This window comes from Tenggerimyces flavus (genome assembly GCF_016907715.1).
GTDB classification, from domain to species: domain Bacteria; phylum Actinomycetota; class Actinomycetes; order Propionibacteriales; family Actinopolymorphaceae; genus Tenggerimyces; species Tenggerimyces flavus.
Genome location: NZ_JAFBCM010000001.1, coordinates 7,229,254 through 7,286,924, shown reverse-complemented (window position 1 = coordinate 7,286,924; position 57,671 = coordinate 7,229,254). Strand labels below are relative to the sequence as shown.

The window sequence follows — 57,671 nt, the reverse complement described above, 5'->3', positions numbered from 1 at the left end:
CCGTCTGTCTGAATCATCTGATCTGGCCCCCGTTGATGTTGGTGGGTGTGGCCGATTGAGGTGATGACGATAGCTAACTGGCGACGCACACGCCATCAATCGGCGGCAACAGTGGCGCCATGCGGCTGCGAAGTGCCAAGGCGCAAGGTCTACGAGCGTGTCATCTCGATGATCCACTGCGCGAACCGTTTCCAGTCCGGTCGATCGCGGCATGGCCCGGCCGGACAGGTGGTCAGTCCGGTGGAGTGGGTTCGCCTGTGAGGGCGCGTGCGAGGACGGTGAGGTGGACGGTGTCGCCGAGGATTGCCGCGATGTGGGTTGCTTTGGCGAACCTCGTTCCGGAAGGGGTGGCGATTTCGAGGTAGCCGAGGTCGAGGAGGGCGTCCTCCAGCCGAGAGGTGGCGGTCGGCTGAGTCCAGCCGATGGCGCTACGGACAAGGTCTGCGAGGAATCCCGGCCGCCGATGGAGGGGGGTTCCGGTGGGGGCGCCGAGGTGGACGTCGACGATGAAGCCGACTGGGTAGCCGTTGCTGGCGCGGACGGCCATGCCGGGCCTGATGCGTCGCATGGAATGAGCCCGGCCTTGGTGTGTTCGTCGTACCTCGTGGTTGGTCATCGCAGGCGCCTCCCTACCGCTGCTCAAGCGACCCGGAACGATTCGGCTTCAGCGGCACGCCAGGCGAGGCCAAGCCCGGGCCTGTCGTTGGGTGTGACGATCCCCCCGGACGGGTCGGCGGTGCCGGCGAAGAGTCGGCGTTCGATGAGGACGTGGTCGTGGAACCACTCCTGGTGCCGAAGGTTCGGCACGGCGGCGAGCGCCTCGAGGTGGAGATGTGGCGCGCAGTGTCCGGAAATCTGCAGGCCGTGCGCCGCCGCGACGGCGGCAACGCGCAGCAGCTCGGTGAGACCGCCGCATCGGGTGATGTCGACCTGGAGGCAGTCGATGGCGTCGGCACGGCACATGCGTTCGAAGTAGGGCAGGTCGTATCCGTACTCGCCGGCTGTGACGTCGGCGCCGAGCTGGTCACGGACCTGACGAAGCCCGGCGAGGTCGTCGCTGGAGACGGGCTCTTCGAACCAGGAGACGCCTAGCTCGTCCAGGTGCCGACCGACGCGGACCGCCTGGCCGATGGTGTATCCGCCGTTGGCGTCGACGAAGAGCTCGGTCGAGGATCCGACGACGCGGCGGGTGTGTTCGACCCGCGCCAGGTCTCGATCTACTCGCTGGCCACGGGACTCGCCGATCTTGATCTTCACGCGTGGAATGTCGTCGTTCTCCACCCAGCCACGAAGCTGCGCGGCCAGCGCGTCGTCGGTGTACGTGGTGAAGCCGCCCGACCCATAGATTGGCACCGCGGAGTGCGCGCGCCCAAGCAGACGGTGGAGCGGCACCCCGAGGAGCCGCGCCTTCAAGTCCCACAGCGCGCAGTCCACGGCCGACAACGCCATTCCCGCCACACCTGGCCGCCCGAGGTTGCGCAACGCGTCGACCATCGCCGACCATGCGCCGACGACATCGAACGCGTCGCGCCCACAGATCACCGACGCCAGATCGCGCTCGACCACAGTCGCGCATGCCACTGATCCGTACGTCCATCCGAGACCTGTTTGGCCGCCCGCGCTGACCTGGACGAGGACCAGGGTGGTGTTGGTCCACCCGAACGTGCCGTCGGCCTCCGGACTCTCGGTCGGAACGGTATACACCGAAGCCGAGACGCCAGTGACTGAGACGTCGGAGACGGTAGCGCTGGCGCCAACAGTGCCGCTGGTGCTGGCATGGTGAGGACTGGTCATGGGCTCGGGTCCTTGGTGCCCGGGAGGAACTCCTGGATCTTGCTCTTCAGGCCCTCCTTGACCACGTCGACGCGGTCGGAGTCGCCGCGAACGATGGATTCCAGAGCGTTCCCGATCTGGTCCCAGGTGGCGTGCGGGGGAATGGGTGGGACGGCGGGATCGGTCAGGAATTCCACTACGCAGGGACGATCGGCCGCCAGGGCTTCTTGCCAGGCCGGTACCACCTCGTCGGGCTTGCTGGCCAGCACCCCGTGCAGGCCAATGCTGCGGGCGAAGTCGGCGTAGGGAAAGTCGGGCAGCTGTTGCGACGGAAGGAACTGCGGTGAGCCACCCATCGCGCGCAGTTCCCAGGTGACTTGGTTGAGGTCGTTGTTGTGCAGGACGGCGATCACCATCCGGGGATCGGCCCAGTCCCGCCAGTACTTGCTGATCGTGATCAGTTCGTTGAGTCCGTTCATCTGCATGGCGCCGTCGCCGACCAGCGCGATGCAGGGCCGGTTCGGGTGGCCGAACTTCGCGCCGATCACATAGGGCACGCCGGGACCCATGGTCGCCAGGGTGCCGGACAGGGAGCCGCGCATCCCGGCATGGAACCGCAGGTGCCGGGCATACCAGTTGGCCGCTGACCCGGAGTCGGCCGCCACGATCACTTCCATGGGAAGACGCGGGGACAGCTCGTGGAATACGAGCTCGGGATTGATCGGATCGGCCGAGGTGTAGGCGCGGCGCTGCATGACCTCCCACCAGCGGGTGACGTTCTTCTCGATCGACTCGCGCCACGACCGGTCGGTCTTGCGTTGGAGCAGCGGGATCAGCCGACGAAGTGTCTGCGTGGAGTCGCCAACCAGGTTCACCTCGAACGGGTATCGCAAACCCAGCATCGTCGGGTCGTGATCGATTTGGATCGCCCGAGCCTGGTCGTAGGCCGGCAGGAACTGGCTGTACGGGAAGTTGGAGCCGACCACCAGCAAGGTGTCACAGCCGGTCATCAGCTCATACGACGGGCGGGTGCCGAGCAGACCGATCGACCCGGTAACCCAAGTGTGCTCATCGGACAGGACGTCCTTACCCAGCAGCGCTTTTGCCACTCCCGCGCCGAGTAGGTCGGCGACCTCGGTCACCTCCGCTGCCGCGCCGCGGGAGCCTTGCCCGATCAACATGGCGACCTTCTCGCCAGCATTGAGGATTGCGGCCGCCCGCTCCAGCTGCCGCTGGGCCGGCACGGGCGCGGACGACGTCAGGTCCAGGCTGGACGGCACCATCTTGAAGGCGTGCGCAGGCGGGATGTATTCCAGCTCCTGCACGTCGGCGGGGATGATCACCGCGGTGACTGTTTGTCGGCTCGCGGCGATCCGGATCGCCCGGTCCAAGACGTTGGGCAGTTGCTCGGGAACGGTGACCATCTGGCAGTAGGCGTTGGCCACGTCCTTGTACAACGTCAGAAGGTCGACCTCCTGCTGGTAGCTGCCACCCATCGCCGAGCGGGCCGTTTGGCCGACCAACGCCACCACCGGGACGTGGTCGAGCTTCGCGTCGTACAGGCCGTTCAGCAGGTGGATCGCGCCCGGTCCACTGGTCGCCGTGCACACCCCGACCCGGCTCGTGAACTTCGCGTAGCCGACAGCCTCGAACGCCGCCATCTCTTCGTGTCGGGCTTGGACGAACCGGGGATTGTTGTCCGCGCGCTCCCAGGCTGCCAGCAGCCCATTGATGCCGTCGCCGGCGTAGCCGAATACATGGTCGACTCCCCATTGCCGGAGCCGGGCGAGAATTTCGTCGCCTACCGTCTGCGTCATCATCTCTCCCTCGCAGGTTCGTCCCGTCGGTCCGTCCGTCGGTTCATCTGCTATTCGGTCAGTCTCCGAGTCCCTCGTACTGGGGACTGGTGCTCCTCGTGAGCGCGGTGGCGAGGAGTTCGGCCAGATGGACGGCGTATCGGCCGGTCCCGCCTTGGTCGATCTGGGTGCGGCAGCTGAACCCGTCCGCGAGCACGACGGTGTCGGCCGGTGCGGACCGAACACGCGGCAGCAGTACGCGCTCTCCCGCGGCCATGGATACCTCGTAATGGCCGCGTTCGAAGCCGAAGTTGCCCGCCAGGCCACAGCAGCCAGATGGCAGTCGTTCGGCGTCGACTCCGACCCGCTTCAGCAGGTCGACCTCGGCGGAAGGGTCGAGAACGGCGTGCTCATGGCGGTGGGTCTGCACCAGCGCGGTCGCAGCGATATGCGGCGGAACCCAGTCCGCCGCCCGCGATCGCAGCAGTTCAGCGAGCGTGAACGACTGCTTCGACAGTCGACGGATGTCGTCATTACCGGGGACTAGCTCGGATGCGTCGGCCCGGAACACCGCTAGGCACGACGGTTCCAGCCCGACCATCGGGATGCCGGCACGGATCACATTACGCAGCGCGCGGATGGTCCGGAGCAATACCTTGCGCGCGGTTTTCAGCTGACCGGTAGAGATCCAGGTGAGGCCGCAGCACACGGGCATGGGCGGTACCAGCACCTCGAATCCGGCGTCCTCGAGGACGGCTACCGCACTGCGTGCAATCGAGGTGTGGAAGTAGTTGGAGAACGTATCCGGCCACAGCACCACCGGTCCGCGCGACGCGTAGGTCTGCCCAGACGGGCGGTTCCGGGCTCGCCACCACGTGGTGAACGGCTGCGGGGCGAACCGCGGCACGTCTCGGCGTTGGTCGATACCACCAATGCGTTTGATCACGCCGGCCAGGCCGGGCGCCCGGGTGAGAGCGTTCACTACTCGCGGCAGGCCTGGCGCGGCGTTCGCAAGCCTCGACCACAGCGGTAGCCAACCCATCGAGTAGTGCGCCGCGGGTCGCAACCGCCCCGCGTAGTGATGGGACAGGAACTCCGCCTTATAGGTGGCCACATCGACGTTGACCGGGCAGTCGACCTTGCATCCCTTGCAGGCAAGGCACAAGTCGAGCGCATCGCGCACCTCTGCCGACCGCCAGCCGCCTGGGATGACCTCGCCGCGTACCATCTCGAACAGCAGCCGGGACCGCCCGCGGGGGGAGTGGTCTTCGTCGCGGGTGACCATGTAGGAGGGGCACATCACCTCATCTGAGGGATCTGCCCCGGACTGGCGACATTTGCCGACGCCGACACATCGCATGGCCGCCTTAGCGAACTGGCCGTCGTCCTTCGGGTAGGCGAAGTGCGTCGACAGCGGCAGCGGCGCGAACTCCGTGCCCAGTCGCAGGTGGGAGTCCAGCGGGTTCGGGTCGACGACCTTGCCCGGGTTCATCATGTTGCCCGGGTCGAAGATCGCCTTCAGTTCACCGAACGCCCGGACCAGCCTGCGGCCGAACATCTTCGTCAGCAGTTCGCCCCGCGACTGGCCGTCGCCATGCTCGCCGGACAGCGAGCCACCGTAGCCGACGACTAGGTCGGCAGCGCGTTCGACGAACCTTCGGTAGTGGGCGATGCCGTCCGCGGTGCGCAGCTCGAACGGGATCCGGGTGTGCACGCAACCCTGCCCGAAATGCCCGTACAGAGCGGTCTCGGAATCGTCGAATCCGAACTCGTCAAGCAACGCGCGCAGGTCGCGAAGGTAGTCGCCCAAGTCATCCGGCGCGACGGCGGAGTCCTCCCACCCCTCCCACGTCGCGTGCTTCGCGCTGGGATGAGCAGTGGCGCCGAGCCCTGCCTCGCGGACCTCGATCAGCTCCGCCTCACGCGCCGGGTTGTCGATGTACTCCACGGTCGGCATCGGGTCTCCGGGGGCCCCGGGCCCGGTCGGCGGGTCGTCCCCGCACACGTCGTCGATCAGGTGACGCGCCGCGGTCCTGGCCTCGTCCGGTGAATCACCAGCGAACTGCACCATCAGCCATGCCTGGCCTGCGGGCAGGCGGTGGATGGCAGTGCTGGCCAGGGTCTCCGCCTGCTCGAGGTGGATTAGGACGTCGTCCATGCCCTCGAACTGCCACGGCCGATGTGGCAGGATCCGCGGCACTGCACGTCCGGCGGTCACGATGTCGCTGTAGCCGAGCACCACCATCGTCTTGTGCACCGGCACGTTCTCCAACGCTAGCTCGGCGTGCAACACCGTCACCAGCGTTCCCTCGCTGCCGACCAGCGCCTTTGCGAGATTGAACCCGGCCTCTGGTAGGAGCGAGTCCAGGTTGTAGCCCGACACCCGCCGCGGAATGGACGGATACCCGGTGCGGATGTCACCCAGATACCGGTCCCGGAGTTCACGCAACGCGCTGTAGATGTCGGCGCGGCGCCCGCCGCCCGCGGCAATGGCCTGGTACTCGGCGTCGCTGGTCGGTCCGACCCACATGCGCTCTCCGTCGTAGGTCAGCACCTCAAGCCGCCGGACGTTGTCCACCGTCTTGCCATAGGCCTGAGCCGTCGCCCCACACGAGTTGTTGCCGACCATCCCCCCGATCGTGCAGCTTTGGTGGGTCGACGGACGTGGCCCGAACATCAACCCGACGCCGGCCTGGGCCGTGTTCAGGTCGTCCAGAGTGATGCCCGGTTCGACCACGCACGTCGCTGCCTCCACGTCGACCGACGCTAGACGGTGGCAGTGCTTTGTCCAGTCGATCACGATCGCGTTGTTCGTCGTCTGGCCAGCGAGACTTGTTCCCCCACCGCGGGACAAAACCGGCACACCGAACGCCCGGCACACCGCCACAGCGGCGACACCGGCATCCACCGTGTGCGGGATCACCACCCCGACTGGCACCTGCCGGTAGTTCGACGAGTCACACGAATAGACAGCCAACGCCCCCACGTCGAAACGGACAGTGCCGCCGACCGTCTGGCGAAGTCTCGCCTCCAGCCCTGCACGGTCAAGCCGCTCCGACACGCGACCGTCACCCGGTGACGCGATCAACGGCGATCCCTCCCATCCTTAGCTGCTGCAGTCGCGCCTACCCCGACACGGAAGGGTCGAACCTGAAACTTGCCATTTGACAATGGTTGTCCTCAAACAAGGAAGGGCGAATGGTCGCGAGAAGCGTAGGCGGTAGGTTGATACCTATGGTGGACCAAACGTTGCAGGCTGGGCACAGCCTGGAAGCGACCGCGACAGTCGTCGAGCTGGCTTCGCTGTCGCTAGTCGAGCTCACCCTCAAGGCGCTCAGTGCCTCCTCGACCTTGTCGGTGTTGCAGGTCCGCGCGCTGCTTACCGCCGACCAGCACGGGCCGATCAGTCTCAGCGATCTCGCGAACGGGCTCGATATATCCCTGCCCTCAGCGAGCCGACTCACCGGCCGCCTCGTCGAGGACGGTCTCCTGCTACGGCGCACCCACAACCACGACCGCCGACTTATCCAACTCAAACCCTCAGCTCGAGGTCGACGGCTGCTAGAGCGACTACGAAACGCTCGACAGGCCAGCATCCAGACCGGTCTCGCCGACATGACCGACGCAGACAGAACCGCTCTAGCGACAGGGCTCGCCAGCTTCTCACGAGCCGTCAATGCGAACGATCCAAGCTGACCATCGCGAACCATCCAGCAAACGCCGCGACCCAGTTGCCACCATCGACTCCCTGTTCGGCCAGTTCCTCAACGCCAGCAGCGGCTTTCACCCTCTGCAAGCCGCCGCGTACGTCCTCGGCCTCGTCCTATGGGTCGCACAACCGCGGCGGCTGGCATCGCAGTCGGCAGATTGCTCACCCAGCGGAACAAGCGCAGATAGGACTAACCGATCCTACGTTCACTACGCACTTGAGCACGTGTTCGCCTAGCGAGATGATGCCGACCTGAGGCGGAGCTCAACGCCATGGACCAACGCACAGGGCGGACAGACCAGCGGCACCCCGCTGCGCAGCACCGTCTGGTGCTCGTGGTGGGTTACGGCAGCAATCCTGCTGCCCAGAATGCCCTGCAAGCCGCGGCCGGACCTGGCCGTACGCCAGCAGGCGGAGCTCGTTGTCACACACGTGCTGGACCCCAGATGACTTCCCTGTCACGCTCGGTCTCCGCGGCATTCTCGGCGCAACGCAGGTCATCTGGTCCTAGCACGCCATCAATCTCCTTGCCCGATAATTGGTTCAAGGACGTTCAACGCGCTGGCGGCGAGCACCTAATGTTCGGGCGTCCACTCCTGCCGGCGCCGCGGGACCCTGTCCGCGGGTCGGTTGGGGCTGGGGAGGCCGCCGTGGTGGCGTGATAGGTGCCCGATCAAGTGCCGCAGTCGCATGCGCCCAGCAGACGACATGATCGCGCAGTCATGTGTGGCGCGTGGTCACCGAGGCAGTTCTCTCCCGCGGAGCAGTCGAAGCGGCCGTCGTCGTGGGTGATCTCCATACCCGGGCAGGCGAGCTCACCCAGGTCCTCGAGGTGTCCCGCGGCGCACCGAACGCAGGCATGTCCGCCGATGGCCGACGCGCCGACGTCCTGAACCGGGTGGCACGGATCGATCGCGCTCGAGGGATGAAAGACCTTCGTCGCACCGGGGCACCACGGTCCGCGGCACTCGAACGCACCGTCCGCATGCACGACGACCGGGCCCGAGCACGAAGGGTCGGTCGGCAGGGCGCCGAACGTCACCGCCAGAAAGTCCACGGTGCTCACCTCGGCATCGGTGACTCCATCCGGAATTGACAACCCGAGGTAGTTCCGATCCGGCCCGGCCATCTGGTGTTCAGCCTTGGCCCGAGTTCGCCGCAGATCTCGAGGCCGCTTCTGGAACCGCCTACGCCGCGATATCGCCATCATCTTCTCCCCGTTTAGCGTCGCTCATTTCCCTTGTGAATGGGTGCATTCCTCGCCATCACCGAAGCCTAGGCAGCCCCACCGACAACCCGGCGTCAGGAGCCCCCTACACACCCACTCAGGTACCGCTGCCCCGATTCCTCAGGGTCGGCCGAGCATCTATCTACGCGGTAGTTGTAGCCTGGTCGACGGGCGCTGTATGTTTCTACAACGCGTGTCGAGAAGGGGGCAGCTATGCCGCACTATGACGGTTCACGACCGGTAGGGAACGGTCTGGGTACGGATCACCCGGTGCCAGATCTTCCGTTCGTCGACGACTCTCACCTGCCGCTGAACGACCGGTTCGCGATCGAAGCGATCGGGCGTCACGGCGGCGGAGAGACCTGGGGCCGCGAGGACCTGGTACGCCGGGGGGATGACGGCTGGGTGGCGTTCACGACCGACGCAGACCGCCACGACCTGGCCTGGTGCGTGCGTTGGCACCCCGAGTACGGGCGCACGGTGGAGCTCTACCGCGATGATGACGCCGCCGGCATGCACATGGCGCTCCAGGAGGCGCTGATGTACCGCTCCGGCGGCTACTGGTGGAACGGCGAACAGTGGTACCGGCCGTCGCAGATCTGGGATGGCACGCGCGAGATCTACCTCGAGCGTCCGGTGCCGGGCGCGACGAACGTGACTGCGGCCGATCTGCTGGCTGGTCGTACCGCCGCCGGCGCCGCGGACGCGTCCAGCGGCCACGTTCTCCAGGTTGCCGAGGTCAGCCTCGACAAGCCCTACACCGGACGTCGGTGGCTCGACGACCTTGCCCTTTGGGCCGCGCGACGCGCCGAGCAGGAGCGGACCGACGAGCTGCCGCCACTGTCGGCATGTGTGGTGAAGCTCGCGGCGCCCGAGCTCACCGCTGACCAGCTAATCGGGCTCGCCGAGATCGCCGACCTCGCCGGTGTCAAAGCGTCCACGCTCCGCTCCTACGCCTCACGCGGCGAGGGCGAGCTTCCTCAAGCGCAAGCCGTCATCAACGGCCACAACGTCTGGTCGCGAGCGGTGGCCGAGGAGTGGGTAGAAGCCCGCAACCGATCCTCTGACGCCCTCACCTCCGCCCTGTCGACCCCAGACCCCAGCGGTCACTCACGGCCCGCCGGAATCACCGAGCTCTGGCGGCAGTACTCAAGCCGCTTCTTCAGCCTGCTGTGGGACCGTCCCGACGCCCGCAAGCGTTGGGCGCTGCGTTGGCGAAACCAGGCGGCCGCGCTCAAGCTGGCCGACAACCTCGGCTGGGTCGTCGCCTCCGGCCTGGACAACATCGTGCCGATGACCAACCTGGGCATCACCATCCGGCACGCACTGCTCGACGAGCTCGCCACCGGTCAGGAACTCGACCGCGACACGGCGGGCGGGTCGCTGCCCTTCTACGGAATCGTCAACCCCGTGGCGCGGATGCTCGACTGGCTGATCCGCCACGACCCAGCCCTCGCCGCACACGTGATCACCGAGACGATCGGAGAAGCCCGCCGACGTTTGCAGATCGCGCCGCCCGTCACCGAGCGAAGCATCCGCGTCGCGCTCAGCCTCACGGGCAAACTCGACGACAGCGCGCTCAACGACTACCTCACACGCGTCTTTATGCCCGCCGAGAGCTCGTCCGACAGCTCGTCTCACAGCCAACCGGGCGTCGGCGAGTGATCAACTCGACGGCTCGGGAATTTCGCCGACCACAGATCCGGCCGAAAAGCCGCAAGTCCGCTGAACCGAGAGATTCACGCGTGGCGTCTCTCCGTCGCTCCCACGGCTCGCAACCGATCACACGGCACATTTCGTCAACCCAGTAAGGGAACTACCAGATGAGCTCCGCAGATCGATCCGCCGCAGAAGGACCCGACGACATCGACCAACCCGAGGTCTCCCCGTACGGCGATCACACCGCTGAAGCGATCGCGATCACCTCAGCGATCTTCTCCGGCGTGGGACGCGAGCGTGACGAGCTACTCGCCCTCGCCGAGCCCGAGGACTTCCTCAACCCCCGGCACCGCTTGATCTGGCAAGCGATCCGGCGTCTCGTCGCCGCCGGCGGCGGCACCGCAACCACCATGATCCGCGACGAGATCGAAGCCACAAACCCGGCCGTGGCCGTCGACACCGACTACATCAACCGCCTCACCGATCACGCGCAGAAGGCCCTCGGCGGAGAACCGTACAAAGCCGGCAAGCTCGGCGACCGAGAAGTCCGCGACCTCGTGTTCACCAGCACTCGCCGCGTCCACGACCTCGCCACCCGCCGACGAACCAGCCACTGACCAAAGCCGAGGCTGGTGAAACCAGCAGGTCACCCTCACGGCCGCAATTGTCCTGGGCATCCGCTGAGAGTCGGAGGTTGCCGTTATCGTGTCGAGTATGTCTACGGCCTCTGCCCACGAGCCGGCGCCTGCTGGCCCCAGAGCAGACTGGATGCACGCCACACCTGCCCAGTTGCGAGCAGGGCTGCTTCCAGAGTTACTCGAGGCGTTCGACACCGACTGGATCTCCGAAACCACCGACCACAGCCAGTGGACCCGCAATATCACCGACCTCGGCGGAAGCCTCGCCGCCACGGCCAATCAGACAAATGTGGTCACGTGGCAGACCGTTAACATGCACGGTGATGTCACAGCGACCACCGCGGGAACCGGAACCGATCCCGATGCCAGTTACACCACCGACGAGTACGGTGTCTCCTGGGCCCCGCACCGGGTCGTTACGGTTGGCTTGGTGGCAAGCAGCGCTCATCTGAGGCCCTTGGGGGCCTTGTCCTCATGGGTGTCCGTCTCTACGCTCCACAACTCGGTCGCTTCCTTCAGGCCGACCCCGGTTCCCGGCGGTGGCGCGAATACATATTCCTATCCGACGGATCCGGTCAACTCATTTGACATCGACGATAGGCAATGGTGGCGGTGGAGTGGCTACGGGCGCGCATATCGATGGGCCCACGGAAAATGGCGCCGACTGCATAAATGGAGGGCCCGAATGCAGACACGCACATTGGGCTTCGGAGCCCGATTCTATGCACGCCATGTCACCGGCGGAAAGTACACCTGTAAGACACGATATGGGATGATGACCTGCGTGATACCTGACTGGGCCTATCCACGTGGAGGCGTGACCGTCGGCAACACCTACCTGACTGGCAATCGGCGGTCGCGGATCACCCGGGACGTGATGTATCACGAGTCTCGGCACCGCTCGCAATGGAGACGGTATGGCGCTGGTTTCGCCTGGCGCTACTGGCGGGCCGGATCTAACGCGTGTAGAAACAAGTGGGAGCGAAAGGCGGGGTTGCGAAGAGGTGGATACCGTTGCTAGGGGGTCGGCGACGAACACTTATGACGTGGACTGCCCTGATGTCGACTGCGTTGCTGCCGTTGTCGGCGTGCTTCATGGCAGACCCGAAACTTCCAACCATCGGTGTTCGGCAAGATAAAGGAGTCCTTGCAATCTTAGTTCCACTATGCCCAGCGGAAAGGATTGAGTCGATCCAGCTCTATCGCACAACTGGAGACTCGCGAGAGCTGATTTGGAGTGGGACGGACCCAATCCCCGGAGTCGCCGCAGAAGGGATTGTCCACCTGGGAGAATCATCCGAATTTCGCACGCACCTTGGGCAGATGAAGATCTCACCGGAAATGGAGATTGTCGCCCATACAAGTAGTACTGATGTTGGCGCCGGCTTTTCTATGAACGAGATCCCGACCACCATGTCGAAAGACAGCTACCGGACCGGAGGTGATCCGCCTACAGCGTCAGCGGAAAGTCTGAGAAAGACGGCAAAATGCTCGGGTAACTAATTTCCAACCCCGGAACGTTGGAACACTGGAGTCGATCGCAGCGGCCGTCCCCAACCCAAGCGAACCTCCGCCGCACCGAATGAACTCATGGCATCCCTCCCCACCGCCGTTAGGCAACGCGCCGGCAGAAGGGAGGCGCAACTTACTGGATGACTCCCCGTGACAGCCGTGAAACTTCCCGGACCGAACGCGGTCCAACGACGGAAACTGGCGCCGACCCTAAGTGCAAGCACACCACTGTCGGTGGCTAAACCCGATCCGATGACCGGAACTGGATAACCGCGCAGCTCAAAGGATCGGAAGAAGCCTGCTTCTTCTCACGCATGAAGGATGACTACTGTCGACATCAAACTCTTCCGCGACTACTACGGTTGGTCACGATGAGTCGAGGCTGTGCGCGCCTCGGCGATCAGGACTCCTGGACTTGCATCAGGCCTACACCGCGCTCCGCGGCTACGCCCGCGCCCACAGTCAACTGCTGTCCGACGTCGCCACCGGCGACGTTGATGCGAACCACATCCTCGCCACCCAGCCGGGATCTCTACGAAGGAACGGGTCCGCCGCACGACCTCCCCGGCGAGGCTGGCGGACCACATGCGGAAGTGCCGAAAGAGCAGTTCACCTTGATGCACGAAATGGGCCACGTCTTCGGGCTCGGCGACGAGTACGTCAGTACGAAGGCGGGCTACGCGGCAGGAAAACCGACAGCGCACAGCAAGCTGGCGAATGCGCGGCTTTCAGATCCGAAAATAGACCGCGGATCTCGTCTCGTTTCCTGAGGAAAGTTCGGCACTTCACCTTCAAAGGAAGCTTTCCACGTCGGGCATCCGCCTAGCAGGCTTCGTGTCATGGCCCGCTCCACGAAAGGACGTCGAGAATGCAGTACACCCGCCTGGGTTCGTCCGGTCTCAAGGTGTCGCGGATCGCGCTCGGGATGATGAGCTACGGCGATCCCGCCGACGAGCCGTGGTTCCTGTCCGCGGACGCGGCCGAACCGATCTTGCGAAGGGCGGTCGAGGCGGGCGTGACCTTCTTCGACACCGCCGACATGTACTCGAACGGCGTGAGTGAGGAGGTCACTGGACGGCTTCTCCGCGAACTCTTCGTCCGGCGTGACGACTATGTCCTCGCGACCAAGGTCTTCTACCCGATGGGCGACGGCCCCAACGATCGCGGCCTGTCCCGAGCCCACCTCATGAACTCGATCGACGCGTCCCTGCGCAGGTTGGGCACGGACTACGTCGATCTCTACCAGATCCACCGCTGGGACCCTGAAACGCCGATCGAGGAGACGATGCAGGCGCTCGAGGATCTGGTACGGGTCGGCAAGGTCCGGTATCTCGGTGCCTCCCTCATGTACGCGTGGCAGTTCGCGAAGGCCCAGTACACAGCGGCCCAGGCGGGAGGGACCCGGTTCGTGTCCATGCAGACTCGCTACAACCTCCTCTACCGCGAGGAGGAGCGGGAGATGATCCCGCAGTGCGCCGACCAGGGCGTCGGCGTGCTCGCCTACAGTCCCCTTGCCCGCGGGGTCCTCGCGGCGCCGCGCGCCACGGCGCCGACGGTACGTGAACTGGCTGAGCAACCTGGTCGGCTCCGGCCACCGGCTCACCCCAACGACGCCGAGATCCTCGCCGCTGTGGAGAAGGTCGCCGCCGGAAGGTCCGTGCCGCCGGCAACCGTGGCTCTCGCCTGGCTCCTCGCTCAACCGATCGTCGTCGCCCCGATCGTCGGCGCCACGCGACCCGACCATCTCACCGACATCCTCGCCGCCGTGGACCTGAGCCTGAGTACGGACGAGGTCGCCGCCCTTGCAGCCCCCTACCAACCGCGGATGCCGTTCGGCTACTCCTGAGGACCAGCCCTCTTGCCGTGCCCTCTGCACAGTCCTATCTTCGAGGTCAGTTGCGCGACGTTTCCGGAGCATCTCATGCGCACACCTCTCTCCGTCGTCCGGCGGCTCGCGATCCCCCTGGCGCTGCTGCTGCCCGTTCTCGCTGTCGGCGACCCGGCAAGGGCCGAGCCGGCCACTCCCGGCAGCTACCCGATCAACGCCTCTGCCACCCTCACAACTGGCCGCGCGTTCGACACCTGTACGGCACCGCCGATCAGCACGCTGCGCGCCTGGAAGGCAGCCGACTACCACCGCGTGAACATCTACTTCGGCGGCGTCAACCGCGGCTGTGCGCAGCCGAACCTCACCGGCGGCTGGGTGGCCCAGGCGACGGCCCTGGGCTACCTGCTGATCCCCACGTACTTCGGGCGCCAGCCGAGCTGCATCTTCGGCACCAAGCCTTACAGGTACACCGCGAGTACCGCCGCGGCGTACGGAGCGAGCGAGGCCAACGACGCGATCGCGAAGAGCCGTGCCCTTGGCATCATTCCCGGCAGCGCGCTGTACGCCGACGTGGAGCACTACGACCGAACGAACGCCTCCTGCGTCCTCGCGGCCCGGCGCTACGTGTCCGCGTGGACGAAAACACTGCACGCCGGCGGCTTCCTCGCCGGCGTGTACGTCCATCAGGACTCCGGCCTTCTCAACCTTTCCGGCGTCTACACCTCGACGACCTACGCGCGGCCTGACGCCGTCTGGATGGCGCGGTGGGACGGCAACCCGTCCCTGGTCGACTGGCCGACGGCGCCGAACTCGCGGTGGTCGTTCCACCAACGGGCCAAGCAGTATCGAGGCGACCACGACGAGACGTGGGGCGGCGTGACGCTCAACATCGACAGCGACCAGTTCGACGCTCCCGTCGCCACGGTCGCGAGGCCCTACACCGTCACCAGCGCGTCGCCGTTGAACGGCCGCTCCGAGCCGTTCACGAACGCGCCGGTGCGGCGCTCGTACGCGCCCGGGTCGACGATCAAGGTGGTGTGCCAGGGCTACGGGCAACGCGTCGGCACGTCGAACGTCTGGAACCGGGTAGCCGATGGCTCGTGGGTGTCGGACTCCTATGTCTCCACGCCCTCGCAGACGACGTTCTCCCCGCCACTGCAGCGCTGCATCTATCCCGGGCAGGTCACCAGCGGCGCGGCCCTGACGGCGCGCACCGGTCCGAGCGCGTCCCATCCCCCGTCGGGACCGCCGCTGCCGCCGGGCGCCCTCGCGTACGTCATGTGCCAGCGAAGCGGCTCAGCGATCGGCACCTCCACGGTGTGGAACCGCCTCGTCGACTCCCGCTGGGTGCCCGACTATCACGTCGCCAACCGCTCGAACACCACGTGGAGCGCACCCGTCCCGCGCTGTCCCTGACCGACGGCTCAGTCGATGTGCCTGATCAGCTCGTGGATCTGCTCTGTGGTTGGGTGATGCGGGCGGTTGACGAGGACGATGTGGAGCAGGCCGTCGGCGTCGGCCTTGAAGAACTCCTCACGGATCGAGGGGGTCGGCGCCGCGTTAGGTGGGGACGCATTTCAGACAGCCGCGGCGATTGAACGGTTGGACTGCCCGGACGTGAGCTCCCTTGCCGTACGTACGAAACGGGCTCCCCAGGCGGTCTGGTTGCCGACCCGCCACGCGATCATCGTCTCGTAGGGACTCGCGTCGTGGACCGGACGGTACGCGATGTCTCCGCGAACGTTCCGGCTGGCGAGCGATGCAGGAATCAGCGCGACTGCTTGGCCGAGGGCGACGGCTTCCATGACCTCGGAGGCATCGTGGACCGGTGGGCCGGTCACGGCGGTGCCTTGGCCCCGGTGTGGGTTCCGATCCTGTCCTGCCCAGTAGGCCCGTTGGGTGGGGTTGGATCCGGCCCACTGCGGCATCAGCAGGCCCGCGAAGTCGCGGCATCAGAGCCCGGGCCGGCCGGCGAGCTCGTGCCCGATCGGCAGCGCGGCCACTCGCGGCCCGGAGATCAGGGGTTCCAGCTCCAGTCCTTCCTCCTCGTGCGGAGAACCGAGTAGGGCGAGGTCGGCGCGGCCGTCGCGGAGCATAGCCTCTTGCTGCCCGTAGCCGCTGACGACGACCTGGACCAGCGGCGCGCCCGGCAGGTCGCGGAACGCCGTTACGATCTCGCGCAGAAGGTCCGTCGCCACGGCAGGTTTGGCGGTGATCGTCAACTGGTCGGGCATGCCTGCTTGGCGAGTCCGGGCGACCGCCACGGCTACCGCGGCGAAGACGCGTTCGGCCTCGGGCATCAGGGCGAGGCCGGCGTCGGTCAGCGCGACATGCCGGTTGCTCCGCTCGAACAGCTCGACGCCGGGCCGACGTTCGAGCTGCCGGATCGCCCGTGACAGTGGCGGTTGAGCCATCCCCAGGCGTTCTGCCGCACGGGAGAAGTTGAGCTCTTCGGCCACGGCGTGGAAGAAGCGCAGCTCTCGCAGCTCCAAGTCGGTCATATCTGCACGGTATAGCACCAGATCAAGTCGATCCTTCCGTCGCTGATCACGGTCTGGTGGAGTCGAACACGAGGGTCACGACGACGAAGGGCGCGAGATGGCGGACCTCGAACAGAACAAGCAGCTGGTGGCGAGCTACCTGCACCAGGTCTTCAACGAGAAGGGGCCGGCCGAGGCTTTCGCGAAGTACATCGGCGACAAGTACGTGCAGCACAACCCGATGGCGCCGGACGGAGCAGAGGCTTCCCTGCGGTTTCTGACGGGGTTCGTCGCCCAGTTTCCCGAGCTCCGCTTGGAGATCAGGCGAGTCATCGCCGAGGGAGATCTCGTCGTGACGCACAGCATGATGACGATGAGCCCGTCCGACCGCGGCTCGGCGGTCATGGACAGCGTCCGCCTGGAAGCCGGCCGGATCGTCGAGCACTGGGACGTCGCGCAGGCCATTCCAAAGAGTTCAGCCAACCACAACACGATGTTCTGAGGCTCTGATGAAGGCGAACGTACTCCTCCTCGCTCTGCTCCTGATACCCGTGGCACAGCCCGCGGCCGCCGCGAGCAGAGCAGCGCCGCCAGCCGTGATCGACGGTTCGGCGCCGACCTTGCATCCCGAGGGCGTGGCGTGGGATCCCAGCCGGAAGTCGTTCCTGGTCGGATCGGTACGCCACGGCACGGTCTCGATCGTCAAGACCGACGGAAGCACACGGACGTTGGCGAACGAGCCGCGGATCGTCTTCACGATCGGTGTACACGTCGACGCCCGGCGCAACCGGGTGCTCGCCGCGTACGCCGACTACGGGGTCGGCACCAGGTCGACGCCGGAGACGGTGCAGAAGCAGGCCGGGCTGGCGATCTTCGACCTCGAGACCGGACGAACGAAGCATCTCGTCGATCTCGCCATGGGGCCGGGGCCGCATGTCGCGAACGATTTCGCGATCGACCGGGCCGGCAACGCGTACGTGACCGACTCGACCTCGGACAAGATCTACCGGGTGGACACGCGGGGTAGGGCCTCCGTCCTCGTTCAGAGCCCCCAGCTCGCCAGCCCGATCGGCGACGGCATGAACGGAATCGTCTGGCACCCCGACGGCTACCTGCTCGCGGTGCGCTACGACGCTGGGGTTCTGCTGCGAATCCCGCTCTCGCGCCCACACCGGTTCGAAGAGGTACGCCTCGACTGGCCGCTGGTCGGCGGCGGACTCGTGCTGCGTCCAGACGGCTCGCTGCTGGTGGTGTCCAACGCGCTCGGGCAACGGCTGGACGGTGCCGGGTCGGTCTTGCGAACGCGCGACGGTTGGCGATCGGCCACCACTGTTGGCGAATCAGCACCCTGGGCGGATGCCGTTCCGACCACCGCCGCGGTCAGCCCGTACGGCACCTACGTCGCCAGCGGTCGGCTCGACCTGCTCGTCGCGGGTACGCCGACCGACCGATTCACCCTGCGGCGCTGGTGAATCCCCACCACTGGAAAGGTCAGCAGATGAGTCCCAGAGATATTCGACGACGTTCGCTGCTCGCTGGAACGGCCGCTCTCGGCGTGGCCGCGGCCCTCCCTGCCACCTTGGCAGCAGCGGCTACGGGTGGGAGCAAGGTCGTCCTGATCACCGGAACGAGCAGCGGCTTCGGACTGCTCACCGCGTTGACCTTGGCTCGCGCCGGCCACCGCGTGTTCGCGTCGATGCGCAACACCCGCAGCGCCAACGCCGGCGTGGCCAAGGAGTTCCGCGCTACCGCTCGTCAGGCGTCGTTGGCGCTCGAGGTGCTCGACATCGACATCCGCGACGACCGTTCCGTTGAGGCTGGCGTTCGACGGGTTGCCGACCGCGCCGGCCGGATCGACGTACTCGTCAAAAACGCCGGGATCTTCTCGCCCGCGGTGATGGAGACGCTCTCAGTCGACGATCTGCGAGACTTCTTCGATACCAACGTGTTCGGGCACGTCCGCATGAACCGCGCCGTCCTCCCGCTGATGCGTCGTCAGTCCGATGGTCTCGTCGTGCAGGTGACGACCGCGCTCGGCCGGCTCGTGCTGCCGTTCATGGGTGCGTACGTGGCCTCGAAGTGGGCGATGGAAGCGATCACCGAGACGAGCCGCTACGAACTCTCCCGATTCGGCGTGGACGTCGTGATCGTTGAACCGGGCGAGTATCAAACCGACCTCGTGGATCCGAACGGCGTTGCCAACTACCGGCGCTACCTTCGACGGCTCACACCGGACAACGCTCGACGGCGGCGTGAGTACGGCGACCTCGCCCGCATGGCCGAGACCCATCTCCTCGAACGACCCGGGCCACCGGACCCACCCCCGCAGCAGGTTGCCGACGCCATCGCCGACCTGGTCCGTACTCCACGCGGACAGCGTCCGATCCGACTCTGGGGTCCGGGCAACTTGCCCGGATGGGCCGCCCTCAACGACACCGCGGCCCGCATCCAGCGCGACTCCTCGACGCCGCCGGCTTCGGCGACCTCGCCACCATCGAATGAGCGACCCCCATCACGCCGGGGGAGGTCGGATGAGGGCCGCCCACTGCTGTCGCGTCCACGCCTGAAGGGATCCGACGACGGGCGTCAGGGGGGTGGCGTCCCCGTCGGCGGCGGGAGCGGTGGACACGATCACACGAACAGTTACCCAGATCGCCTACCCGATCGAGTATCTGCTCATGCTGCCTTTGACAAACTGCCACTGCCACTTTCTCCTCAGGGGACATGGAGACTACTCCCGGCCGGGCGGGTTTGGAAACCCGTTCGGTGTCGCAAGGCTAAAGCAGACCCGCCCTATCCAGCAGCGCACGCAAGACTCCTCTCCTGATACCGGCCTGCTTGAAGCGAATCTCATGCTGACGATGGATGCTCAGTCCGCGGCCGCCGGGGCCGATGCACAGATACCCGGCGCCCTGACCGCACTGGCCGCACGGTATCTGCAGCAACCGCCGACGTTCGGTCTCGGCCTCCTCGTACTCATCGGACTGGTTCATCTGTCCATGCTCCCCACCAGTGCGGCCCCGTTAAAGAGGAAGCGTTGAGCAAGTCAGAAACGTAACGCCCGCCCGGATGAACCCGCATCTGTATACCGGCGCGTATGAGTAGCACGAAATATGGACGGGTCCGCGGATGGAAGCTCATGCTCGTTATGCGTAACGCGTCGAGGGTTCTTGTGGCCGATTAGTACGTCTGGTACTTGGAATGGCGCAGGTTTTGGCATCATCCGACACCCTGATTGAGGGGGCTCGATGCATCTACGTACGGCCGGGCGCCGATTTGCTGGCGTTCTGGCATCCACCCTCGTGGGCGCTGGCACGCTGGTTGCGGTGACCCCTGCCGCCGCCCACGCGGCCGGCCCAGAGATTGGTTTCACGGCGTACGCCTATGGAACCAGCGTCTACAACGCCGACCGGTCGGCTATGTCCGGCCCGACGGCGTACGTCAGCCTTGCTTGCACGACGGCCCCGGGCAAGAAGGCGAAGAACAACTCGGCCGCCGCTGACCTCGGAAGGGTCGGCAAGGCCGGCGCTACGGTCACGACGGTCGACTCTTCCGAATGGGGCGACTCGCGGGCGACGAAGTCGACGTCCACGACCGCTGGCACCTCGTTGCTCGGCGGCATCATCCGCGCCAAGGCCATCACGGCCGAGGCGAAGGTGAAGTCGACGCCGGACGGCTGGAAGGCCGAGAACAAGTCCGTTCTCGCCGACCTCACCATCCTCGGCAAGAAGATCGACGCCGAGGTTGGGCCCAACACCAAGATCAAGGTTGCTCTGCCCGGCGTTGGCAAGATCGCCGAGGTGATCCTCAACGAGCAGCTGACTCGGACCAAGGCCAACGGCACGTTCGAGACGACCACGACGGCTCTGCACGTCAAGGTCCTCCCCAACAGCCAGCTGGGGAACAAGTTCAACGTCGACGTGACCATCGGCCGCGCTAACGCGCAGCTGACCCCGCCGGCGGTGGGCTACCTCGGTGGCCGCGGCTTCGCCACCAAGGTGACGCTGCTCGACAAGACCGTCGAGTCGGGCCCGACCTCCCTGGTCGCGGTTCCCTGCCTCGGTGGCACGTCGTCCAACCGGGTCGCTTCCGGTGACCTGGGCGGCATCGCCAGGGCGAAGGGCGCTGCGACGAAGGCCGAGGGCTCCGCGGGTGACCCCGCGAAGTCGCGGGTCGAAGCAGAGCTCGCCGGAGTGAACCTGCTCGGCGGTCTGATCACGGCAGACGCCATCAAGTCCGTCGCCACGGCGAAGCAGTCCGCCGGCGGACCGGTGGAGCTGTCGGACAGGGGTTCGAAGTTCGTGAACCTGCGGATCGGTGGCAAGCAGGTGCTCGACACCGACATCGGCCCGAACACCCGGATCGACGTGCTCGGTGTCCAGATCACGCTGAACAAGATCCGCAAGACGTCGACGAGCATCACGGTCACCCAGATCGAGGTCGTGATCAAGTCTCCGCGTCACGGACTGCCGGTGAACTCGAAGGTGGAGATCTCCTACGCCTCCGCCAGCATCCTGCCGGCACTGTAGGACCTTGCAGTACCAGTAACACCTCGTGAACGGGGGCGGCACCTTTCGGGGGCCGCCCCTCAACCACGCTGAATAGTGACGAATGAAATGGACGGACCGTTCGACGGCCACATTTGTGACGAAGTAAGAGAACGTTTGGCATATGCCTGCCACTTCAGTCAGGCTGTCCAGCGGGATGTGAGCATATGTACTTCGGTGCGAATCATCCCAAGAGAGGGGCTCCAAAGTGGCAATCGCTTTACGTATCAGGCGGTTTCTCGCCGTCCTACTTTTCGCATTCTCCGTGGTCGCGTTGGGTACAGGAGTGGCGGCTGCAAAGCCCATTGGCTCCGAGTCGAAGGCTGAGAAGTTCGCTACTCAGGCGACGCGGGCGGGCCTGAATGCGGTGCAGGCCAAGGTCCTTCAGGCGAAGGTCGACAAAGAGGTCGCCAAGCGCGGTGGGAAGCAGATCTCCGCCAACGAGGTGCTCTGGAAGGGCGGGGTCGGCAAGACCGTCATCGCGGCGCCGGGCCAGAAGCAGGCCGTCAGCATGGCGGGTGGCAAGGCTGCGAGCGCGGCCTGCGAGTTCTACTACATCTGCTTCTATTCGGGCACCTACCGCACGGGCGACAAGTTCGAGTTGTTCTATTGCGACCTCCAGTACGTTCCGATGGCCAACTTCAGGTCGTATGACAACAACCAGACTGGTGGCACTCAGGCCGCCTTCTATAACGGCGCATACGAATTCATTGGATTGTCCGAGCCCGCTCATTCCATCGTCGATGAATACTATGAGGGCTACAAGGTTTGGTACGTGGATCCCTGCTAGTCGCTTGACCTAGCGGACGTCCACGGGGCTCGCAGCCCCGTGGACGTCCGAGCGAGATGCCTAGATGTCCGCGCCGGCGGTGGCACCGGGATGCAAGGCGTCGCGCATCGTGCCGAGGGTGTCGAGGAAACCGTCGAGCTGTTCGGTGGTGAGCAACCCCACGAAGGCCTCGTCGATCGCGTGCACCAGGCCCGGCAGATGGGCGTCGAGTAGGTGCTGGCCGCTGTCGGTGAGCGAGGCCCACGAGCTGCGGCGGTCGTCCATACATGGCTGGCGCGCCACGAGGCTCCGGGACTCGAGCCGGTCGACGATTCGGGTGATGCCGCTCGTCGACAGCGCCGTTTGGGTCGCGAGGTCGGTCATCCGCAACCGCTTGGCTGGCGAGCGAACGAGGCGAATCAGCACGTCGAAGTCGGTGCCGGTGAGCCCGTTGGCGGCGTGTACGGCGTCGAGCCGGCGGATGAGGCCTCCGTACACCTCCACGAGGAGGCCGACCGCCGTGAGCCGCGGGTCGTCGACGAAGCGTGTGTGCACGCTCTCAAGATATCAGATAGTTGACGCGCGGAATATCCTCATGTCAATCTCCTGGCATGACACGATTCACCAAGGCCGAACTGAGGTTCCTGACCGACGGCGATCGGAGGCTGGGCCGGCTCGCCACGATCGACGCATACGGCCGGCCGCACGTGGTGCCGCTCGGCTGGACGTACAACGCGGCGCTGGGCACGATCGACGTCTCCGGCCGAGACTTCGCGGCGACCCGGAAGTTCCGGAACGCCCAGAAGAATCCGAACGTGGCGCTCGTCATCGACGACGTCCTCGCTCCGTGGCGCCCGCGCTGCATCATGGTCCAAGGCACCGCGGAGACGATCGAGCATCCCGCGGACGGCGGCGAGGCGATCATCCGCATCACCGCCGACAAGGTCGTCTCCTGGGGTCTCGACGAGGGAATCCGATGACGGCCTGGACCACGTGCAGACGTTCGAGCATGCGTGGAACGACCCCGGCGAACACGCGCTATGCGCTGCCGCCCGGCGCTGACCTGCCCTATCCGAGCGAGAGTTGGGTTGCCAGGAGGGCCAGTCCAAGCAGAACGGGCCAGTACAGCAGCTTCGGTGCGAGGTTGTCGCGCCAGAGGATCCAGCGGAGCGGTTTCCGGCTTCGGACCAGGATCGCGTTGAGCGTGACGAGCAGGATCACCGCGTACAGAACAAACATCAGGTAGTCGAGGTAGGACAGCGCGCTTCCTCCGACCGCGCTCCGGATGGAGCTGTGCTGGACCACGACCACAAGCAGCATGGTGACCGTGAACGCCATCACGCCCATCGTGCTGAACCCGGTGTCCTCTGCTCGGTCGGGGTGGACGGACCCAGGGAACAGCGAGGCGAACATGATCAACGAGACGAAGATCATCGGGATCAGGTTTCCGACGAACGCACCGAAGATCCCTCGCTTGAACCCCATGTTGAAGTACAGCTCCGGCCTACCTGCGCTCTTGACGAACTTGCCGTATCCGAAGGACGAGCTGTACGGGATCTTGTGGTAGGCGAAGAACGTGTAGTTCGGCACCCACTCGTCGAACACCGTTTCCTTGTCGACGCCGTTGAAGTCCTTGTCGACCCACGGTGGGTAGCCGTCGAGGTCTGGGACGAGCAGCGCTCCGTTGCTGTCGAAGTCGGCATGCCACATCCGAAGCCAGACGCTCTGCCGGTCGAGCGGGTAGATCGAGTAGTCAAATCCTTGCCTGGTCTGGATCTCGAAGTGCCATCCGACCACCGCGTAGCCGTTGACGTCCTTCTCCCGATAGACCTCGTCGAGGCCATAGGTGTTGGACGCCTCGGGGAACGCCACGCCGGGGGTGACTCCCTTGGGGATCCCGCCCTCGTACCGCTGCCAGATGTAGCCGGACAGCGTCACGGAGTTCGAGTCGTCGAAACGCACCGACTTGATGTACAGACCGGTATAGACGAAGAGGAGCTTCACGTCCTCGGGGTACTCCTTGGCGAGATAGGCCTTGGTCTCGGCCATGGTGCCCATACGTACCCCTGTCGCCTCCGGGCGGTCGGTCGAGGTGATGTACAAGGTCAGGAGGGCCAGCAGGGCCGCCACGAAGGCGAGCGACACCAAGATGGCGGCAAGCTTGAGGATCCCCGCATTCGAGAACGTCCGTCGTGTGCGCCGCCGCCGTGGAGGGTGTGTCTCCGGGGAAGGGGTTCGGACATGCGCGAACGGCGGAGGCGTGGGCGCCACGTAGTCGTCTTCGTTCGGTGACCGCGAGGTCGGGCCGGCCGAGTACATAGCATCGCTTTCCGTTGAGAGATCCCTGCGGAGTGCAGGATGCTAAGGCGACCGATGGGCCGCGTCTAGAGCGCGCCAATCAGGCGCCGACGAGTTCGACTGCCTCTCTGGTCAGTCGAACCCCAGCCCTTGGAGGGCGCGATTGTCGCAGACGCCTTGCCCGTGCGGGAGTCAGGAATGTTACTGACTTGGGCGTCCCGGTCCTGAGGGATCTGATGGACGCTTTCGAGGCTCGAGAGGGGGTGGTCCGGTGGCCGTTGTCGCTGTGGTCGGTGCGTCCGGGACGGTGGGAAGCGTCGCGGCTCGCGCCCTGCTCGGCCGCGGCCACGAGGTGCGCGTCCTGGGCCGCTGTAGACAACGGCTCCAGCCTCTGGTTGACGCGGGCGCGCAGGCCCTCGTCGGCAACCTGACCGATGTCGACTATCTGACCGCCGCTTTTGCCGGCGTCAATCGAGTGTTGACGATGTTGCCTATCGAGGGCTTGGCGCGCGAGCATCGTTCCTGGCAGGACCTCATCGGTATCGCCATGATCGACGCCATCGCCGCGAACTCGATCGAGCATGGCGTGTTCCTGAGCGGTCTGTGCGCGGATGGCGAGGGCGACCTCGGACTCATCGAAGCGCTCGAAGCACAGGAGCGGCGGCTGCGCGAACTCGAGGGCGTCAACGTCCTGGTCCTTCGGATCGGCACGTACTTCGAGAACCTCGCCGCGGGCATTCACGGTCTGAGACGGGACGGTGTCCTCGTCGACGCGATCGAACCCGACCTGCCCATGGCGATGGTGTCGGCCAAGGACGTGGGGTCGATCGCCGCACGAGCCTTGGATCGCCCGGGCTACCGCGGCTTCGTCGTACGCGAGGTGCTGGGCGAGCGCAGGCTGACCCTCCGCGAGGTCGTCGGGATCGTCGGAGCGCGGATCGGGATGCCGTGGGCTTCGTACGAGCAGGCTTCGCCCGAGTCCTACGTGGACGGGCTGATGGCCGGCAACTTCTCGCGCGACGTCGCTGTGCTGCTCGCCGACCTGGCGGTCGCGTTCAACGAGGGCAGGGTCAGAAGCGATCCGTCGAGTGCGCGAGTCGACTGGCCGTGGACGACGTTCGAGGACTTCGCGGACGAGCTGACCGCTCGCTACCGAGCCGCCGCCACATGAGGCGAGCGCTCGAGGGGAGGGGTGCGGCGAAGTGACTGTCGAGTTTCGTCTGCTCGGTCCGCTCGAGGTCGAGATCGATGGCCGCGTCCTGCCGATCTCGTCGGGAAGGCAGCGCGTCGTACTCGCCGCGTTGCTCCTGCGGCGGAACCACACGGTGTCCATGTCGGACCTCGAGGACAAGTTGTGGGAGGGCGAGCCGCCTGACGGGGCTCGCGGAGTGATCCAGAAGTACGTGATGCGACTGCGAAACCTCTTGGGCCACGAACTGATCCACACCGATTCCATCGGCTACCGGATCTCAGCGCAGCACGGGTCGGTCGATCTCGACCTCTTCGCCGACCTCGTCAGGTCCGCGGACAAGGCCAGAGAGGCGGGCGACCAGGTCGGTGAGGCGGTCGGACTCCGCGACGCCTTGGCGCTGTGGCGCGACGCCTCGCCGTTGTCGAACGTCGAGTCGACCTCGCTTCACCGGCACGAGGTGGCACAGCTGGTCGAGCAGTATTTGCAGATGGTGGAGCGCCGGATCGAGGTCGACCTGCGGCTCGGCCAACACGCCACCCTGGTGGGGGATCTTCGGATGCTGGCTCGCAGGTTCTCGCTGCGTGAGCGGTTCTGGGGTCAGCTGATGATCGCGTTGGACGGCTCGGGTCGGCGCGGGGACGCTCTCGAGGCCTATCAGGAGGCGGCCCGGTATCTCGCGGACGAACTCGGTGTGGAGCCGGGCGCGGAGCTGCGCGGTCTGTACTCGGAGATCCTGACCAAGGACGACAGATCATCGGGTCGTACGGGTGGTTCCCGGAGCGCGCCCTTGAAGCCCATCCCTCACCAGCTGCCCATGGCAGGTGCGGTCTTCGTCGGCCGACGCGAGCAGGTTGCCGAGATCTCCGCCGTACTGACGGCCCGCGGCGGGACCGATGTCCCCGTCGTCCTCGTGAGCGGACCCGCGGGCATCGGAAAGACCGCTCTAGCCGTCCATGTCGCACACCAGGTCGCCACGGAGTTCGAGCACGGACAGCTGTACGTCGACCTTGGTGCCTTCGCGGAAGGGTCGGCGCCCTCGGTTTCTGAGGTGCTCGGCCAGTTCTTGCATGCCTTGGGAGTGACCCCGGACGCGATCCCCTTGCGAGTCGATGAGCAGGTGACGGCGTTCCGTTCCCTGGTCGCGGGCAAGCACATCCTGGTCGTCTTGGACAACGCCGGACCGAAGTACGACGTGAGCTCCCTCCTCCCCGGCGCGCCGGGATGCGCTGTCCTCATCACGAGCAGGAACGAGCTCGAGGGGCTGCTCGTCGCGACCGGGGCTCGACATGTCTCCCTGGGTTCGCTGAGTAGCGGCGAGTCGCGTGTCCTCCTGATGAACGCGGTGGGAGGGGAGCGCCTGGCCGCGGAGCCCGATGCGGTCGACGAGCTCGTCGCGCTGTGCGGTGGGTTCGCGCTCGCGCTTCGTATCGCGGGTGTTCACCTCCTGCTGCGGCCGGGCCTCATCGTGAGCCAGTACGTCGAGCAGCTGCGTGAGCAGGGCGCAGTCTCGGGCCTCAGCGCAGATGCCGACGAGACGAGCCTCTCCACCGCGTTCGACTGGTCGTACCGAGTCCTGAGCCCGTCCCACCAACGCCTGCTGAGACTGCTCAGCCTGGTGCCCGGGCCTGACGTCACGCCCCAGGCTGTCGCCGCGCTCGTCGACGTGAGCGAGGCTGACGCGGCCGTTCTTCTCGACGGGTTGTCGAGTGCGAGCCTGTTGGCGCGACGATCCGGTCGTCGCTATGCGTTCCACGACCTCATCCGCGCCTATGCGCGCGACCGTTGCGAGAAAGAGGAACTCGCTACGGCCCGCGAGGAGGCTCGCGCACGGCTCTTCGACTATTACATCGCCGCCGCTGATGCGGCAGTGACGCCCGCGATCGTCGTGGCGACCCTCGAGCGTCCGAGCTCATCCCGCCCAGCCGTGGTGGGTCCTCGAAGCATCGCAAGCCTGGACGACGAGCGCGCTGCCATGGTGGCAGCGGTCCAGGACGCGGAGAGCAGAGGGCTGAACGAGAAGGCGTTCCATCTGGCCGATGCGTTGCGCGGCTACTTCATGCTGCGCGGACACAATGTCGACTGGTTGGTGTGCAACGAGGCAGGCCTCAGGGCCGCACGCGCTTCGGGCAACGAGCTCGCTGTCGCGGCGATGCTCAACGCTCGTGGGGTTCTCAGGTACCACACCGGCGACACGGCAGGCGCCGGCACCGACGCGGCGGCGGCGCTGGCCATCTTCGAGAGCATGAGCTCGCCCATGGCCCCTGTCGCCCGCGGGAACCTCGGCCTCATCGCGATGGCGAGCGGCAGCGCGGCCACGGCGGTCAAGCATCTGTCGCGGGCACTCGAGGCGCAGGAACGTCGCGGCGACCTGCGCCTCGCCTACCGCACGTTGGAGAACCTGACCGTGGCACTGCTCGGCTTGGGCGACCTGCAGCGGGCGAACGCCGCGGGAGAGCGGGTCCAGGAGCTCGCCGCGGCGGGGGACTACCGCGCCCTCGGGGTGATGGCGTTGCTCGCCAGGTACTCCGGCGACCTCCGGCGGGCCGAGGTCGGCCTCGCCCAGGCGACCGCTCTGGCGCTGGACCACGACGACCAGCGCGCAGCGGTGTGTCTGGTCGACGAGTTGACGCTTTCCCGGCTGGACCTCGGCATGCTCGGTGACTGCCATCGCGCCGCCCAGGGCAACGTACGACGTGCGATGCGGTACGACCCCCGCCGGGTGGCCTCCACACAATGCACGCTGGGCCTCGTCCTCGCCCGGCTGAACGAGGACACCGAGGCTCGGATCCACTATGAGGAAGCACTCACCGCGGCGCGGTCGTTCGGTGACAGGGATTCCGAGTGCGTCACGCTGATCGGGCTCAGCGACCTCAGTCTCGCGCGCGGATTCGTCGACGAGGCCCGCCGCCGGGCGAGTGCCGCGGTGCGGATCGCCACTCGTGACGCGCGCCGCTTGCGGCTGGTCGAGGCTCGCCTCGCGCTTGCCACGACCTCGCTGCGCGCCGGCCGCGTACAGGCGGCGATGACAGAAGGCGAACGCGCGCTGCGGCTCGCCCTGACGTGTGGGTTCACGCTGGGCGCGGCTCGTGCGCGAGACGTGCTCGGTCAGGTCTGGTTGTCCCACGGTGGGGTGGCGAAGACGCTGACGTACTGGTCCGAGGCGGAGAGAACGCTGCGCGCCGCGGGCTCGTTCCAGGCGAAGCTCATCGCCAGGCGACTGGTGTCCTTGCGGTCGGAGCTCCCGCCGAAGACTGAGTGAGCGGCTCGTCAGGACGCGGATCGAGGGGTGCTCGACGGGGGAGAAGGCTTCGCTGACGTTTCCTGCTGGCGTTCGAGCTGCTGGATGAGATCCTGCCAAGCGCGGCTGTTCTCGCGAGCGAGCGCGATGACGGTGTCGAGCCAGTGCTCGGGAACGTTTCCCACCACGCGCCTGACCTTGTCGGGGTCGATCGGGACCGCGTCGAGCCACTGCAGCAGGGCGCGGCCTGCATCGTTGAACCGAAGCGATGGATCCTTGCGCAGGCTCTGGAGTGCGGACTGTCGATCGACGGTAGTGGTTCGACGTTCGGCTCGAAGGTTTCCATTCTCGGGCGGCTGATTCTCGGGCGGCGTGACCTGTCCGCGCCGGTCGAGCTGGCGTCGCTGGTGGTCTGTCACCGCGTCCAGTCCCGCCCGCATGCGTTCGCGGACCAACTTCACCGTCGATGGGGCGACGCCAGCTTCCCGAGCGACTTCCCGTAGCGAGGCGTGCGGGCTCGCGGCGAGCAGGGACTCGGCGGCCCGTCGCCTAGCGGCGCTGTCGAGTGGGCGGACCCGGCCGTCGCGCCCGAGGCGCGAGGTCATGGTCTCCCCGTCGTTGATCCGAAGCCGGATGGTGGTGACAGTGCGCGGAGCGAGTCCCGTGGTGACGGCGATCCGGCGGTCCGACCACTCGGGATGCGTCCCCATGATCTGTTCGGCAGCGGCCGTGCGATCGGCCAAGGACAACGGCAGACCATGGGCGACGTTGGCCTGCACCGCCACCACCACGACGTCCCTGTCGGGACCGTCGTAGAACCTGACCGCGATGTGGGGGTGACCGCGGAGCACCGCGGCCCGCAGCCGATGCATCCCGTCGATGACCCGCATGGTCGAGCGCTGCACGATGATCGGCGGGAGAACCGCGGTCGAGTCCGCCAAGAGCCGGACGTGATCGTCGCTCGTTCCGTTCACGCGGGTGGACAGTCCAGTCACCAGCGCTTCGACGGGAACGCTGGCGATGACACCATCCAGGAGGGCATCGTAGGTTCCTGACTCCAGCTCAGCGGAACGTCCGCCGGGTTCCATCGACCCTCCGTGGGTTCGAGATCGCTGACAGGCAATTGATCTCCTCACTTTTCCGAGAGTCGATGCCATCTCGATGCCACTTCGCTTGTCGACAGTCGACAAGCGGCGTTCACCACGATGAAAACCCTACCTACAGGTCCCTCTCCCACGTCTCGTTGCTGTCCGGCGCCCGGCAGGACGACCAGCCGTACGCCTTCGCGTCGCACGTCGAGTCCGACCGCCCGGAGGATGCGTTCCGCCACCAGAGCGTTGTGGTCGTTGTTCAGGACCAACCGGACCGCTGTCCGCAAGCTATGTCTGCCCACACCTCGTCGCTCATCGCCAACCCCTCCGTTCGTTGCTGTGTAGGGGATTCGCTGTGAGCGTGATCGGGTTGACAGCAGGCGGGCGGACAGGTTCTTCTCTGCCTCGTGACGAACCTCACGACCCGAGGGAGAGTGCGTTGAGTCCGCGTGAATTCGCCATGGACGTTGACGATTTCGACCCGACAGACCCAGCGGTTCTAGCAGATCCCTATCCCACGTACCGTCGGCTGCGGCTCGACGATCCGGTCCATTTCAACGCACCAGGTGGTTGGCTTCTCACCCGATACGCCGACGTGGCTTCGCTGCTCCGCGACCCCAGGCTCAGTTCCGATCGCCGGACGGCTACGGAGGCGGCGCCGGCGTTGCGGGCGCTTACCGAGAACCCCTCCATGGTGTCGTTGGACCTGCCCGATCACACGCGGCTGCGCCGGATCGTCAACAAGGCTTTCACTCCTCGCCAGGTCGAGGGGCTGCGCCCCCGCATCGAAGCGATCGTCGACGGCCTGCTCGAACGGGTGGACGGTCGATTCGAGCTGATGGAGAGCCTGGCGCGGCCCTTGCCGGTCGAGGTGATCTGCGAAATGTTGGCGGTGCCAGCGGGCGACCGTCAGTTCATTCGAGCGTGCTCGGCCGAGCTGACCTACCTGTTCGAGTTGGTGACGAGCGTCGAGAGACGTCAGACCGGCTTGCGCGGCTGGGTCGCGTTGACCACCTACTTCGAGGAGCTGTCGGTCGAACGAAGCGCGAAGCCTGGCGATGATCTGCTGAGCATGCTGCTGGTCGTCGAGGAAGCAGGGGATCGGCTCACGAGGTCCGAGGTGGTCTCGATGGCGAACCTGCTCCTGTTCGCCGGTCACGACACGACGATCAACCTCATCGGCAACGGCGTTCTCGCGCTGCTCCAGCATCCGAACGAGCTCGCCCGTTTGCGCGAGGACCCCGGCATCGTGGGGTCCGCCGTCGAGGAGCTGCTGCGATTCGACTCGCCCGTCCAGTTCGTTTCGCGCGTGACCAAGACCGACCTCGACATCGGCAACCGGCACCTGCGCCCTCACGACGTGGTCCTTCTCTGCTTGGGCGCGGCCAACCGCGATCCGGACCAGTTCGCCGACCCCGATCGCCTCGATCTCGGCCGCGCCGACAACCGGCACGTGGCGTTCGGCGGAGGACCACACTTCTGCCTCGGTACGCCGCTGGCCCGCATCGAGGGCGCGGTTCTGGTGTCCAGACTCTTCGACCGGTTCCCCCGCCTCGGGCTCGCCGGAGAGCCGCGATGGCGGGACACGTCGACCATTCGCGGGCTGTCGACCCTTCCCCTCGCCGCCGAGGGCTGAGGGAGAGTACGGACCGCTTCCGGTGTCCTGGAAGACCCATTCGGGTGACATGATCCAGATCGAACATGAAATGTCTTCCAGGTAGCTGCAAGAACCGTCAAGCTGGTGGAGCGTCGGCCTACGAACGCGTCCACCAGGAGGATCTGTGGGATTGACGGAGATCGAGTCCAACCACCTGCTGGACCGAGATGACGAGCTCGCCATGCTGCAGAAGGCGATCCACGAACTCGGCTCGACCCAACCCGCGGGTGTCGTTCAGCTCGTCGGTGATGGCGGGATCGGAAAGACCCAGCTCCTCCACCGCGTCCACGAGCTCGCGACTATCGCCGGCATGACGTTTCTCGAGGGGACCTGCACTCAGCCAGGGGCGGAACGTCCACTCGAGCTGTTCGCTGACGCCTTCGGGAGTCTCGGAGCGTCTCGAACGACGGATGCGGTCGCGGAGATGGACGGCGCGACTGCCGCGCTGCTGGCTGGAGTGTTTCCGTCCTTGCGCGGCTACGCGTCCGGACAGCTCGACGATCCGCGCGGAGTGAGACTCCACCTCGTTCGAAGCGCTGTTCGTGAGCTGTTCGAACGCTTGGCGAAGCCGCCTGGGCTCGTGGTGACCATCGATGATCTCCACTGGGCCGACGCTACCTCGGTGGAGGTTCTCGAGTACCTCCTTCGGCACCCACCGCACGCGCCAGTTCTGTTGGTCGTCGCGTATCGGCCGCGGCAGCTCGCGACTCGGCTCGTGACGGCGTTCGCCGAGGCCGAGAAGTCCGCCGCGACGACCGTGATCACGGTTCGCCCGCTCACGAGGGCGTCCGCCGAGGTGATGTTGGGGCCGGAGCTCGGTCGCGTGCGACTTGCCGACATCTACCGCCGTGCCAGGGGAAACCCGCTCTACCTGCGGGTGCTGGCGGCCTACGCGGAAGCGTCTTCGAGCGGGCGCCCGGCGCCGTACGACGAGCCCAGCGTTCCCCCGCAGGTGGCCGCGTCGTTGCTCAGCGAGTTCGAGTCCCTGTCCCTCGAAGGACAGCGAGTGGCTCGTGCTGGCGCTGTCGTGGGCGACCCGTTCGACCCCGATCTGGCTGCCGAGGTCGCGGCGGTCGATCTGGACGAGGCACTGACGGCCATCGACGAGTTGCAGGCAGCGGACATGATTCGCCCCCGAGCGGGCGGGTTCACGTATCGGCACCCTGTTCTCGGTCGGCTCGTCTACGAGTCCACGGATGCGGGCTGGCGGATGGCGGCGCACCGGCGGGCCGCGGCCGCGCTCGCCCGACGTGGGGCAGACCTGCCCGACCAGGCGCATCATGTCCATCGAACGGGACGGCAGGGCGACCGTCAGGGCGCTGAGTTGCTCGCGCGTGCCGCCGAGCAGGTCCTCGATCGCGCGCCCGACTCCGCCGCGAGCTGGTGGGAGAAGGCGATCGTCATGCTCGCCGGGTCGGAAGCCGATGCCACCACCCGCCTCGAGCTGAGCGTTCGACTGGCTGGAGCGTTGGCCCGGTCGGGCGAGCTGCTCCGCAGCCGCGTCGTTCTGCACCGGCTCCTGCGGACCAGCTCGATGCCGCGTGCGATGCGATGGGAGATCGTGACCCTCTGCTCCACGGTGCAACGACACCTTGGCATGTTCGAGGAGACCCGGGCCATGCTGATGCGCGAGCTCGAGCCGGACGACGGGCGGTCGTCGCGGGCGAGCGTGGACCTGATGCTCGAGCTCGCGCAATGCGGGTACATGTTCTCGGCCAACACCGACCCGAGGTGGAGCTCCGGTGCGCTCGAACTGGCGCGACAGATCGACGACCCGATGCGGCTCGTCCGTGCGCTCACCGCGCGTGCCGACTCGTTGGTGACCGAGGGCCGCATCGACCTGGCGATCGAACACGCGAATGCCGCGTCCGCGTTGCTGGACAGTAGGACGGACGGCGAGCTCGCCGAGCACTTGCTCGCGGTCTCGTCGCTCGGCTGGATCGAGGACCTGCTCGATCTCACCGCGAACGCGCTCCGGCACTTCGCCCGCGGCGCCAGGATCGCGCGGGAGACCGGACAGCTCCACGCCCTCGCGCGGCTGCTCGCTGGCATAGTCCACGCCCGGGCGCAACTCGGCCAGCTCGCCGCCCAGGACGACGTGGCGGATCTCGACGATGTCGTTCGCCGGCTCGACAATGACGAGATTCGTCGGATCTCGCTCGTCTGCCAAGCGTTGTTCGCCGCGCGGTCGGGCGATGACCTTGCCGCCCTGTCGTTGAGTGAGCAGGTCATCGAGCTGAGCGGAGCCGAGTCGCCGATGAGCAGGCACGCCCAGATCATGGCGGCGAACGCTCGGGGCAAGGCTTCACCCTGGTACGTCCAGACCATGCTCCGAATCTGCGGCGGCCCGTCGCTCGACAGGTTGTACGTGATGAGCCGGACGTGGGTCTACCTCGGGCTCGCGGGTGCCGAACTCGCCCAGGGCCGCGTGGCCGACGCGAGGGAGTGGATCCGATGCGCGGAAGCCGTCAGCGGCGGACTTGGCCAGCGACGCATGATCGCTATGGCGAAGCTCGGTCGGGCGATGGTGACCGCCGTGGACGAACCGGCGAGTGCCTCCGACCTGGCCCGCGAGGCCGGTGTCGACCTCGAGGCCGCGGGCTACCCGCTCGATGCGGCACATGCTTTCCTGAGCGCGGGAATCTCCTTCGCGGAAGCCGGCCAGGATCACGAGAGCACCCTCTTCTTCGACCACGCTTGGATGCTGTTCCAGCGCTGCAACGCCCCGAGGCTGCAGGAACGGGTCGACCAGATTCGCAAGCGGTGGATGCGGGATCGTGGGTCGAACGCGCTGACGGGTCTCAGCTCTCGGGAGCGGCAGATCGCCGACCTCGTGAGCGATGGACGTACGAACCGGCAGATCGGGACCAGCCTGAAGCTTAGCCCGCGGACTGTGGAGACCTACTTGGAACGGATCTTCGCCAAGCTCGAGGTGTCGTCCAGGAGCGAGGTCGCGGCGGCCGTCGCGAGGGCGTCGACTCGTTCGGTCGAGTTGGGGGATGAGCGGGTCGCGTCGCCGTGACCTCGCTCGGTCGCTCGGTTGCCGCTAGGCGGAGATCGGCCCGTAGCCCCGACCCGCTGGGGCGAGGAGCATCGGGGCCGTGGACATCCAGGCCTCGACCTCCATGGTCGCGGTGAGCTCGACCTCCCAGCGGGTCCGGCGACGGGTGACATAGAGGCAGAAGTCCTCGGCGGTCCCTCTCAGTCGCGCGGCCGCGGTCGGATCGCCCCAGATCCAAAGGGCTCCGATCGGACTGGCGAGCTCGATGCGGCACTCCATTTGGCCAAGGGGGAGGACCCCGTGCGCGGTGAACCGCGGGTCGTCCATACCGATGCCGAGATCGGCGACGTACCAAAGACGTTCGCTAGGCATTCGCGGCCGGTCCAACGCGTCGAAGATGTCCTGCGCGTGAGCCCACGTTCGCATCAGGCCGTACGCGGTCGCGATCGTGACGAGACGTTCGCTTCCCGCACCAGGTAACGATGAAATGTCGCCTTCGAGGATTCCGTGGCTCGTGCTCTCGAACTGTTCACGGGCTTCGCGCCATTGCGTCAGCAGCGTCTCCGGATGGCGATTGGCCAGCGCGAGCCCGCCGTAGTCGGCGTCATGGTGTGGGCTTGGCGAAGCACGCTCTACTGTCAGCAGAAGGCGGCGGCGGTCCGTCATCGCCTCGATCGCATCCTGTGCGCGCAGGGTCAGATGGGCGACCTGGCGTGCGATCGTCCATCCCTCCGAGGGGGTTGGCGTCGACCAGACGTCGTAGGAGAGGCTCGCCAGGAGTTTGTCGAGCTCTTCGTTCTCGGCTGTGAACGCGTCCAGGGTGCGGTACGCGACGTCGCGTGGGTCGTCCTCGACAGGCAACATCGTGGCCTACGTTTCATGGCGGGCAGTGGAACTCTGCCTTGATCGTCCATCGACTTCCTGTTCGCCAGCAGTCCGGAATGTTCCGGACGACGCCGCGTTCGACTGCCGAACTGCCTCATTCGAACGGCCTCCGGTCTCCGTCACCTGTAGGTGGTTTTCCGGACTATGTCCGCGCAATCCGGGCCAAGTAACTTGCCCATCGGAGGGGATGGACTGCGTTGGACCCAGAGGAGGTGATCGGCTTGTTCATCGAGGCGACGTTGGCCCGGCTGCGAGCTCTGCACGACGAGGCCGTCGCCAGTATGAGGCGAGCCGACACTCTGGAGGAGATGCTCGCGATCTCGAACACCTTGCTGCAAGCGTACGTGCGGCTGTCCGCGGAACTGTCGGACCTTCGCGCTTCGACCGCTGTGCAGCTGCGCGAGTCGAACGCCGGGTCGGTCGACGAGCTCGCGACACTCCTGTCGGCGTCGCCCGCGGATGTGGAACGGATGATCCGCGCGTACGAGCAGCTCGAGGCTCGACGTGCCAAGGACGCGAGGACGCCCGCCCGCCGGCGGGGACGTCCACGGAAGCTCGGCGTGGAGGATCGGGCAGCCGCGCAAGCTGCGCTTGACGACGGGCAGTCGGTTCAGAAGGTCGCGTCGATGTTCCTGGTGTCGCGCGCCACGATCTACCGCGTGCTCGAGCCCAGGCGCCAGCGTCGTCGATCGAAGCGCCACCCGGGACCGAGTCCGATGGCGGCGACCCAGACCACCATGTCGGCCTGACGATTCCGCGGATTCACCACCGGCCGTCGTCATCCAGCCGCGGTGGCAGACGTCCCGTCACGAGCGTGACCAGCGCGTCGTCGATCGTGGCGCCGAGGAACCACTCTCCAGCGTGGTCGATGCTGAACACTCGCCCCGTCTCGTCGATGACGAGGATCGCGTCGTGATCGCCTTCCATGCCCAGCGGGAAGACTCGATGACCGAGCAGGCCTTTCAGCTCGGCGAGCGTCTTCGTGCTGGTGGCGTCGAGGGCGGGGTCGAGAGCGAACGGCCGGCGGCGTACGTGGCGGCCGGGGCCGTCTTGGATCACGTACAGGCCACCGAACTCGAGCAGTGCGTCGACCACCGCCGAGAAGGCGGCGACTCGGGACTCCGCTCTCCTGCCCTCCGACCAGCCGGCCTCTCGCAGCACGGATTCCACCTCGGGCGCGAACCGCTCGACCGTCGTCACACGTCCTCCTCTGGGAGGCTGAGCTGGAAGCCGAGATGCGCGCCGAGCAGAGCGCACGTCACGCAAGGTGGTGCGGACTTCCCACCCATCGGATCGCCCAGCTCCCTGAGTCGAACGGTGACGACGGCCGCTCCCGCGAACAGGACCGCTCGGGCTTCTTCCAGCGTGATGGGAGGCGACTCGTCGGCTGCCCGCCGGGCATCCTCGGCGTGCAGGGCATCGGAGAGGACGGCGGCCTCGGAGCAACGGGTGTAGCCGCGTTCGAAGAACTCCCCTGGCAGTGCGGCGTAGAACCCTCGCACCAGCCTGTGGTGGTTCGGTTGGACGTCGCACTTCGCGCTGCGAGCGGTGAGAACGCGACCGTCGGAGAACAGCAGCTCCGACAGGTTCGCCGGCGCCGCGAGACGACGGAGATCCCGCTTGGTTCGGGCCCCTGGATCCCAGGTGAGGGGAGCGGGCGAACGTTGGACACGGCGCTCCTGGAACGCGGCGACCACCTGATCCACGGGCAACGCCGGCCAGACGGACAACTCCCCGGTCTCGCGGTCGATGACCCCGCGGCGGTCCGTGAAGCTGGACTCTCCTGCCCAGACGACGAATCCGAGCTCGAACTCGTGGACAACGGCGGTTGCCGCGGGGTGGCTTGGCGTGCTCGCCGCGACCCATCGACTCGCGATCCTGGCAGCTTCCTCACGGTCGATCATCCTGGCGACTCTAATCGCGGCTCGAGCCTGGGAAAGCCCGCACGGCATAGACCTGCCATCGTCGGCTCAGGGGCGAACTTCGCGGTTAGCTTCGCGGAATGACCATCCGCGCGGCTGCCGGACAGCCCACGGGCGTCGATGCCGCCGTACCGCTGCTGTTTCCGCTCGGCCACGACATCGGCGCCTACTACCAGGCGGGCACCTCGACCGACCCGAGTCGGCGTGTCCGGCTCGGCCCGCACTACCACGAGCTGACGCGGCAGCAGTTCGTTGTGTGGAGGCTGGCGCATGGATCGCAGGAGGCCATCCAGAGCGAAACCCCGTGGGGTCGCCAGTCCGTAGAGACTCTCGCGAAGGCGACGGGCATCGTGGACGCGGTCGACCTCGTCGACGAGCTGACCGAGAAAGGGCTGCTGGTGGGGGTCGCGCCTGGGTCGCGAGACGCCCGTTCATTCGCCATCGGCCATCGACTCCTGCCGTCGATGCTGGGATTGGGCAACTCGCCGAAGGAGCCGTGGCTGTTCGGCATTGGCCTCGTCGACATGCCGATCGTGAAGGTGACCTTTCCGGTCTTCGATCTGTGGCAGTGGTCGTCGATGGACGAGACCTTGTGGGACGCCTGCCGCAGCGCGGCGGAGATCGCCGAACGTCATGGCGTGGACGATCCCGAGTCCACCGACCCGAAACGTCTGCTCACCGGCTTCCTCGGCGCGTTGCACGGGATCCTGGCGGCCGGCGCCGCCCATCTCGACATCGCGTTCCGGCTTCAGCACCCTCACCCGAAGGCGGCAGCATGACCTCGTCTCTCATCTTCCCGATCGGCCACTACCTCGGCGCCTTCTACCCGTCAGAGGGAGCGCCGCTGGACGCCCACATCGTCCGTGTGGGTTGGCGAACGTTCAAACTGAACGCGGCCGAGCAGCTCGTCGTCTGGGCCCTCTCGCACGGCTTGGGCGGAGGTGCGGGCATGGAACCGTGGACCCGCGTCGATGTCGAGAACACCGCCCGCGCATCCGGGATCGGCGACGCCCCGACCGCACTGGACCAGCTCATCGATCGCGAGCTGGTCGTCGAAGTCGATCCCGAGGGAGACGACGCGATCCACTTCGCCAAGTCGTTCCGGACGCGTTCTTTGCTGGCGGGCTTGGGAAACGCGCCCGAAGACCCGCTGAGTTTCGGTCTCGGGATCCCGGACGGTCGGCCGACTGTGACGGTGCCGTACCTGATGTACGAACTGTGGAACTGGGGTTCGGCCTGCGACAGTCTCTGGCACGCTTGCGAGATCTTCGCCGCGGTGGGCCGGTTGAATCCGGACGTCCAGGAGACGTTCGAGGCCGAGCCACACCTGGTCCTCGTTCGCTTCCTCCATGCGGTCCAGGTCCTCGTCGCCCATGGTGCGGTCTATCTGGACGAAGCCCGCCAGGAGCACGTCGCCGGATCCTTGTCCGAGACGCTCGTTGACCAGTGATCGTGTGTGGACACAAAAGAAACTGGGCCGCAGCAGGGGGATGCGGCCCAGCTCTGTCGCCACTACACGGGTCGCCCGATACCTGATGACCACCTCCCTCTCTGGATAGCGACGTTCCCTAGGTTGAAGCGAGTCAGCCGAACCGTGCTGCGCAGCGCTGCACGCACGCGAGGTTCTCCGCGACTGCCTGCTCGCCTCGACCGGTCAGGTCGGAGTGCGTCGAGTTGTTCGAGTCCTCGTGGACGCGGAACGCGTGGTTGACCTGGCCGAAGACCTCGCCGGCTCCGTCGTTCCAGTCCGGCAAGGTGGCGTTGACGTTCGCGGCCAGGATCTCCGTGTCCTCACGCATGGCAGCGTTGGCCTGGCGGCTGCCCGCAAGCATCGACTCGACCGCGCCAGCGTCCATCCTCAAGTACGGCATCTCACCATCTCTCCTTCGGGTGTTTCGCGGTGCCCGGGCTCACCGGAGCGCGCCACCAAACGGGGTGACCTGTGTAGCGAGCACGGTCGTCTGACCGGCGTCCTGAGTGGCCAGGTAGTCCTGCACACTGGCGCCGGTGTCGACCGAGATCTTCTCCAGCGCTCGGTTGAGCACGTTCGCGGTGCTGCAGAAGTCACCGTTGACTCCCCCGTACGCCACAGCCTGGCCCATCTGCCACGCGGGGCTGCCGACTACGGCCGACACTTCGGAGTCGACCGTGCGCACCTGACCGTCCAGCGAGTCGACAGTGCTTGCCGCAACGACGCGTGCACGCTCGACGAGCTCGGTGTCCATGTTCAACATGCCTGGCATGAAGCGCTCCTTTCCTCAATCGCGCTTGAACCTGCCGCAACGGTACGGAGGAGATCGGGACGAACCCGGCGACGGCACGTTCCTGCCATCCGACGAGGGGAGCAGCTCGGGCCTCTACGGTGGCGCGGGAGTGCGAGGAGGAGCTGACGGTGGCAGTCGTGATCGTGAAGCGCCCGGCTCGCCGGCCAGCACCCGACCTCCCGTCGGGCGAGCTCGTGCTCGAAGCGCCACCGGAGATCCCCGTACCTGGCGGGCGTCAGTGGATGCAGGCGCTGATGGTGCTTCCCATGGCGGCGATGATGGGCGCGATGCTCATCAGCTTCTCTGGAGCTTTGACCGGCGGGCTGCGCATCGTCGTCTACGGCCTGTTCGGCGCGGCCATGCTGGGCATGGTGGTGCTCGCGATTCTCCAGGGTAGCGGGACACCCGGCCGGCGCGAGATGGCGCAAGCCCGGCGGGGATACCTGCGGCAGCTCGCTCAGCATCGGGTACGGATGGTGCGCGCCATTGAGCGGCAGCGGACGGCGATGGCGTACCTGCACCCCGATCCCGCGGCGTTGTGGAACCTGGTGGCGAGCTATCGCCTCTGGGAACGGCGCCGCGACGACCAGGACTTCGGTGTCGCGCGCATCGGAACGGCGAAACAGAGCGCCGCGATCACCCTCGTTCCACCCGATACGAAGCCGCTCGAAGGTCTGGAGCCGCTTGCCGCGATGGCCTTGCGGCGCTTCATCTCCACCTACAGCACCGTGCCCGGCCTCCCGCTCGCCATCGCCGTCAACGGGTTCAGCCGGATCTACGTGCGAGGCGACCGGACGCGGTCCACCAGCCTGGTCCGCGCGCTGCTTGCGCAGCTCGCGAGTCTGCACGCACCGGACGACCTTCGCATCGCCGCCTGCGTCGCGCCGGAGTCGAGATCATCGTGGGAGTGGATGAAATGGCTACCACACGCGTTGCATCCCACCAGGATGGACGCGCTGGGTTCGCTGCGGTTGGTGGCGCCCGCGATCACGGGCATCGAGGCGATGCTGGACGACCTGCTCGCGAACCGTCCTCGCTTCGACCCAGAACGCGTCGCGCCGACGTCTGGCCCGTACCTCGTGGTCGTCATCGACGGCGGGGAGGTCGGTGGTTCGGACCACCTGATGACCGGTGGCGGTGTCGAGGGGGTGAGCGTGATCGATCTGACGACGCAGCCTCCCCGATCCCTGGACACCACCGCGATCGTGCTCGACATCGACGAGGACGGCAACGTGGTCGGCGAGACGACGGAGGGCGACGCCGAGTTGGGCAACGCGGACGACCTCTCTCTCGCCGGGGTGGAAGCGCTCGCCCGCGAGCTGGCGCCACTGCGGCTCACCGTTGGCGCCGCGGCGGAGCAACCTCTGAGTGCCGAGCTCGGGCTCGAAGACCTGCTGGAGTTGGGGGATCCGTACTCGTTCGATCCCACCAGGACCTGGGTGCAACGTCCCAACCGTGACCGGCTCCGCGTCCGGATCGGGATCCGTGCCGACGGGGCGCCGACCGAGCTGGACCTCAAGGAGTCCGCGCAGGAAGGCATGGGTCCACATGGACTGCTCATCGGCGCGACGGGCTCGGGCAAGAGCGAGATGCTTCGTACGTTGGTGCTCGGTCTCGCGGTCACGCACTCTCCGGCGTCGCTGAACTTCGTCCTGGTCGACTTCAAGGGCGGTGCGACGTTCTCGCGGATGGACCGCCTCCCGCACACCAGCGCGATGATCACGAACCTCGCCGACGAGCTGCACCTCGTCGACCGCATGACGGACGCGTTGAACGGCGAACTCGTGCGGAGGCAGGAGATGCTGCGTGCCGCCGGGAACTATGCGTCGCTCCGCGACTACGAGAAGGCCCGTGCGGCGGGGGCTCCGCTGCCCGAGGTGCCGACTCTGCTCGTGATCGTCGACGAGTTCAGTGAGCTGTTGAGCGCGAAACCCGACTTCATCGACACGTTCGTCCAGATCGGTCGGGTCGGCCGTTCGCTCGGCGTGCACCTTCTGCTCGCGAGCCAGCGGCTCGAGGAAGGACGTCTCCGCGGCCTGGACGCGCACTTGTCGTACCGCATCGCCCTGCGCACGTTCTCCGACAACGACAGTCGCGCGGTTCTGGGAACGGGCGACGCGTTCAAGCTGCCGCGGCCACCCGGGCATGGGTTCGTCAAGTCCGGCACGGAGCCGCTGGTGCGGTTCCGGTCGGCGTACGTGTCCGGCGTTCATCAACGCGCGCAACAGAGTTCGACCAGCCCGGCGTGGGAGAGCGCCCCGTCGTTGATGACCTACTCGACAGACTATCGGGCACCCGACGTCGACGAGGACGACCAGCTCGACGAGGTGGTCGCCACGACGAACGCCGACGACGCAGTCGGAGAGAGCCTGCTCGACATCCTCGTGGGCAGGCTGGCCGGGCGAGGAACGCCGGCTCACCAGGTCTGGCTTCCACCGCTGGCGGAGTCGCCGACCGTGGGTCAGGTTCTCGGAGAGCTCGTCCTGGATCCCGAACGCGGGCTCACCACTGTCAACGCCAGGTTGCATGGCCGGTTCTGCGCTGTCGCGGGCATCGTCGACCGGCCGTTCGACCAGCGCCGCGACCCCTTGGTGCTCGACTTGTCCGCGGGCGCCGGCCACGTCGTCATCGTGGGTGCTCCGCACTCCGGGCGGAGCACCACCGTGCAGTCGATCGTCACGAGCCTCGCCCTCACCCACACCCCGGCGGAGGTGCAGTTCTACTGCTTGGACTTCGGCGGCGGAGCGCTCGCCTCGGTGAAGGGACTCCCGCACGTCGGTGGTGTCGCGTTTCGTCAAGCGGTGGGGGCCGTTCGGCGTACCGTCGCCGAGCTGGTGGGGCTGCTGGCGCGCCGGGAGCGGTCGTTCGCCGAACACGAGATAGAGGGCATGGCGAGCTATCGCCGGCTGCGTGCCGCGGGCCAGTTCGCCGAGGATCCGTACGGCGACGTGTTCTTGGTCGTCGATGGTTGGGGGACGTTGAAGTCGGACTTCGAGGACCTCGAGGCCGCGGTCGTCGATCTCGCCGCGCGCGGGTTGTCGTACGGGATCCACATCATGCTGACGTGCGTCCGGCCGTATGAGCTCCGCATGAACATCCGAGATCTGCTCGGTAGCCGTGTCGAGCTGCGGCTGGGGGACCCGATCGACTCGATGGTGGATCGGCTTGCCGCGTTGAGCGTTCCGGAGGACCAGCCGGGGCGGGGTATCACGGGCACCAAGCACCAGATGCTCATCGCGCTACCCGAGCTCGAGCCAGCTGGGACGGCGGACCTGGTCGCCGCGGTCGCGGACGCCTGGGCGGGGCCGGCCGCGCCGGACGTGCGGCTGCTCCCGGCGCAGTTCCCGTACGCCGACCTGCCGCCGCGTGACCGGAGCGACGACACCGGTCACCGGCTCACCGTGGGCATCGCCGAACGCGACCTGGCGCCCGTCGCGTTGGACTTCGCGGCCGAGCCACACGTGATCCTGCTCGGCGACGCGGAGTCGGGCAAGACGACGTTCCTGCGGGTGCTGGCGCGGCGGATCGCCACGAGTTACGAGCCCGAGCGAGCGCGCATCATCCTGGTCGACCATCGGCGGGCGCTGTTGGGGGACATCACGTCGGATCACCTCATCGGGTACGGGACCGACCTGACGTCCACTACACAGCTGATGCAGGAAGCGATGCGTGGGATGGCCGAACGGATGCCGCCGGTCGATGTGACCCCCGAGCAACTCCGGCAGCGCAGTTGGTGGGACGGGCCGGAGCTGTACCTGCTGATCGACGACTACGACCTCATCGTCAGCCAGACCAACCACCCGTTCCTCCCGTTGCTCGACTATCTGCAACACGGACGCGACATCGGGCTCCACGTCGTGGTGACGCGCAGGATGAACGGCGCCGGGCGCGCGTTGTTCGAGCCGTTCCTCGCGCGCCTTCGAGATGTGGGCTCGCCGGGGCTGATGATGTCCGGCGACCGGCTGGAGGGGCCGCTGCTCGGTGGCCTCAAGCCCGAGCTCCTGCCGCCCGGCCGGGCCCACCTCGTACGACACCGCGGGGCTCCGCAGCTCGTCCAGCTCGCCTTGCTTTCACCCGCCGAGACGGAGGGCGCGGAGTGAGGCATGGCCGGAACATGTCGTCGCCGGTTGCGCGCCTTTTCCGATGGTTTGCTGACGGCCGGAGCTGTTATGAACTTCGAAACCCGTCGGAGTGGACATGGCTGAGAACTTGAATGTCGTGACCGAGGACCTGGTCACGTTCGCGCAGCGTTTGACCAATCCCAACCCCCGAGTCGCGACACCGGGCGACGCCATGCCTGGCATGTGCGGGATGGGGGAGTCTTCCTATCTCTGGATGGCTGGAGACAAGCTGGTCGCCGACGGTGTGGCTTGCCTGGGCAAGGTCGACGCGGGATTCCAGGGCTACAAGGCCAAGGTCTTGGAGTGCCATGACGACATCCTGACGACGGATGGTCGGAACACCGCGGCGATCTTGAGCTCGTTCCAGGGTGGAGGGGCGTGAGATGGACTACGCGGCGCTGACCATCGAGCAGCAGCTCGCACTCGTACGGACGGAGCTCGCGAACAGCGGGTCATACCAGATGATCATCGACCAATGGCTCGCGATCCGAAACGAGTTCAGCCTGGCCGAGGCGAGCCTGCAAACGGAGGCCGGTGGTCTGGCGAACCAGTGGACGGACGATGGTGGCAAGGCACTGCAAGCGGGTGTGGCGGAAAGCCTCAAGTCGCTGAAGCCGTGGGTGACTGCCCCCGACGTCGCGATCGTCCTCGGGCCGCTGCGTCAGCAGATCATCGACACTGAGCGGGTCATCTCCGCACTCGACGCCGAGCGTGTCGCGTTGGAGGTGTACGACGGGGAACTCCCCGTCACCCCCACCTTGATCGCGGCGCGGCTGCACGCCTGGTACCGCAAAGGCGCGATCCAACGTGACGGTGGCGCGGCGATGAACGCCCTCGCGCAGAGCTTCCAGAACGCGACGGCCGAGCTAACGAAGGCCACCCCGACGACCACGTGGTACGGCCCGGAGGGCGGCGATCCGGCCGCCGCCGTTCCGCCAGCTGACGGGACCTCGCCGGGTGCCGGTGGCAGGGGCGGAGCACCTGGTGGCGGCGGAACGTCCGGCTCCTTCGACGGACTGGACAGCGAGACAGCCGCTCTTGCTGGGAGCGAACCTTACGGCGGGGCGCTGCCCGCGAGCTACGCGGCGAGCCCTGGGAGCCTGGGTAGCCCGTCCGCCGCCCCGGGTTTGCCCGGCGCTGGCGGCTTCGGCGGGAGCGATCCCGTGCTGGATGGTGCGCCCGTTCCTGCCCCGCCACTGCCCACTGTGCCTGGGATTCCGACCGTTCCCGGGGGGCCGACGGTTCCGGGGGCGCCGACGTTCCCTGGCCCACCTCCGCCTTGGACGGGCATGCCGCCTCCCCAGCCGAGACCGAGGCTGCCGCAGGTTCCGACCGGCCCGTACATCCCGCGAAGCATTCCCGACCCGGGCGGACCGATCGTCCCTCCGCCGGCTCCGGGGACACTCGGTGGTCGGGCGGCGCGTGGTGGTCAAGGTGGCTTCCGGCTGCCCGCTATCGGCGGCGCTGGCGGAGTTGGGGGCCTTCCGGGAATCCCCGGTGGATCTGGCGCGGTCGACGCGGCCGCGGGCTCGACCCAGCCCGGACGAGGAGTCGTCGCACGGGCCACGGTGGGACCGACCGCGGGCAACATCCCTGGTACAGCCATCCCCGGAACGGCAGCCGCGGGGATGGCAACGGGAGCAGCGACCGCGGGATCCGCGGCTGGTTCCGCTGTTCCGCCGCCGATGATGCCGCCGATGGCACCGGGCCAGGGCGGAGAGAAGCCGAAGCCTGGGAATGCCGAACGCGCCAAGCAGATCCGCCGTCCACCCGCGACGTTCCCCGGCGTGCCGGTGAGACTGCGTGGGCGGGTTGATGGAACCGAGTCGAACGGCTTCGGCTCGGTGGCAGCCGCATCCCAGCAGACGGCCCGTCGTCGTGAGCGTGAAGCTCCGGAGCCCGAAACCCTGCGACTGCTCGACGAAGAGCTGTGGGACGTGACCTCGCAACCGCAGCGGAACAGGCAGACCGCAGTCTGACGAGACTTTGCCCGATCGGCACGGCCCAAGGCCGCGCGGGCGAAGGCGCCTCCCTCGCCGGTACTCCTCCCTGACCAAGAGGCCGGCGAGTAGAGGTGACCATCCTCACGAGGATGGGAGAGACGGCCTTCCCGACCCCCTGCTGAAAGTGGAAGGCCGTCTTCTCCTGCCCTCAATCCGTGACCTGCCGCATCGCCGCGGCGGGGTCCAAACCTCTGGCCGCGGGGATGCGAGCGACCAAGCTCGCCGGCATCCGGACGGGCGTCACGCCGTCGAAGCCGAGCGTCGCCAGCACGCCAGGTCCCGCCAGGGGGTGCTGGACGCCGAGGTCGGTCACCACACTCAACGCTCCCGCGGGAGCGTTGAGACTCGGCATGGATTCGACCAAGGCTGCCCGGCCGGGCGGGACCACGACGCGGTCGGCGAGTGGCGTGCCACGGATCGTGCGGCCCGCCGTCGACGTCATCGGATCTCGCGCGGGGAGCGCCGCATCCACCGTCAAGGTGGGTACGGGTTGCGCGGGAGCGAACGTGGCACACAGCGTGGAGCCTGTCTCGCGCGCGCCGAGGAAGGCCGGCCGAACGAGCGGTGGCGCGCCCGGCGTCGTTGCCACCTTGGGTCCCTGCCTGCTCTGTGCCGCGTCGACCGTGTCGAGGGGGAGCGCCACGGGTTGCTCGCCGTCGTACGCCTGGGCCGACTCGGGGAAGGCCACCTGGATGTCGTACTGCAGCGCGCTGATGGGCCGGAGCCGGGACGCCTCGACGAGGTAGTACTGGCGAAAACCGCCCGCGGTCTCGAGCAGCATGAGCTGGCCGATGCGAAGATCCGAACGTTCCTCGACCGCGCTCGACGTGGCACCGAGGTCGGGCAACGCCACTGGCGTGAGCGGTGCGCCTTCGGGCAGCGCGCTGATCAGCTCGACTCCGATCCGCGCCCATGGCTCCGACTGGAGGGCGAGGCTCACGACCACCTTGTCCACGGCGCGGATCCGGTGCCTGAACCCGCGCCAGAGCAGGTACTCCTCGCCGGTCTCCGGCACCGCGACCAGCAGGGCGGAGTCGCCGAGCCGTTGGCCACTGGCAGGTTCCTGGCCGACCATCAGGACGGATTCGTCGACCTCCGCGCCGGTGTAGTCGACAACCGGTTGCGAGCACATCGACCAGCTTCCCGCCAGCAGCTGGCGCCGATCGGGGAGCGAGTCGGGCGCATCCGGGATCCCGATGCGGGCGCCGCGCGGAACGTCCACGAGCGAGCGGCGGGACACCGAGCGGATCGGGGCGTACCGCTGAAGCACGAGGAGCGCGGACACGTAGTTGGCGACCGGATGCAGACGACCCGCCACGTAGACGTACCGCGTGCCCGTCTCCTTCTCCACGATGACGACGTCGCCGCTTCGCCAAGAATCCTTGCCTCCTGGGACGATCAGCCCGTACACGCCGAAGCCGGTGAGCACGAGCACGGCGAGGACGATGCTTCCGATCGCCCCCATCGTGGCGCGGCGGAACGGTGCCTGCTCAGGGTCGGTCTCCCGCGTGACCAGCGCGGTCACGAGCCGTTGGACGAGGAACTGGTACGACTGCAGCTGGTCGCGCTTCGTCGCCATGTCAGCCGCCCAGCCCGCGGAACACGGCGTAGAGCCCGAGCACGGAGCAGCACAGCGGGACCACGGCGATGACGACGCCGAGCTCGAGGAGCTCCGCGTACCGCCCAAGGTACGGGCTCATCGGCCGGGCACTGAGCAGGAGCCCCGCCAGTACGGCGAGTCCGGCGATCGCGAGCAGTACGGCGACGACCAGGAGAAACATCGTCGGCCGCGAGGCCATCGTGCCGACGAGCAGGCACGCCGCGCCGACGGCGCCGATCACGAGGATCGGAACGCGGTGTCGCACCGCTGGATAGAGCCGCGCGCGCAGCAGGAAGCCGGCGGCGAGCACGGCGGCGTACCACCCGGTCGCCGACTGTCCGCTGCCGACCACTACGACGAGCCCGACGGTCGCGACGACGCACGTGCCGAGCAGCATTCCGCTGAGCATGGCGTCGGCTCGGAGGACGGCGTGGTGGATCGTCGAACGGGGCGGCTGCGGATCATCGCGTACGAGGTCCGCGGTGGTTCGCGGGAGCATCGGCATCGGCACCCTGCCCATCGACACCGACAGCCGCCCGAGACCGGGCGAAAAGATGAGCAGTGCGCCGACGACGATCGCCGCGACCTCGTACGGCTCCATCGCGTCGCTCGTCGTGAGCCAGCCCGCGCCGATGCCGAGCATTCCGGTGAAGAGCGCGCCGAAGAACAGGGCCGGCCGGTCGGAGACGCCGAGCAGCCCGAACACTCCCGCGAGCACGACCGCCACCGAAGCGATGAGCAGCTGGGGAACGCCCAGGTCGAACAGGTTCCGGTCGGTGAGGAGGAACACGCCACCCGCCGCCGCGAACGGCAACGCCGTCGCTCCGAGGACGGCGCCCGCGGACGAGTCGCCGGCGGCTCGAGACACGACGGTTCCGACGATCAGCAGCAGGGCCGCGATTCCCCAGGACCACAAGGCCGCGCGGGTCCACGGCGGCCCCGTCCCGACGAGCGCGGTCAAGATGAGCAGCACCGAGACGGCACCGAACGTCAGCCCGGCGAAGCGTGTGTGCCGCGCCGACCACATGCTGGCAACCCCGCCCGCGCTCGTAGCGATGGCCTCGACCACGTCGTCGTACTCGAGCTCCGGCCACTCGATCGACCGCGGCGCGAGATAGAGGATCTCGCCGTCCCGGAGCCGGTACGAACCGAGCGACCGTTCGAGCGCGAGGGCGCCACCGTCGATCCGCCGCAGGGTCCAGCCGCCGCCACCCGCGGTCTCGTCCGCCAGGCCTTCGCCCGCGTGCCGGAGCAGGCTGGGCAGCAGCTCCGCAACGAGGGACCCCTCGGGCAAGGCCATGTCGATGCGCCGTCTCGGCGCGGCGATGGTCACGCGGACCAGGCCGCTCGTTCTCATCCTCAGCCCTCTCGTTCCGCAGATCGTGATCTCAGAATGGCCGCAGGCGGACGATCGGACGGGTCGCGGCAGGATGCTGACACGTGCGGTCCACCCGGCTCGCAACGGTGCACAGTGCAGGAGTGCTGCCCACGACCGGAGCCATCTCCGAGGCCGCGTTGGCCTTGCGTGGGTACGGACCTGCCGCCCAGGTCTACGACCTGACCGGTCCAGACGGTGAAGGTACGGCAGTCGTCAAGGTCTACTCCCAAGCACCGGATCCGACCACCGAGGCGGCGTTCCAGGGCGAGCAGTCCGCTGTCGCCGAGCTCCCGACCGCTCCGTCGATCGTCCGAGCGAACGCCGTGGCGAGGTGGCCCGATGGTCGATGGGGTCTGGTGATGGACCGCTGCGATCGCTCGCTCGCCGAGCTCGTCGCGGCCGGGCCGCTGCCGATCCACGAGATCCTGGGCATCGCCGAAGCCGTCGCCCTCGTACTCGCCGACGCCCACCGCGCTGGGCTGGCGCACGGCGGGCTGACGCCGTCCAACGTGCTCATCGGCGCCGGCGGCCGCGTGATGCTTTCCGACTTCGGCCTGGTGCTGCGGCGGCACTTCCCGCGCAACCTCCGCGTCGACGCCGCGTACGCGGCGCCGGAACGACTGAGCGGAGGATCGCTCGGGCCGCCGTCGGACCTGTACGGGCTTGGCTGCTTGCTCCACGCCTGCCTGACCGGGAGGCCGCCGTTTCCGCCGCTGCGTGGAGAGCCGCTCGACCAGCACGTTCGGCGAGTGATAGGCGTTCCGGCCCCGCCCCTCGTCCGGACTGACGCGCCGCCCGGGCTCGGTCCGTTGGTGGCGCAGCTCCTCGAGAAGGATCCGGCTCGGCGCCCCGGTGACGCGACGGCGGTCGCCGAGCTGCTCACCAGGTGGCGAAACGCGCCACCGTCTCGCCCGGTCAGGCACGAGTTCGACGACTTCCTCGGCGCTGTGTTGGACCGACCCCAAGCTGTGCTGACGGTTCCGCCGCCTGTTCGCAAAGGTGCGGCTCGGCTCCGGTACGCGCCGGTGGCGATCGCCTTCGCCGGCGCGATAGTCGCCGGAGCCGCGGCAGCGTTCGTTCCGGTCGCGATTGGCCCTCCACCGAGTGAGGCGACCAGCCCCTTGCCCGTGCTGCCGACGTCGACCACCGTTGCCCCCAAGGTGAAGCCAGCGGTGCCAAGCCCGACCGTCCGGCCGACGACCGGCGTCGGAGGAGTGACCGTGGTGGACCGGCGCACCACCGTACGGCTGAGTTGGAATCGGCTGGGGAAGTACGACTACGCGGTGGTCGTCGCCGAGCAAGGTCGGAAAAGTCCCGACGTCCATTTCGTCCAACGCAACACCTCGATCGACCTACCGGTCGACCCTGCCCTCAGCTACTGCTTCCAGGTCCAGGCGACCGACGGTCGCCACGTCTTGGTGAGCCAACCGCACCCCATCCGCGGTGCGACCTGTCACGGTTGACCGCGAAGACATTCGTCAAGTTCTGGTCCGGCGACGGACTCGCCCTGGCGCCGCCGGACCAGAACGCCTCGTCACGAGCTCGGCTGGCCGTAGACCTCGGCGGGCGGCCCCGTCCGGATATGTCCGTCCGGTGCCCTCGTCACGGCTCTGACGGAGAAGCGGAACCGCGCGTCGTCGCTCTTGCCGAGGCCCGTCCAGGTCTTGTGCCGCTCTGTCGTCGTGTCCTCCAGCCGAACGTCCCACGGCTCGACGACCATCGCGACCTCGTAGCGAAGGAACTCGCCACCGTTCAGCGCGGGACGCTCCCAGTAGAGATCGACCCGCTTCTCGCCTGGCACCGCGACCAGATTCCGTGGCTTGCCCGGAACGCCATCCGGAGTCACGACGCGGCCCGATCGAGCCTCAGGACCGATGCCGACGCGGTTTCGAGCCCGGACGGAGAAGACGTACTCCCTCCCGCTCGCGAGCCCCTCGACCGTCGTGCTCCGGGCACCGCCGGCGAGGGTCGCGCTGCCACCCGACCAGGAGACGAGGTACGAGGTGACCGGCGCGCCGTGGGCAGGAGCGGCGCGCCACGTGACGGTGGCGGAGCTACCGGACGCCCGCGCCGCGACGTTGCCGGGCGCGCCAGGCTTCGAGGCTGTGGGCTTCGGCGCCGGAGGCGGTGGTGCCGACGGAGATGGCGGCGGCTGGGGTGCCTTGGTGGGTTGGGGTTCCGGCTCGGGGCTTCTCGGTTCGGGGTTCCTTGGCCGTGGCCTTCTCGATCGCTCGGGCGCGGGCTCCCGCGTCGGTTCGACCACCGGTTCCTTCGGGGGCGCCGGGTCGCTCACTGCAGCCACGGACTTGGTCGGCCGAGGGGTGCTCGCGGGCGGACGGGTGACACCTACTCCGATGATCCGGCCTTCGGGATCGACGACGAGGACGTGGTCGCCCGTGCTGCTGTCCACGTAGAGCCGGGAGTCCTCGCCCACCACGACCGCGGGTGGCCGGACCTCCGCAGACGCTTGCGGGTCGACCGGAATCACCGCCGTGGCGACCTGGCGACCTTCGCGGTCGAGCGTGACCAACGTGTTCGTCGCCTCGTCGATCAACGCGAGCACCGTGCCGGACGACTCCATGCGTTGGTAGTTGCCTGGCCGAACCTGCGTCGTGATCGGCGGCGCGGGCGGACGGGTGCCGAACAGGCCGGCCACATCGATGAGGTTCAGCTCATCCCGCTGGGTCTCCAGGATCGCGAGTCGCTCGCCGACCGCCGCTCGCGCCAGGATCGACGTCTCCGAAACGGAGACCTGGCCGAGCGGGCGCCGCGGACCGAACCCCTCCGCGCTGACCAACGACATCGTCGCCGACGTGAGGTCGACGAACACAGGCCTTCCCGACGCCATCGTCAACGCTCCCTGGTGTCCTGAGGCGACGCGCGCCGGGCAGGAGAGTCGTTCGGCGTGGAGGGGGAGATTGCAGAGCTGTCCCGTACCGTGGCGATGCAGCCACAGCGTCCCCTCGGCGGTCACGACGGGTTCACCGATCTGTCCGCCCACCTCGACGGTGGTCCGCCGCTCACCGAACCGCGTGACGAGTCCGGCCCGAAGGTGGGCCGCGTACGCGACGCTGCCGGCCTCCAGTCCCAGCGGCCATTCGTTCGTCCGCACCTCGACGGGATCCGCGACAGCGAGATCGGACTTCCCGAACTCGTAGACACGTCCTTTCCCGAGGATGTAACCGCTCTCGTCCGACTGGACGATTCGACTCCCAGGCTCGACGCCGGGCACCGCGATCTCGGCGTCGATCGACTTGGATCCACCGTTCACATGGAAGGCGGCGCCCAGCGTGGAGTTGTAGGTCCAGTGACCGGATTGGACGGTCTCCCGCTCCGGTGAAAACGTCTCCACGCCCACGACCACAATGGACGTGAGTGCGAGGCCTCCCGCCACTGATATTGCGAGCCCTGCCCACCTATTCTCAAAAATGCCGGAGTGATTGTCTCGAAAGAGGTCGCGAAGAGAACGAATCGTGCGCATCACGGAGGCAATGGTAGGTAGGTGCTGTCTCCATGGGATCCACGATTGCTGCGAACAGTGGACCCTTTCTGGACAGCGCGCACCTACCCTTTGGAGGGTGCGAGGTCGAGTCCTTCGCGGAGCGCTAATCGTCGTGACGCTAGCTTGCCTGGTGTTCGTTGGCTATCAGCTAACGCAGCCCAAGCTCATCGCCGTTCCTGAGAGTGATATCGCTGGCGCCATTCCGCTGATCGTTGGACGCATCGACGCCACGCCCGAGGTGCCGTCAGCCGGCGAACGAGTCACCCTGCACGTGCAGATCTCGGCAGATCGGGCGATGACCCTCCGCCGCATCGCTGTGCGCCTCCAGGATCCCGCTGGACAGACGCGCGACCTCCAAGGTCCACCCAGCTATGTCGTGGGCACGACTTCGCAAGACTTCGAGGTGGTGACGCAGCCGCTCGGCGCCGGCGTCTACCGCTACTGGCTCGTCTACGAGCAGACGGACGAATGGGTGTCGATGGAGCCGTTCTTCGCGCTCTACGTCCGGTGAACGGGCAGCGTCAGCTCGAAGATCGCCCCACCTTCGTCGGCGTTGGCGATGGTCAACGTGCCGCCGTGCGACTCGGCCACCCATCGCACGATCGACAGTCCGAGACCGGCGGAGCGGCCGGAACTGGTGAACCGTTCGAGTACGTCACCCGACTCGAGGTCGACGCCAGGGCCGCGGTCCGCGACGATCAGCCGGCCGTTCGTCACCGTCAGCGTGACCACCGCGGTACCGTCCTCCGGCCTGCCGTACCTGAGCGCGTTGTCGAGCAGGTTGGACACGGCCCGTTGGACGAGGATCGGGTCGGCGTCGACCTTCGTCGGTGCCGCGATCAACGTCACCCGGGCGCCGTTCGACGGGGTGTCCTCGACGACACCGGCCACGAGTTGGTCAAGCCACACCGGCTGGATCGCGAGCTGTTCCACACCCGCCGCGAGCCGCGCGCGGATGAGGAGGCCGTCGATGATGTCGCCCATCCGTGCAGCCAGCCGGACGGTGCGCGGGAGCAACTCCGTCCGCTGCGTCGGGTCGTTCGCGGCGGCTTCGGCAAGAGCGCGCAAGGCGGCAACGGGTGTGCGCAGGTCGTGAGCGGTGTCGGCCAGCAACATCTCCTGCTGGTCCAGCGCGTTCGTTGCCGGGCGGATCATCCGCCCCGCCAGCACATACCCGGCAAGAGCCACGCTAGCGATGAGTCCGATGCATCCGGCGACGATCGTCAGGAGAACGCGCTCGTGCCGATCTCGCTCGACGTCGGCGTCGCTGGCGGCCACAACCGCCCCGGCGTACTGCCCACCCTCGGCATCGATGAACGGCTCGACTCCGACCCGGACGAGCCCGTTGTCGGGCCCTCGCACATACCCGGCCAGTCGCGTCCCGGAGCGGACGGACTCCTGTGTCAACGCGTTGAGAGTCGTGAGGTCGACGTCCACGCAGTCGCGTTTGCTTGGCCTTCCTTGGAACGGACGGTCACTGCTCGCGAGGATCATGAACTCGGGGCAGGCGGCGTCCAACTGATCGTCGCCGACCGCGGCGAAGTCGATCGCGCCCGACTCGTAGCGGATCAGGCGAAGGACCGAAGAGGTGACCCGACGGAGGTCGGCGTCCAACCGCTCCTCGCTGCGTTGGTTGTCGACCGCGACCATGGACCCGGCGAAGAAGAGCAGGCCGATCGTGTTCATGCCGGTGAACAGAGCCGTCAGCGACCACCGAAGCCTACGGAGCCGATCGCCAGCCGAGCCGGTCATACCGCCGCTGTCAGTCGGTAGCCACTGCCTCGCACCGACGTGATGAGCTCGGGCTCGCGAAGCTTGAGGCGCAGCCGTCGGATGATGACGTCCACGACGTTCGACGCCGGGTCGGCCATGGAGTCCCAGCAGTGCTCGACGAGGTCGGCGCGAGAGACCGCGGTGTCCGGGTGGGTCATGAGGTGCTCGAGGACCGCGAACTCCTTGGCGGTCAGGGTGAGCAGGACGCCCGCCCTTCGCACCTCGCGGCGACCACAGTCGACCTCCAGGTCCGCGAATCGAAGAATAGAGGGGCGCGTTGTTTCGGCCCTGCGACAAAGGCTGAGCACTCGAACGGTCAACTCGCTCGTCGCAAAAGGCTTCATCACATAATCGTCGCCGCCGAACTCGAAACCGTCGACGCGATCGGCGAGTGAGTCGCGCGCTGTGAGAAAAAGCACTGGAACATTCCAGCCCACGCGGCGCTGGTCCCTGACGTAGTCGATCGAGTCTCCCTCTGGAAGCATCCGGTCGAACACGACGCAGTCGTAGGCGTTGACGAAAAGTGCCTCGTCGGCAGTCGTCAAGTCGGCGACGGAGTCGACCGCGAGAGCTGCGGAGCGAAGCGCCGCGGATACGGCCACGCGCAGATCGTCGTTGTCCTCTACCACCAATACGCGCATCGTTCGACCCCTGTCATCGAAACGTCATCTGCTCTCTCGGATCGTATGTCGAGTCGCCCGATTCCGTAAGCGCGCCAACGGTAGTAGAACACCGCTGGGAAGGGGGAGCGTCGTGCAGTTCGCAATTCTCGGGCCACTCGAGGTCCGCGACGACAACGGCAGTCCCGTCGCAATCGGAGACGGAAACATGGCGGTGTTCCTCGACGCTTTGTTGTGCAGGTCGGGCGAATGGGTGCGGTTGCATGACCTCGCTGACGCCGTCTGGCACGACCACGAGGTGCCCCCGTCCGCGTACGGGAACATGCGTACCTACGTCTGGCGACTCCGGCTGCTGTTCGCCGAGCACGGTGCCGGCCAGCGGATCGAAAGCCGCCGTGGCTACTACCGGATTCGCGTGCTTCCTGGCGAGCTGGACCTGGACGAGGCCCGCGAGGCAGTCGAGTCGGCTCAGGCGGCTCTCGGCAATAGCGATCCGGAGCGCGCGGTCGAACTGCTCTCCAAGGCGCTCGTCCTTTGGCGGGGGCGGCCGGCGTCCTCGTTCCGCGAACCGACGGTGCACGGACCGGACGAGCTCTACTGGACGGTCCGTGAGCGGCTCGCCGAGGCGTACATCGCGGCAGGCTGGCTCGACGGGGCGGTCACCGTGCTGCGCGAGCTGTCGACGGACGATCCCTTCCGCGAGGGCGTGTGGGTGTCGCTCGTTCGTCTCCTGCATGGCGCGGGCCGGCGCAGCGAGGCGATTCTCGCTTACCACCAAGCGTGTTCGATCCTCGACGCCGAGCTGGGAACCGAACCTGGCAAGGAGCTGACCCTTGCTTATCGAGCGGTTCTCGTCGACGAGGTCGACCTCGCGCCGGCCCCACGGGAGCCGGTGACGCGGAACGACCTGCCGCGAGTTCTGCCACAGCTCGTCGGCCGCCGTGACGCCGTGGACACGATCGAGAAGGTCGCGCGCGAAGAGAAGACCGCGCCTACTCTGGTCACGCTGGAAGGCCTGCCAGGCGTGGGAAAGACAGCGCTCGCCGTGTATCTCGGCCATCGACTAGGCGCCGACTATCCCGATGGGCAACGCTACGTCGACCTGCGGGCGCATTCATCGCGCGGCGAGGTCTCCACAGCCGACGCGTTGCGGAGGCTCTTGGGGCTGACCCGGCCGCAGAACGAAGTCGCTTCCGCTGATGTCGACCAGCTGGCCTCGCTCTGGCGAGCCACGACGTCCGCGCTCCGGCTCCTGCTGATCCTCGACGACGTGGTCGACGTGGAGCAGGTCCGCCAGCTCGCGCCCGGCGCGGCCGGCTCGCTCGTCGTGGTCACGTCGCGCCACGGCCTCACGGGCCTGGACGCTTCGTTGAGCCTGGTAGTCGAGCCGCTGCGACCTGCCGCCGCCGCCAAGCTGTTGGCGAGCGACGAGTTCGAGGACCCGCCCGATGCGGACCTCGTGGCACGGCAGTGTGGATACCTCCCGGCGGCGCTCCACGTCGCCGGCGAACGGCTCCACCGGCAACCGGGGAGAACCCTGTCCAACCTGGCCGTGCGGCTCGCCGAGCAGGGTGGCAGGCGGATCGAGCTGGCGGAGGTCGTGGATCGGATCCTGACGTCCTACTGGCGCCTTCCCGACGACCACCGTCTCGTCTTCCGCCGGCTCTGCCTCATCCGCGACGCGCGGATCACGGCCGTGGCGGCAGCGGCGTTGGCTGGAACCGAGACTGACCATGCGGAGAAGGTGCTTGATCGGTTGCTCAACGAGCATCTGCTGAGGAGGGTCTCCCCGAACCGGTACGCGTTGCCCGCCCTCGTCGTCGACGCGGCGCGGCAGGCGATGCTCGCCGAGGACTCGCCGAACGAGATCCGTTCCGTGCGTGAGCGCCTGGACGCGACCGCCTCGGCGTCGAGTGTGGCATGAACAGCCCAGCGCACTCGCAGCCGCCGGAGCCGTCCGACCAGGCTGCCGTCGCGCCCAACCCGCCTGGGTGGACCGTGCCACGTCCCGCACCCGCACCGCCGCCGGCTTCGCACTCGGTCATCGCACATCCTGCCGTACCGCAAAAGCATTCCGGGCGCGCTGCCTGGCCCGAGGCCCAACAGCTCGCTCGTCCAGTCGCGGACGCGGTGGCCGTTCCCCTATCCGTTCCCCTCGGACGACACGTCGAGCCGCAAGGGGCCAGTCAGGTCGAACTGCCGCGCCCGGAGGTCCCACCGAGAACTCCTCCGGACGCGAGCGTCCCGCTCCGTGCGAACGGGACGTCGGGACGCCGTCGGCTCGTGCCGTGGCTGGTCTGGCAGCTCGCGCTCGTGACCGCTGGTGTCGGCCTCCAGGCACCGACGGCGCTTCGGTGGTCGCTGCTGGCGCTCGCGTTGGCGTCCCTCGTCATGTCCGTCGTGCGCGTCCGGTCCGCATGGCTCTATCAGTGGGTGGGGTGGTTGCTGCGCTACCTGATGCGTTCCCACCGCACGGTGCTGCCGGACTCCGACGACAAGGCAGAGGCGTTGATCGAGTCCCTTGTGGGGAAAACAATTCTCCGCTCCGTCGACGTCCGAGGCGAACCGGCCGCGGTGCTGGGCACCGAGGACGGTGTCGCGATGATCCTGCGCCCGCGGACCACGGACCTCGTACGTCACGTGCCCGGGCCGATGGATCTGCTCCGCGCGGTCGACGACCAGCCGACGGGGGTGGTCGCTCAGACCGTGCTGCATACCGGCACCCGACGCGGCGAGCCTCGGGTCTGGTTCGTGATCCGGGTAGTCCGCAGCCCGGAAGTCGCTCGCGACAGCGACGTGGAACAAGTGCTCGGCAACGCGGTGCGTCGGGTCGTGAAGGAGCTGACCCGCCACGCCACGGAGCCCGTGCTGGTCGATGCGAACGACGCCCGCAGTGCGCTCTCGTCGCTCGCCCATGTCAACGCCGGCCGCGGTGACCTCCGCGAGTCGTGGCGGACGTGGTCCGCGGGTCCGGTCCTGCAGGCGACGTTCCGGCTGCACGGGCTGGACCGGCTCGAACCCACAGCCGTCGATTCCGCGGTGAGTGCGCTGCTGCAGGGATCCATCGCGGTCGCCACCACGGTGGCTCTCACCGCTCGACGCGACCACAGTCAGCGTGTCGACGGCCCGGCCGCGGGCGGAGTCCTCCGGGTCGCCGCCGGGAGCTGGATCGCCCTCGAGAAGGCCG

At 67.2% G+C, this 57,671-nt stretch carries 45 protein-coding genes (1 of these 45 running past the window's edge); 25 read left to right on the top strand and 20 right to left on the bottom strand.

Going from position 1 to position 57,671, the window contains the following annotated elements:
• Positions 1–232 precede the first annotated feature (232 nt).
• The 4 genes from JOD67_RS33860 to JOD67_RS33845 form a co-directional block, all read right to left on the bottom strand.
• On the bottom strand, positions 233–568 hold the full coding sequence (locus JOD67_RS33860) for a hypothetical protein (RefSeq protein WP_205121757.1): 336 nt from the start codon (positions 566–568) through the stop codon (positions 233–235).
• A gap of 71 nt (positions 569–639) precedes the next feature.
• The gene (locus JOD67_RS33855; RefSeq protein ID WP_205121756.1) at positions 640–1,794 is read right to left on the bottom strand and encodes an enolase C-terminal domain-like protein; all 1,155 of its coding nucleotides are present in this window, start codon (positions 1,792–1,794) and stop codon (positions 640–642) included.
• Entirely contained in the window at positions 1,791–3,593 is a 1,803-nt protein-coding gene (locus tag JOD67_RS33850; protein ID WP_239554166.1) for a thiamine pyrophosphate-requiring protein, read from the bottom strand. Before JOD67_RS33850 ends, JOD67_RS33855 begins: the two co-directional genes overlap by 4 nt.
• 55 nt (positions 3,594–3,648) lie before the next feature.
• Positions 3,649–6,630 (bottom strand): FAD-binding and (Fe-S)-binding domain-containing protein, encoded by a 2,982-nt coding sequence (locus JOD67_RS33845; protein WP_307782648.1) that lies wholly within the window; start codon positions 6,628–6,630, stop codon positions 3,649–3,651.
• 173 nt (positions 6,631–6,803) lie between these two features.
• On the opposite strand from JOD67_RS33845, the gene JOD67_RS33840 reads away from it, so the two are divergent.
• The gene (locus JOD67_RS33840) at positions 6,804–7,265 is read left to right on the top strand and encodes a MarR family transcriptional regulator (RefSeq protein ID WP_205121755.1); all 462 of its coding nucleotides are present in this window, start codon (positions 6,804–6,806) and stop codon (positions 7,263–7,265) included.
• A 686-nt stretch (positions 7,266–7,951) separates the two neighbouring features.
• Here JOD67_RS33840 and JOD67_RS33835 read toward each other — a convergent pair.
• Positions 7,952–8,335, bottom strand: a complete 384-nt coding sequence (locus JOD67_RS33835; RefSeq protein ID WP_205121754.1) for a hypothetical protein — start codon at positions 8,333–8,335, stop codon at positions 7,952–7,954.
• 441 nt (positions 8,336–8,776) lie between these two features.
• Between JOD67_RS33835 and JOD67_RS33830 the strand changes: the two genes are divergently transcribed.
• From JOD67_RS33830 to JOD67_RS33815, 4 genes are all read left to right on the top strand, one after another.
• Entirely contained in the window at positions 8,777–10,171 is a 1,395-nt protein-coding gene (locus JOD67_RS33830; protein WP_205121753.1) for a helix-turn-helix transcriptional regulator, read from the top strand.
• A gap of 158 nt (positions 10,172–10,329) precedes the next feature.
• Positions 10,330–10,782, top strand: a complete 453-nt coding sequence (locus tag JOD67_RS33825) for a DnaB-like helicase N-terminal domain-containing protein (protein WP_205121752.1) — start codon at positions 10,330–10,332, stop codon at positions 10,780–10,782.
• A 2,401-nt stretch (positions 10,783–13,183) separates the two neighbouring features.
• Positions 13,184–14,161, top strand: coding sequence for an aldo/keto reductase (locus JOD67_RS33820; protein ID WP_205121751.1), 978 nt, complete (start codon positions 13,184–13,186; stop codon positions 14,159–14,161).
• A gap of 75 nt (positions 14,162–14,236) precedes the next feature.
• A complete protein-coding gene (locus tag JOD67_RS33815; protein WP_205121750.1) occupies positions 14,237–15,559 on the top strand; it encodes a glycoside hydrolase domain-containing protein in 1,323 nt (440 codons plus the stop codon).
• Between the two features lie 161 nt (positions 15,560–15,720).
• Here the strand turns inward: JOD67_RS33815 and JOD67_RS33810 are convergent, their stop codons facing one another.
• Both JOD67_RS33810 and JOD67_RS33805 read right to left on the bottom strand, forming a co-directional pair.
• Positions 15,721–15,984, bottom strand: a complete 264-nt coding sequence (locus JOD67_RS33810) for a type 2 periplasmic-binding domain-containing protein (RefSeq protein ID WP_205121749.1) — start codon at positions 15,982–15,984, stop codon at positions 15,721–15,723.
• Positions 15,985–16,095: 111 nt separating this feature from the next.
• On the bottom strand, positions 16,096–16,644 hold the full coding sequence (locus tag JOD67_RS33805; protein WP_205121748.1) for a LysR family transcriptional regulator: 549 nt from the start codon (positions 16,642–16,644) through the stop codon (positions 16,096–16,098).
• 97 nt (positions 16,645–16,741) lie between these two features.
• On the opposite strand from JOD67_RS33805, the gene JOD67_RS33800 reads away from it, so the two are divergent.
• The 5 genes from JOD67_RS33800 to JOD67_RS33780 all read left to right on the top strand — a co-directional run bounded on the left by JOD67_RS33800 (position 16,742) and on the right by JOD67_RS33780 (position 21,960).
• Positions 16,742–17,125, top strand: coding sequence for a nuclear transport factor 2 family protein (locus JOD67_RS33800; protein WP_205121747.1), 384 nt, complete (start codon positions 16,742–16,744; stop codon positions 17,123–17,125).
• 49 nt (positions 17,126–17,174) lie between these two features.
• Positions 17,175–18,095, top strand: a complete 921-nt coding sequence (locus JOD67_RS33795; protein ID WP_205121746.1) for an SMP-30/gluconolactonase/LRE family protein — start codon at positions 17,175–17,177, stop codon at positions 18,093–18,095.
• A gap of 26 nt (positions 18,096–18,121) precedes the next feature.
• Positions 18,122–19,450, top strand: coding sequence for an SDR family oxidoreductase (locus JOD67_RS33790; RefSeq protein WP_205121745.1), 1,329 nt, complete (start codon positions 18,122–18,124; stop codon positions 19,448–19,450).
• 499 nt (positions 19,451–19,949) lie between these two features.
• The gene (locus JOD67_RS33785) at positions 19,950–21,152 is read left to right on the top strand and encodes a choice-of-anchor P family protein (protein ID WP_205114599.1); all 1,203 of its coding nucleotides are present in this window, start codon (positions 19,950–19,952) and stop codon (positions 21,150–21,152) included.
• 304 nt (positions 21,153–21,456) lie between these two features.
• Entirely contained in the window at positions 21,457–21,960 is a 504-nt protein-coding gene (locus JOD67_RS33780; RefSeq protein ID WP_205121744.1) for a hypothetical protein, read from the top strand.
• A 60-nt stretch (positions 21,961–22,020) separates the two neighbouring features.
• Here JOD67_RS33780 and JOD67_RS33775 read toward each other — a convergent pair whose 3' ends face one another.
• The gene (locus JOD67_RS33775) at positions 22,021–22,494 is read right to left on the bottom strand and encodes a MarR family winged helix-turn-helix transcriptional regulator (protein WP_205121743.1); all 474 of its coding nucleotides are present in this window, start codon (positions 22,492–22,494) and stop codon (positions 22,021–22,023) included.
• A 56-nt stretch (positions 22,495–22,550) separates the two neighbouring features.
• Between JOD67_RS33775 and JOD67_RS33770 the strand changes: the two genes are divergently transcribed.
• Positions 22,551–22,919 (top strand): PPOX class F420-dependent oxidoreductase, encoded by a 369-nt coding sequence (locus JOD67_RS33770; RefSeq protein WP_205121742.1) that lies wholly within the window; start codon positions 22,551–22,553, stop codon positions 22,917–22,919.
• An 88-nt stretch (positions 22,920–23,007) separates the two neighbouring features.
• On the opposite strand, the gene JOD67_RS33765 is transcribed toward JOD67_RS33770, so the two are convergent.
• Positions 23,008–24,069, bottom strand: coding sequence for a hypothetical protein (locus JOD67_RS33765; protein ID WP_205121741.1), 1,062 nt, complete (start codon positions 24,067–24,069; stop codon positions 23,008–23,010).
• A 439-nt stretch (positions 24,070–24,508) separates the two neighbouring features.
• Here JOD67_RS33765 and JOD67_RS33760 point away from each other — a divergent pair, with 439 nt between their 5' ends.
• Both JOD67_RS33760 and JOD67_RS33755 read left to right on the top strand, forming a co-directional pair.
• Positions 24,509–25,408: an NmrA family NAD(P)-binding protein gene (locus JOD67_RS33760; protein ID WP_205121740.1), complete on the top strand. Its 900-nt coding sequence runs from the start codon at positions 24,509–24,511 to the stop codon at positions 25,406–25,408.
• 31 nt (positions 25,409–25,439) lie between these two features.
• Positions 25,440–28,688 (top strand): AfsR/SARP family transcriptional regulator, encoded by a 3,249-nt coding sequence (locus tag JOD67_RS33755; RefSeq protein ID WP_205121739.1) that lies wholly within the window; start codon positions 25,440–25,442, stop codon positions 28,686–28,688.
• Between the two features lie 8 nt (positions 28,689–28,696).
• Here the strand turns inward: JOD67_RS33755 and JOD67_RS33750 are convergent, their stop codons facing one another.
• A complete protein-coding gene (locus tag JOD67_RS33750) occupies positions 28,697–29,755 on the bottom strand; it encodes a ParB/RepB/Spo0J family partition protein (protein WP_205121738.1) in 1,059 nt (352 codons plus the stop codon).
• Between the two features lie 694 nt (positions 29,756–30,449).
• On the opposite strand from JOD67_RS33750, the gene JOD67_RS33745 reads away from it, so the two are divergent.
• Positions 30,450–31,394, top strand: a complete 945-nt coding sequence (locus JOD67_RS33745) for a cytochrome P450 (RefSeq protein ID WP_205121737.1) — start codon at positions 30,450–30,452, stop codon at positions 31,392–31,394.
• A 151-nt stretch (positions 31,395–31,545) separates the two neighbouring features.
• Positions 31,546–34,437: a helix-turn-helix transcriptional regulator gene (locus tag JOD67_RS33740; RefSeq protein WP_205121736.1), complete on the top strand. Its 2,892-nt coding sequence runs from the start codon at positions 31,546–31,548 to the stop codon at positions 34,435–34,437.
• Positions 34,438–34,461: 24 nt separating this feature from the next.
• Here JOD67_RS33740 and JOD67_RS33735 read toward each other — a convergent pair whose 3' ends face one another.
• Positions 34,462–35,280, bottom strand: a complete 819-nt coding sequence (locus JOD67_RS33735) for a maleylpyruvate isomerase family mycothiol-dependent enzyme (RefSeq protein WP_205121735.1) — start codon at positions 35,278–35,280, stop codon at positions 34,462–34,464.
• Between the two features lie 218 nt (positions 35,281–35,498).
• On the opposite strand from JOD67_RS33735, the gene JOD67_RS33730 reads away from it, so the two are divergent.
• Complete coding sequence (locus JOD67_RS33730; RefSeq protein WP_205121734.1) at positions 35,499–36,050, top strand: helix-turn-helix domain-containing protein; 552 nt, start codon at positions 35,499–35,501, stop codon at positions 36,048–36,050.
• A 13-nt stretch (positions 36,051–36,063) separates the two neighbouring features.
• Here the strand turns inward: JOD67_RS33730 and JOD67_RS33725 are convergent, their stop codons facing one another.
• On the bottom strand, positions 36,064–36,501 hold the full coding sequence (locus JOD67_RS33725; RefSeq protein ID WP_205121733.1) for an SUKH-3 domain-containing protein: 438 nt from the start codon (positions 36,499–36,501) through the stop codon (positions 36,064–36,066).
• Entirely contained in the window at positions 36,498–37,205 is a 708-nt protein-coding gene (locus JOD67_RS33720; RefSeq protein WP_205121732.1) for an SUKH-4 family immunity protein, read from the bottom strand. The genes JOD67_RS33725 and JOD67_RS33720 overlap by 4 nt, the downstream gene beginning before the upstream one ends.
• Before the next feature lie 98 nt (positions 37,206–37,303).
• Between JOD67_RS33720 and JOD67_RS33715 the strand changes: the two genes are divergently transcribed.
• Both JOD67_RS33715 and JOD67_RS33710 read left to right on the top strand, forming a co-directional pair.
• Positions 37,304–38,002 carry a hypothetical protein gene (locus JOD67_RS33715; RefSeq protein WP_205121731.1) on the top strand — a complete coding sequence of 233 codons (699 nt, stop codon included), beginning with the start codon at positions 37,304–37,306 and terminating at the stop codon, positions 38,000–38,002.
• Complete coding sequence (locus JOD67_RS33710; protein ID WP_205121730.1) at positions 37,999–38,673, top strand: hypothetical protein; 675 nt, start codon at positions 37,999–38,001, stop codon at positions 38,671–38,673. The genes JOD67_RS33715 and JOD67_RS33710 overlap by 4 nt, the downstream gene beginning before the upstream one ends.
• Before the next feature lie 133 nt (positions 38,674–38,806).
• Here JOD67_RS33710 and JOD67_RS33705 read toward each other — a convergent pair whose 3' ends face one another.
• Positions 38,807–39,094, bottom strand: a complete 288-nt coding sequence (locus JOD67_RS33705) for a hypothetical protein (protein ID WP_205121729.1) — start codon at positions 39,092–39,094, stop codon at positions 38,807–38,809.
• Positions 39,095–39,133: 39 nt separating this feature from the next.
• Complete coding sequence (locus tag JOD67_RS33700; RefSeq protein WP_205121728.1) at positions 39,134–39,466, bottom strand: hypothetical protein; 333 nt, start codon at positions 39,464–39,466, stop codon at positions 39,134–39,136.
• Positions 39,467–39,615: 149 nt separating this feature from the next.
• On the opposite strand from JOD67_RS33700, the gene eccCa reads away from it, so the two are divergent.
• From eccCa to JOD67_RS33685, 3 genes are all read left to right on the top strand, one after another.
• Positions 39,616–43,587, top strand: coding sequence for a type VII secretion protein EccCa (gene eccCa, locus JOD67_RS33695; protein WP_205121727.1), 3,972 nt, complete (start codon positions 39,616–39,618; stop codon positions 43,585–43,587).
• A 118-nt stretch (positions 43,588–43,705) separates the two neighbouring features.
• Positions 43,706–43,990 carry a hypothetical protein gene (locus tag JOD67_RS33690; protein WP_205121726.1) on the top strand — a complete coding sequence of 95 codons (285 nt, stop codon included), beginning with the start codon at positions 43,706–43,708 and terminating at the stop codon, positions 43,988–43,990.
• A gap of 1 nt (position 43,991) precedes the next feature.
• Positions 43,992–45,587 carry a hypothetical protein gene (locus JOD67_RS33685; protein WP_205121725.1) on the top strand — a complete coding sequence of 532 codons (1,596 nt, stop codon included), beginning with the start codon at positions 43,992–43,994 and terminating at the stop codon, positions 45,585–45,587.
• Between the two features lie 172 nt (positions 45,588–45,759).
• On the opposite strand, the gene eccB is transcribed toward JOD67_RS33685, so the two are convergent.
• Together eccB and eccD are read right to left on the bottom strand one after the other, a co-directional pair.
• Positions 45,760–47,190, bottom strand: coding sequence for a type VII secretion protein EccB (eccB, locus tag JOD67_RS33680; protein ID WP_205121724.1), 1,431 nt, complete (start codon positions 47,188–47,190; stop codon positions 45,760–45,762).
• Position 47,191: 1 nt separating this feature from the next.
• The gene (gene eccD, locus JOD67_RS33675; RefSeq protein WP_205121723.1) at positions 47,192–48,568 is read right to left on the bottom strand and encodes a type VII secretion integral membrane protein EccD; all 1,377 of its coding nucleotides are present in this window, start codon (positions 48,566–48,568) and stop codon (positions 47,192–47,194) included.
• An 83-nt stretch (positions 48,569–48,651) separates the two neighbouring features.
• Between eccD and JOD67_RS33670 the strand changes: the two genes are divergently transcribed.
• Positions 48,652–50,052: a serine/threonine-protein kinase gene (locus tag JOD67_RS33670; RefSeq protein WP_205121722.1), complete on the top strand. Its 1,401-nt coding sequence runs from the start codon at positions 48,652–48,654 to the stop codon at positions 50,050–50,052.
• A gap of 71 nt (positions 50,053–50,123) precedes the next feature.
• Here the strand turns inward: JOD67_RS33670 and JOD67_RS42205 are convergent, their stop codons facing one another.
• Positions 50,124–51,941: a fibronectin type III domain-containing protein gene (locus tag JOD67_RS42205; protein WP_205121721.1), complete on the bottom strand. Its 1,818-nt coding sequence runs from the start codon at positions 51,939–51,941 to the stop codon at positions 50,124–50,126.
• Between the two features lie 262 nt (positions 51,942–52,203).
• Between JOD67_RS42205 and JOD67_RS33660 the strand changes: the two genes are divergently transcribed.
• Positions 52,204–52,602 carry a hypothetical protein gene (locus JOD67_RS33660; protein WP_205121720.1) on the top strand — a complete coding sequence of 133 codons (399 nt, stop codon included), beginning with the start codon at positions 52,204–52,206 and terminating at the stop codon, positions 52,600–52,602.
• Here the strand turns inward: JOD67_RS33660 and JOD67_RS33655 are convergent.
• Together JOD67_RS33655 and JOD67_RS33650 are read right to left on the bottom strand one after the other, a co-directional pair.
• Positions 52,590–53,777, bottom strand: a complete 1,188-nt coding sequence (locus JOD67_RS33655; protein ID WP_239554161.1) for a sensor histidine kinase — start codon at positions 53,775–53,777, stop codon at positions 52,590–52,592. The two genes, JOD67_RS33660 and JOD67_RS33655, sit on opposite strands and share 13 nt — an antisense overlap.
• 62 nt (positions 53,778–53,839) lie before the next feature.
• Complete coding sequence (locus JOD67_RS33650) at positions 53,840–54,505, bottom strand: response regulator transcription factor (protein ID WP_205121718.1); 666 nt, start codon at positions 54,503–54,505, stop codon at positions 53,840–53,842.
• A 112-nt stretch (positions 54,506–54,617) separates the two neighbouring features.
• Here JOD67_RS33650 and JOD67_RS33645 point away from each other — a divergent pair, with 112 nt between their 5' ends.
• Both JOD67_RS33645 and JOD67_RS33640 read left to right on the top strand, forming a co-directional pair.
• Complete coding sequence (locus tag JOD67_RS33645; protein ID WP_205121717.1) at positions 54,618–56,408, top strand: AfsR/SARP family transcriptional regulator; 1,791 nt, start codon at positions 54,618–54,620, stop codon at positions 56,406–56,408.
• Positions 56,409–56,767: 359 nt separating this feature from the next.
• Positions 56,768–57,671: the 5' portion of a type VII secretion protein EccE gene (locus JOD67_RS33640; protein WP_205121716.1), read on the top strand. Its footprint extends 113 nt past the window's final position; the window shows 904 of its 1,017 coding nt (coding positions 1–904); its start codon is at positions 56,768–56,770; its stop codon lies off the right edge, out of view.

What these genes read in the sequence shown, in the direction of transcription:
- JOD67_RS33860 (WP_205121757.1), bottom strand. Translation starts at nt 568, where the DNA reads ATGCGACGCATCAGGCCCGGCATGGCCGTCCGCGCCAGCAACGGCTAC.
- JOD67_RS33855 (WP_205121756.1), bottom strand. Translation starts at nt 1,794, where the DNA reads ATGACCAGTCCTCACCATGCCAGCACCAGCGGCACTGTTGGCGCCAGC.
- JOD67_RS33850 (WP_239554166.1), bottom strand. Translation starts at nt 3,593, where the DNA reads ATGATGACGCAGACGGTAGGCGACGAAATTCTCGCCCGGCTCCGGCAA.
- JOD67_RS33840 (WP_205121755.1), top strand. Translation starts at nt 6,804, where the DNA reads ATGGTGGACCAAACGTTGCAGGCTGGGCACAGCCTGGAAGCGACCGCG.
- JOD67_RS33825 (WP_205121752.1), top strand. Translation starts at nt 10,330, where the DNA reads ATGAGCTCCGCAGATCGATCCGCCGCAGAAGGACCCGACGACATCGAC.
- JOD67_RS33820 (WP_205121751.1), top strand. Translation starts at nt 13,184, where the DNA reads ATGCAGTACACCCGCCTGGGTTCGTCCGGTCTCAAGGTGTCGCGGATC.
- JOD67_RS33815 (WP_205121750.1), top strand. Translation starts at nt 14,237, where the DNA reads ATGCGCACACCTCTCTCCGTCGTCCGGCGGCTCGCGATCCCCCTGGCG.
- JOD67_RS33805 (WP_205121748.1), bottom strand. Translation starts at nt 16,644, where the DNA reads ATGACCGACTTGGAGCTGCGAGAGCTGCGCTTCTTCCACGCCGTGGCC.
- JOD67_RS33800 (WP_205121747.1), top strand. Translation starts at nt 16,742, where the DNA reads ATGGCGGACCTCGAACAGAACAAGCAGCTGGTGGCGAGCTACCTGCAC.
- JOD67_RS33790 (WP_205121745.1), top strand. Translation starts at nt 18,122, where the DNA reads ATGAGTCCCAGAGATATTCGACGACGTTCGCTGCTCGCTGGAACGGCC.
- JOD67_RS33770 (WP_205121742.1), top strand. Translation starts at nt 22,551, where the DNA reads ATGACACGATTCACCAAGGCCGAACTGAGGTTCCTGACCGACGGCGAT.
- JOD67_RS33750 (WP_205121738.1), bottom strand. Translation starts at nt 29,755, where the DNA reads ATGGAACCCGGCGGACGTTCCGCTGAGCTGGAGTCAGGAACCTACGAT.
- JOD67_RS33745 (WP_205121737.1), top strand. Translation starts at nt 30,450, where the DNA reads ATGGTGTCGTTGGACCTGCCCGATCACACGCGGCTGCGCCGGATCGTC.
- JOD67_RS33735 (WP_205121735.1), bottom strand. Translation starts at nt 35,280, where the DNA reads ATGTTGCCTGTCGAGGACGACCCACGCGACGTCGCGTACCGCACCCTG.
- JOD67_RS33720 (WP_205121732.1), bottom strand. Translation starts at nt 37,205, where the DNA reads ATGATCGACCGTGAGGAAGCTGCCAGGATCGCGAGTCGATGGGTCGCG.
- JOD67_RS33715 (WP_205121731.1), top strand. Translation starts at nt 37,304, where the DNA reads ATGACCATCCGCGCGGCTGCCGGACAGCCCACGGGCGTCGATGCCGCC.
- JOD67_RS33710 (WP_205121730.1), top strand. Translation starts at nt 37,999, where the DNA reads ATGACCTCGTCTCTCATCTTCCCGATCGGCCACTACCTCGGCGCCTTC.
- JOD67_RS33705 (WP_205121729.1), bottom strand. Translation starts at nt 39,094, where the DNA reads ATGCCGTACTTGAGGATGGACGCTGGCGCGGTCGAGTCGATGCTTGCG.
- JOD67_RS33700 (WP_205121728.1), bottom strand. Translation starts at nt 39,466, where the DNA reads ATGCCAGGCATGTTGAACATGGACACCGAGCTCGTCGAGCGTGCACGC.
- JOD67_RS33685 (WP_205121725.1), top strand. Translation starts at nt 43,992, where the DNA reads ATGGACTACGCGGCGCTGACCATCGAGCAGCAGCTCGCACTCGTACGG.
- eccB (WP_205121724.1), bottom strand. Translation starts at nt 47,190, where the DNA reads ATGGCGACGAAGCGCGACCAGCTGCAGTCGTACCAGTTCCTCGTCCAA.
- eccD (WP_205121723.1), bottom strand. Translation starts at nt 48,568, where the DNA reads ATGAGAACGAGCGGCCTGGTCCGCGTGACCATCGCCGCGCCGAGACGG.
- JOD67_RS33655 (WP_239554161.1), bottom strand. Translation starts at nt 53,777, where the DNA reads ATGAACACGATCGGCCTGCTCTTCTTCGCCGGGTCCATGGTCGCGGTC.
- JOD67_RS33650 (WP_205121718.1), bottom strand. Translation starts at nt 54,505, where the DNA reads ATGCGCGTATTGGTGGTAGAGGACAACGACGATCTGCGCGTGGCCGTA.